The organism is Succinivibrio dextrinosolvens (genome assembly GCF_900116345.1).
In the GTDB taxonomy this organism is placed as follows: domain Bacteria; phylum Pseudomonadota; class Gammaproteobacteria; order Enterobacterales; family Succinivibrionaceae; genus Succinivibrio; species Succinivibrio dextrinosolvens_B.
In genome coordinates, this window is record NZ_FPAH01000013.1 from 1 (window position 1) to 57671 (window position 57671).

Below are 57671 nucleotides of genomic sequence, written 5' to 3' on the forward strand. Positions count from 1 at the left end.
CAAACCATAAACTTGCCAGAGCCATCAGTGATGTTGGATTCTACAATATCAAGAAGAATCTTAAATATAAGATGGAGTTCAAACACAGAAAACTCCAGGAAGTGGATAGATTTTATGCAAGCTCTAAGATCTGCAGTAAGTGTGGGTCACTGAAAAAAGATTTAACGCTCAGAGACAGAGTCTATGAATGTCCTGAATGTGGATTGACAATAGATCGCGATCTGAACGCAGCGATTAATCTTAGACAAAAGATAAAAAAAGTAGGGGAAGCTATCTCCGAACTTAAGCCTGCGGAGCTGACGGCTCTGTTATCTGATTTAGCAATAAATGGGATAGCAACCAGCAGTGTTGAAGCAGGAATTAGGTAGAAAACCTATAAATTTATAGCTTTTTATATATTTTTATAGGTTTTTATAGATCCTAAGTAGCGGGCTTTTGTGAGATTGAAAATTGATTCAGAATGACCGAATTTAAGAAACAAAAAAGCCTCAAACATTTCTGTTTGAGGCGACTCTTCAATAAGTGATAGTAGAACCTACTCTTTAATTAGAGAGGTTAAAAAGCCTTCATCTACAGGGATTTCCTTACCTGTAATATCATTTGATTTCTCTGAGGCTAGGAATAGGGCAACATCGGCAATATCCTCTGCAAGAGAGGTCTTATCAGACAGATTCAGTGGATCGGTATCCATAGCCTTTTCCTTTGACATTGGAAGGTCGATATCTGCGTTTACAATAGTATTGGCCTGAATGTTGTATTTACCCCATTCAACAGCAATACTTCTGCTTAGCATAACCAGACCGCCTTTAGCTGCAACATAAGCTGCAATTCCTGGTTTGACGTTATCTGAGATTAAGGATGCAACATTGATAATCTTGCCTGCACCTGCTTCCTTCATGCCTTCAAAGCATTTCTGTGAGAGCAGGAATGCTCCGGTGAGGTTGGTCTTGATGTTCTTGGTCCAGTCTTCAAGCTCGAGCTTCTCTAAAGGTTTTTCGATTGCAAGATCAGTTGCATTCACCAGAATATCTACTACCAGATCGGCAGCTTCAATATGACCGAAAACCTCTTCAATTGATGTTTTTGAGGTAATATCACAAGGCATGGCAATTGCTTTGCCTTCGTCGTTAGGATCAAGTTCCTGAGCAATAAGAGCGATTCTATCTGCATCTCTTGATATCAAATATACAATAGCGCCTTCTTCTACGAATTTTTTGGCAATTGCTTTACCAATAGGTCTGCTTGCGCCGGTTACAATTGCACATTTGCCGGATAAAATCATATTCCCTCCAAAAGCACTAAGGCTGTTTCTTTTATGGTGTCTATTTCTGATTTTATAATAAATTTCAAAAGTAACTTCGATCACTGTCAAAATTCGTGAAGACTAACTCTTTGTAGTAGCGAATAAAATTTAAAAAAAAGAGGTGTAGCACATTATAGTAACCTTGCATTTTTACAGTTTAAAAATTGAAGATAGCGAATTGAATGCTCTCTTTAAACGAAATATTAGAGTTAAGTTTTGTGCCTGTATCAAAGCAAAGATATAAAGAAACCGCGAAAGAAAGGAGAGAAAGAAATGAAATGGTAATTAAAGATAGGACTAAAAAGGCCGGCAAATAAAGCCAGCCTTCTTATATTTAAGAGTTTATGTAGCTATTACATTACACCCTGAGCAATCATTGCATCAGCAACCTTACGGAAGCCTGCGATGTTAGCACCTAGAACAAGGTTGCCCTCAACACCGAACTCACGAGCGGTGTCAGCTGCATTCTTGTACAGGTTGGTCATAATGTTGTGAAGCTTTGAGTCAACCTCTTCGAAGGTCCATGAGGTCATGCCTGCGTTCTGCTCCATCTCTAACTGAGAAGTAGCAACACCACCAGCATTAGCTGCCTTAGCAGGACCGTAAGCAATCTTAGCGTCTAAGAACTGCTTGATAGCGCCTAGGGTTGAAGGCATGTTTGCACCTTCAGCTACAACCTTACAGCCGTTCTGTAACAGGGTCTTAGCATCTTCCTCGTTTAACTCGTTCTGAGTTGCACATGGGAATGCGCAGTCTACTGGATAGCACCATACCTGATGTTTGCCTGCTGGGTACTGCTCAACTGGAGTGTACTGTGCAGTCTTTACTAACTCTGCATAGCGGGTCAGACGAGCACGCTCAACTTCCTTAACCTGCTTTAATACTGCTACGTCGATACCGTTTGGATCATAGATGGTACCGGTTGAGTCAGAAACGGTAACTGGGGTAGCACCTAACTGATATAGCTTCTCACAGCAGTAGATTGCAACGTTACCTGAACCTGAAACAGCGCACTTCTTGCCCTTTAGAGAGTCTGCACGATCTTTTAACATTGCGTCGGTGAAGTAAACAACACCATAACCGGTAGCTTCAGTTCTAGCTAAAGAACCGCCGTAGTTCAGACCTTTACCGGTCAGAACACCTTCGTACTTGGTGGTTAAGCGCTTGTAAGCACCGTACATGTAGCCGATCTCACGACCACCGGTACCGATATCACCTGCTGGAACGTCAACTAAAGCGCCGATGTAGCGGTGTAACTGAATCATGAAAGCCTGGCAGAAACGCATGATTTCGGTCTCTGACTTGCCCTTAGGATCGAAGTCTGAACCACCCTTTGCGCCACCGATAGGGGTACCGGTTAGAGAATTCTTTAGAATCTGCTCAAGACCTAAGAACTTTAATACGCCCTCGTTTACAGTTGGGTGTAATCTGATACCGCCCTTGTATGGACCGATAGCTGAATTGAACTGTACACGGTAGCCCTTGTTAACCTGAACCTGGCCCTTGTCATCAACCCATTCAACTCTGAAGCTGATAGTTCTCTCTGGCTCAACCATACGCTCAAGAATCTTGTACTTCTCGTATTTTGGCTCTTTTTCTACAACTGGCTGTAGAGTGGTTAGAATTTCTTCAGCAGCCTGTAGGAACTCTGGCTGATAAGGATACTTTGCTTTTAATGAGTCTAAAACTCGCTGGGTATATGATGACATTGATGTCTCCTTGATTATTGTGTGTTTAATCATTTTTCGATTTAGTATGAATTTACAAGAGACATTTTTGTGATGCAATAAAAACTGCTATATTCACTGATATAGTGCATGTAAGCGTATTTTTAGTGCAGAATGGTTAAAAATGGCGTTTTTATAGAAATAACATTTAAATATCAGTGTGTTAAGTATATTAGACAGTGTTGTTTTATTGTGCAGAAATGTAAATTAGGGCTGATTTTGAGGTATTTATATAGAAAAAACTTGCTTAAATCTAACCTTGATACTTCTTATTTTTAAGAAAAAAACGCCCTGAGCTGTATTTGTTCAGAGCGTTTCCATCTAATTATGAACAACTGGAGTGCTAGTTTGACAGGCCTTTATCTGACCTAAGTTACAGGCGGATTTATAGAGTTCCTGAGCCTGCTCTATATCTTTTTTCACTCCTATACCTTTTTCTGTAGCCTCTGCTATATATAGGCATCCTTCCGCATCTTTAAGGTTACAGGCTATCTTGTAGTATGATGCTGCAAGTTCATCATCAACTTCATTTCCTTTTCCTTCCTCATACATAAGTCCTAATGCGGTGCAGCCTGTAGCAACAGCGAGTTCACAGGCTTTATGATAGGAATCAAGAGCTTTAGCATAATCATGGCGTAACCCTTCATGATCCTCAGCGCGCAGCTCTCCAGCATTAAAACAGCCTAAGCCGTTCTTGTTGTTGCAGGCCAGATCAAAATATTTAACGGCTCTTTTGAGATCAGCCTCGACGGATTCTCCTTCAGTGTAAAGTGTACCGAGATACATACATGATTCTGCATTTCCAAAGGAACAGCCCTTTGAGTAGAATTCAGGTGCCTTAGAGCGGTACTGCTCGAATTCAAAGCTCTCATCATACAGCTGAGCAAGATGCAGGCATCCTTCACCGTACTGAAGTTCACAGGACTTGATATAGAATTCGTTGGCTTTACGTAAACTCTTTCTTGTTCCTTTACCGTTCATGTAAAGATTGCCTAATGCAGAGCAACCCTCTCCACTGTTATGAGCACATGCCTCCTTGTATACAGAGATAGCATTCTGGTAATCTCCAGTAGCGACGTATTTCTTTCCTACCAGATTACAGTAGGAAACATCTCCATTTTCACAAAGCTTGCTCCATCTGTCATTTTCCTCATTAGCACTGACAGCAAAGGAAAAACAGCTGCCTACAAGAATGGCAAGAAGGAAGTTTTGAATACGATTGTTTTTTAACATAAAGCCTCTTTGCTGTAGTTCTCAGCGTTATTTAAATCTTACTTTTTTAATCAATAAGTTGTAATTAATTCACAGGAACAGATCTATTCTTTAAGTTTAGGTTTCTGTTTTCTTTATTAATGTGACCGGTGAGAAGTTGTTGATACGAATAGTAGCGATTTTTTGAAGTTGTGGTACAACTCAAGAATAGAGTTCTAATGATTGGAAAGGTCGAGTTATGTTAGGAGAGGATTTTCTTGCTTAAGAATGTGTTTGTGGGTGGAGGCGAAATTATAAGGTCCAGCAACAGCTGGACCTATTAGAAATTACTTTAATGGTGGAATTCTCAGCTTCTGACCTGGGTAGATCTTGTCAGGGTGCTTTAACATAGGAGTGTTTGCTTCAAAGATTACATTATACTGAGCGCCTTTACCTTTACCGTAGCACTCTTCTGCAATCTTCCATAGAGTATCGCCTTTTTTAACTTCATAGAACTTGGATTCCTCTCCTGCAGAGGCAACCTTAACGCCATCAGTCTTAACACCGGCAATACCTAACTTGTTGCCAACTTCAAGCACAGCCTTTTCAAGTGTTTCCTGATCTTTAGCGGTGCCTTTTAGGACAACGTTATCGCCGTCGAGCTCTACGGTTAAATCTTTGGTATCAAGACCTAAAGCATCCAGATCTTTTTTCAGATCAGCGGCATTGATTTCTGCAGCAGTAGCAAGACCTAGGATCTTTTCTCCAACATCTTTAATAAAAGAGAAGAAACTCATTTATAACACTCCTTAGTTTTAAATATATTTATGCGCTATATCTAATTAAAACGTTAATTATCAAGCGATTACAGCTATAGTTGTAAAACTTCAGCTGCACATTCTTGTATAACATAAAATACATATGGTTACACTTAGGAGAGAATATCTGATCACAAAATTCGTGGCTTTTTTAAGAAAAAGCTATCGGTGGTCGCATTTTTAAAGTAATTTGTCTGTTCTGAAGTCAACGTTGAATGTAAAGAAAAAGAAGACAAAAAAGAAGATGGAGTTATTTTAATCTCAATTTGGAGGGCCAGAGAGAAAAAATACCTCGTAAATAACGAGGCATTTTCTGAATTCAGTGATGAATTATAAGCTGTAGTAAAGCTCAAACTCTGCAGGATGTGGAGTTGAACGTACTCTGGTATCCTCAGCTGCCTTAAGCTCGATATAAGCGTTGATCATATCCTCTGAGAATACGCCACCTTCTAATAGATACTCGTGATCGTTCTTAAGAGCCTTAAGAGCCTCATCTAATGAACCACAAACCTGAGGAATATTTGCTGCCTCCTCTGGAGGTAGATCGTACAGGTTCTTATCCATTGGCTCACCTGGGTTAATCTTATTCTTGATACCGTCAAGACCTGCCATCAGCATTGCAGCGAATGCCAGGTATGGGTTTGCACAGCAATCTGGGAAACGAACCTCAATATGAGCTGTCTTAGGATTTAAAGCATATGGAATTCTGATTGAAGCAGAACGGTTAGCTGCTGAGTAAGCCAGCATTAGAGGAGCCTCAAAGCCAGGAACCAGACGCTTGTATGAATTGGTTGCAGGGTTGGTGAATGCATTTAGTGACTTGGCGTGCTTGATAATACCACCGATGTACCATAATGCTTCCTGTGACAGACCACCGTACAGGTTGCCTGCGAAGATGTTGTTGCCATTCTTGTAGATTGACTGGTGGCAGTGCATGCCTGAACCATTGTCACCAAAGATTGGCTTTGGCATGAAGGTAGCGGTCTTGCCGTACTGATGAGCAACGTTCTGTACTACATACTTGTAGATCTGAACCTCATCAGCCTTCTTGGTTAATGAATTAAATTCGGTAGCGATTTCGTTCTGACCTGCAGTAGCAACCTCGTGATGATGAGCCTCAATAACCAGACCCATCTGCTGCATAACCTTACACATTGCAGAACGGATATCCTGTGATGAATCTACAGGAGGAACTGGGAAGTAACCGCCTTTAACGCCTGGACGATAACCTTTGTTTCCACCCTCGTATTCGGTAGCACTGTTCCATGCAGCCTCAATATCATCAATAGCTACGAATGAGCCTGAAATATCTGACTTGAAACGAACATCATCGAACAGGAAGAACTCTGGTTCTGGACCAAAGTATGAAACATCACCGATACCGGTTGACTTTAAGTACTCTTCAGCTCTCTTTGCAACTGAACGAGGATCACGGCTGTAGCCGGTCAGAGTCTCGGTTTCAAGGATGTCACAGCGAACGATGATGGTAGGATCAGCGTAGAATGGATCTAACTGAACAGTGTTGATATCAGGCATCAGAATCATGTCTGACTTATCAATACCACACCAGCCTTCGATTGAAGAGCCATCAAACATCTTTCCCTGATCGAAGAACTTCTCGTTGATGCAGGAAATTGGAAGAGTGATGTGCTGTTCTTTACCTTTTGTATCGGTAAATCTTAGATCAGCAAAAACAACATCATTTTCTTTGATGAGATTGCTTACTGCGTTGAAATCCATTTAGGTGCTCCTAATTATTAAATAAAAAACCAGCTCCATTTTTTTATGGCAGTGATTTTCGTCAAATACTTCTTTTAAGTCAAAGGTTATTTTTGAGGCTTAAAAAAACAAGGCTAGATTGTACTATATGGGGGAGTATGGGGCAAATTATCTGCACTTTTGAGAGGAAGATTTTTTCAAAAAAATCATTTAATTATCATGGTGTTAATGATGAGATTTTGCTCTATATGTATGACTTGCAAGACAATTACTTGAAAAATAGCGGTTTTAGCGTGTTTAAAAAAATATAGAAAATAAATGCGATTGCACTTTTATGGAGCAAAAGACAAAAGAACATCAGCTGAAATAATCAGCTGATGGTAAGAGGTGAATTAGTTAAGCTCTAAAGCGTAGACTTCTTCGTTGATGAAGAAATCTCCCATATCCAGACCGGTATCTCTTACTTTCTGCATTCCCTTCTTCTTGTAGAAATCAAGTCCAGGATTGTGTGAGTTGATAATAAGTTCAATGGTGCAAGGTAAGATCTTAGAGCGGACATATTCCTTTACCTTGGTAAAGAGCGCGGTTCCGATTCCCTTGCCGATGAAATGCTCGTTTACATAAATTTTCTGCATCAAAAACAGGTTTGGCCCCTGCTGGATTACAGATACAACTCCAAGATCTTCTCCATTGAAGTTGGCAATGAAGTAATCTGTGCCTGCACCTATGGCATCTGATAGTGCCTGCTGGGAGTAAAGCTTATCCAGCATGAAATCAATCTGTGCAGTGGTAAGAACACCTTTGAATGAAGATGGTACAAGCTCTGATGCAAGCTTCTGCAGAACACCAACATCTTCACTAGTTGCTTTTCTGACTGTAATCATAGAAACCTCAGATTTTAGTAAATCTTACTTGTTGATCTATAAAACATTTTAAAATAGTAGGATTATTTTTCCATTATAATTGAATGAATTATGTGATAAGGTTCACCAAAGTTGCTATGTTAATGCGCTTTTATATGCCATTTTTTAACGAAATTAGGAACTTTTGGTGCGTTGTCTGAAATTCTGAAAAGCAGTCTTTGAATGGTTGATAGGGGATATAGAAAATAATCAGCACGCAAAACTCTTTCTTTTATGAAAGAGGAAAGCGTGCCGAAAACTATATTGTTTTTGAATCTAAGTTCGCTAGTTGTTCATACTATAGCATCAGACGATAGATGTTTTTGGCATCCTGCTCATTGATTTGCACAAATCCACCGATGGTTCCATTTCGTCCATTACCGTAGCAGGCATTGTGTGCTAATGTATCGATATCTTCCTCTTCAGCTCCAAGTTCAGCAAAATTACTTGGCATACCAATGCTAGTTAAGAATTGTCTGAATGCCTTGATACCTGCTTTTGCGGTATTAAGAGGACAGTCATAATCCATTTCGCAGTTCCAGACTCTTACGGCAATTTTTGCAAAACGCATTACGTCATGTTCAATATTGTAAGTGAAAACTGCAGGCATAACTACAGCAAGTCCTGCACCATGAGCGCAGTCATAAATAGCAGATAATTCATGCTCAAGATCATGACTCGTCCAGTCCTGTGATCTGCCCACGCCACAGGAATTGTTATGAGCCATCATACCTGCCCACATGATATTGGCACGTGCTTCATAATCATTCTGATAGGCAATTGCCTTAGGGCCTTCTGATTTCATGGCTAAAAGCAGTGCTTCAATCATGCGATCGGTTGTTTCAACATTAGCAGTGTTGGTTAGATATCGCTCATAAAGATGTGCCATGATATCGGTGATTCCACAGGCTGTCTGATAATTTGACAGTGTCATGGTCAAAGCTGGATTTAATATTGAAAATACAGGACGCATTCCTTCAGCGGTGGCACCGCGTTTGTACATACCATCAAGTTTGGTGATAACAGAGTCAGGAGAACCTTCACTGCCTGCTGCAGAGATGGTTAAAACAGTACCAACAGGTAAAGCCTTTTCAACTAGCTTTCCTTCGTAGAAATCCCAGAAATCTCCTTCATATACAGCACCAACGGCAATAGCTTTGGCAGAATCGATAACACTGCCGCCACCAACAGCAAGTACAAAATTTATTTTTTCCTTACGGCAGATATCGATTCCTTCATATACAAGATCATCTGTAGGATTAGGTCTTACTCCTCCTAATTTGACATAGTCAATATTCTCTTTTTTTAGAGATTCTTCAACTCTCTCCAGAAGACCTGTTTTAACGGCACTTTTAGACCCGTAGTGAAGAAGAACCTTACTTCCTTTGAATCTCTTTACATAATGACCGGCTTGGTTCTCACTATCTTTGCCAAATACAAAATAGGTTGGTGAATAAAATGTAAAGTTTTCCATAACCGCTCCAGCTAATAAATAATAAAACAGTATAATTTTACCTAAATACTGAAATTTGACTTTGAATGGAATCTAAAAATTTTACAAGAATCATTTTTTGTGTTTAAGGGAGTGAATTCTGATAAGGGGGAATTGAATACTGTTCTGTGACTAAAGAGAGATTATTTATCTATTAAATAAAAAAAATCCGAAGCTTTAAATTTAGAGCTTCGGATCCTTTCAAATTACGTTAAGAAGTAATTACTTCTTGTACTTCTGATTTACCATCTCATGCAGTTCCTGAAGAGAATGTACAGTTGCATACTCATCAGCACTGATTGCCTCAACAGAAGCAATAGCCGCATTCAAGGTTGTGGTATAGCAGATATCGTAACGCAGACAACTGCGACGCAGAGAACGTGAATCCTCAACAGACTGACGTCCTTCAGTTGAGTTGATAACCCAGTTGTACTTACCTGATTTAATGAAGTCCAGAAGATTTGGTCTTGCTTCATAAACCTTGTGTACATGAGTACATTCAATTCCTGCATCTCTTAGAGTCTGACAGGTACCCTGAGTTGCTTCAAGCTTGAAGCCTGCCTCAATCAGCTTGCGACCAAACTCAGGCAGTCTGTTCTGATCTGACTTCTTGATTGACAGCAGCACAGTACCTGATCTCTGGATTGGAGATTTAGCTGCCAGCTGTGACTTAGCAAAAGCCTCTGGGAAGGTTGTTGCTGTACCCATGGTTTCACCGGTTGATCTCATTTCAGGTCCTAATAGAGGATCTGAACCTGGGAACTTGGCAAATGGCAGTACAACCTCCTTAACTGAGTAGTAAGGAGGTACAACCTCGTGAGTGATACCCTGTTCAGCAAGAGTCTTACCTGTCATTACACGGGCAGCGATCTTAGCCAGTGGTAGACCTGTTGCCTTGGATACGAATGGAACAGTACGTGCGGCACGTGGGTTAACTTCGATGAGGTAAATCTTGTCTTCACGGATAGCCAGCTGTACATTCATCAGCCCTTTAACATTTAATGCTAAAGCCAGATCTTTAGAGATCTTGGTGAGTCTGTCGATCATATCCTGCTTTAAGTGATATGGAGGGAGTACACATGAAGCGTCACCTGAGTGAACACCACACTCTTCAACGTGCTCCATGATACCGCCGATAACAACATCCTTGCCGTCTGCTACTGCATCAACGTCGATTTCAGTTGCGTGATCAAGGAACTTATCCAAAAGTACTGGAGACTTGTTGGAAACCTTAACAGCCTCAGCGAAGTAGGTACGCAGATCATCTTCACCGTATACAACTTCCATTGCACGACCACCTAATACGTAGGATGGACGAACAACCAGAGGATAGCCGATTTCGCTGGCTACGGTAATTGCCTGGTTCAGAGATGTTGCAGTGCCGTTCTTTGGCTGCAGCAGCTGTAACTTGTTAACAACTTCCTGGAACAGTTTACGATCTTCTGCGCGGTCGATATCGGTAGGGGAAGTACCGATGATAGGCACACCTTCAGCCTCAAGCTTCTTTGCTAGCTTTAAAGGAGTCTGACCTCCGAACTGAACAATCACACCAACAGGCTTCTCGATACGTGCAATTTCAAGTACGTCTTCAAGAGTTACAGGCTCAAAGTACAGTCTGTCTGAAATATCGTAGTCGGTTGAAACAGTCTCAGGGTTGCAGTTAACCATGATTGATTCGTAGCCGTCCTCACGAAGTGCCATTGAGGCGTGAACACAGCAGTAGTCAAATTCGATACCCTGACCGATTCGGTTAGGACCGCCACCTAGAACGATAACCTTCTTCTTGTCAGATGGGCGTGCCTCGCACTCCTGCTCATAGGTTGAATACATATAAGCTGTTGAGGTAGCAAATTCAGCAGCACAGGTATCAACTCTCTTGTATGTTGGGTAAACCTCAAAGAGCCATCTGCGAGCGCGAACCTTATCCTCAGTAGTTTTCAGAAGTTTTGCAAGTCTTGCATCTGAGAATCCACGTGACTTGAGGTCCTTCATCTCATCTGCATCAATTGACTTTAAGGTTCTGCCACCTAAAGACTGCTCGATATCAATGATTTCCTTAATCTGACACAGGAACCATGGATCGATCTGAGTGTATTCAAATACTTCCTCAACAGTCATGCCTAAACGGAAAGCATCGCCGATGTACCATATACGGTGAGCACCTGCAGTCTCAAGTTCGTGCAGAAGTTTTAATCTTGCATCAGGCTTCTTCATATCAAGACGTGGGTCGAAACCACTCTTGCCTGTCTCAAGTCCGCGTAGAGCCTTCTGCAGAGATTCCTCGAAGGTACGGCCGATAGCCATAACCTCACCAACAGACTTCATCTGAGTGGTCAGGCGATCATCTGAATTAGGGAATTTTTCAAAGTTGAAACGAGGGATCTTGGTAACAACATAGTCAAGGCTAGGCTCGAAGGATGCTGGCGTCTTGTCGCCGGTGATGTCGTTTCCAAGCTCATCTAAGGTATAACCTACAGCTAGCTTGGCGGCAATCTTGGCGATAGGGAAGCCGGTTGCCTTTGAAGCTAAAGCTGATGAACGGGATACACGTGGGTTCATTTCAATGATAACCATGCGTCCGTTCTTTGGATTGATACCGAACTGAACATTTGAACCGCCAGTCTCAACACCGATTTCACGCAGAACAGCCATAGCAGCGTCACGCATGATCTGGTATTCCTTATCGGTCAGAGTCTGAGCTGGTGCTACGGTGATAGAGTCACCGGTGTGAATACCCATTGGGTCAAGGTTTTCGATAGAGCAGACAATAATGCAGTTATCCTTATGATCACGGACAACCTCCATCTCGTACTCTTTCCAGCCGATGAGTGATTCGTCAATTAAAAGTTCGTGGGTAGGGGATAGTTCTAAGCCTTTGTTACAGATATCCTCGAATTCCTCTGGGTTGTATGCAATACCGCCACCGGTACCGCCCATGGTGAAGGATGGTCTGATAATACAAGGGAAACCAACCTGTTTCTGAACTTCCCATGCTTCCTGCATGCTGTGTGCAATACCGGCACGTGGACATTCAAGTCCGATTGCCTTCATTGCCTTATCGAATCTTTCACGGTTCTCTGCCTTGTCGATGGCATCGGCCTTAGCACCGATCATCTCAACATTGTATTTGGCAAGCACACCGTGCTTTTCAAGATCAAGGGCACAGTTTAAAGCTGTCTGACCGCCCATGGTTGGCAGCACTGCATCAGGACGTTCCTTTTCGATGATGTTCTCTACAACCTTCCAGTGGATAGGTTCAATGTAGGTTACATCAGCAACATCAGGATCGGTCATGATAGTTGCAGGGTTGGAGTTTACAAGGATAACCTTGTAGCCTTCCTCTCTTAGGGCTCTACATGCCTGAGTACCTGAGTAGTCAAACTCACAGGCCTGGCCGATAACAATTGGGCCCGCGCCTAAGATTAAGATTTTTTTTATGTCTGTACGTTTTGGCATCTGTTATCCCCTAAGCTTTTTCTCTGTATTTGCGCATAAGCTCAACGAAATGTTTAAATAAAGCCATTGGATCGTGTGGACCTGGACTTGCTTCAGGATGTCCCTGGAAGCTGAAGGCTGGAGCATCGGTACGCTCTACACCCTGTAAGGTTCCATCGAACAGTGATTTGTGAGTAGCCTTCAGATTGGCTGGAAGAGTTGCCTCATCTACACAGAAACCGTGGTTCTGAGAGGTGATGTAAACTACTCCGCTCTCCAAATCTCTTACTGGATGGTTAGCGCCATGATGACCGCACTTCATCTTGATGGTCTTAGCACCTGAGGCTAAGGACAGAAGTTGATGTCCAAGACAAATGCCGAATAATGGGATCTTATGCTCTAAGAAGGTTCTGATAGCTTCCTGTGCATAAGTACATGGTTCAGGATCTCCTGGTCCGTTGGACAGGAAGATTCCGTCTGGATTCATTTTTATAACTTCACTTGCAGGTGTCATTGCAGGTACAACGGTAACCTTGCAGCCTAGTGAAGCCAGAATTCTTAGGATGTTGTATTTAACGCCGAAATCGTAGGCCACTACGTTGAACTCGGTACGGCTCTTGTTTACATAGCCCTGACCTAGTTCCCAGGTACCCTCGTTCCAGTCGTAAATCTCTTTGGTACTTACAACCTTGGCAAGATCCATTCCCTTGATTCCTGAGAATTCTCTTGCAAGCTTTAGAGCTTTTTCAGCTGTCATTTTAGGATCGGTTGATAAGCATGCATTCTGGGCACCTTTTTCACGAAGGATTCTAGTCAGCATTCTGGTATCAATTCCATAAATTCCTGGCTTTTTATACTTTGCAAGAAAATCGCTCAGATTCATGGTGCTGCGGAAGTTTGAAGCTACCAGAGATAGATCTCTTACAACCAGACCCATTGCAAAAACATCCCGAGATTCGATGTCTTCTTCATTTGTACCGTAATTGCCGATGTGAGGATAAGTAAGAGTGACGATTTGACTAGCGTATGAAGGATCGGTAAGAATTTCCTGATATCCTGTCATGGATGTATTGAATACGACTTCACCAACGGTGGTAGTATTTTCAGCGCCGAACGCTTTACCTTTAAATACAGTTCCGTCAGCGAGAGCCAGAATTGCGGATGCGACCACAAAGACCCCCAAAAAAATGATTGAGAACACCGAGTGACGCTGATCTTTGGTGCATAAATATTTTCACCAGGATCATAGTCTGAAATATTTTAGATGAATCTCATACTTTTTCAAGAAAAAAACATATTTGAACCAATTTGGTTATATCATGTGCTTTTTCTTTGTTTTTTTTCACAATTATTCCAGCTTCCTATAACTGCTATAAGAAAGTTCGATATAATTAAGTTAAAAAAAATACAATAATAAGCGTATCCGGATATCGATTTTCTAAGAATGTTTAAGCGCCAGCATAAGGTAGAGTTGAAGATAAAAAAGAGCACCTTAATACTTGAGTGTGCTCTCGCTCTTGCTGTCGCTGCGGCTGGTGGCTGTTCATCAGATGGGAAGCCGATTAAATCCTCCAATACAGTTCCCAATCCTATAACCATCAGAGTTGACGGCATCAAAAGACAGGATGTAAAGGATAACGTCTACGGCTATTTATCCGCACTGCCTCAGATTGCCAAAGAAAAATCCCGATTATACGGCAAGGAGATTTCCGATAAGATTACTCTTGCGGTCCACTCCTATGGTTACTATCATCCCAGGATAAATCTTGATTATCCTAAAATGGATTCTCCATCAAGAGTCCTTGTTGCTGATGTGGACTTGGGCAAGCCTTTATATATCAGAAATTTCCAGATTGAGGTTCTTGGAGAAGGTGCTTTTTATAAGTCCTTCCAAAATATTATTGAGAAGAGCGGAATCGGTCCTTATACTTTGCTGGATCACGGCAAATACGAGCAGCTTAAAGCCGACCTAAAGGATAATGCCATCTCTTTAGGTTTCTTTGATTCAAAGCTTATCAGCTCAAGAATTCTTGTATATCAGGAGCAGAACGCTGCGGATATTGTCCTAATCTTTGATACCGGCAAGCGTTATAAATTCGGAAGTCTTATTACTGATGAGAAAACCGACTGGTTACTCACTCCATCCAGGTCGCTTATTAACTTTAAGGAGGGGGATTATTTCTCCTCAAAGACTCTGAACAATTTCTCAACCTCGCTGTCTCAGACAAACTATTATCGTTCCGTGGATGTACAGCCTGTTGTGGAAGACCGTAAGGAAGATAAGGTTCCCGTCAAGCTTGGTCTTGAAAGACAGTCTAAGAATCAGTATCGTGTGGGTATAGGTTTTTCAACAGATGAAGGTATCCGTGGCCTTTTAGGCTGGGATAAGCCTCTTATAAGCAGGAAAGGTCATTCCTTCTCATCCTTTATCAGAGCGTCACAGAAAAAGAAGACTGCTCAGGCTATTTATAAGATCCCTTATAAGAATCCTAATCTTGATTATTTCTTTATCAAACTCGCTCAGACAAGAATCGATCTGAACGATACTTTGTCGGATATTTCACATGCCTCCTTTCACTATGTGGCCAACATGGTTGGAACATGGCGTCGCGATTACTATATAGCCACAGAGTATGAAAATTATACCCAGTCTATTGAGAAGGGGCATTCCTTTAATACCATGCTCGGAACTACTCTTTCAATGAGAACCTCAACCGGAGGCCTAGACCCTAGAGCAGGTTACACTATTATTTTTGATAACAAATTCTCTACGAAGGCTCTCTCAGATCTGACATTCTGGAAGAGTGAACTAACTTTCAAAGGTGTATTATCACCTACAGAGAACACAAGATTTTTATATAAATTATATCAGGGCGCAAACTTAGGCTATGATGCCGGTAAGGTCCCACCTTCTATGCGTTATTTCGCTGGTGGAGATCAGACCCTGCGTGGCTTTGGCTATAAGTCACAGTCAACAAGAAATTTTAAAGATGAGCTTACCGGTTCCAAATATATGTCCTGCGCTACTGTCGAGTTTGAATTTCCGATTGGTATCAGCAACAGCAGAGGTGCAGTATTCTTAGATTCTGCTATCGTTACCAATGATTATAGAAAGGATCGTCATCTTCTGTACGGTCCAGGCATCGGTTACCGCTATATAACTCCTTACGGTATTGCCAAGATTGATGTGGCTTATGGAATTGATAATAAACGAGATAAGCACGGCTTAAGATTACACCTGCAGTTTGGCCCAGAATTTTAAATATGAATGTAAGATTAAGAAAAATTTTAAAAATTTCTGCACTGATAACTGCCGTTCTGATGCTGACAGTGGGCTCGGTTTTATATTATGCCCTGTGGACAACATCGGGAATGAAGTATATTGTCTCCAAGGTGAACAGCTCCTTATCAGACATACTTTCCATTACAGCTGATATAGATGAAGGTTCTGTTCTTGGTGGATTTAAAACCGATAGCTACTTTGAGGTCAACGTAAAGGACGTTGTGATTATACGTGCCAACAGCCTTGATCTTAAATATCATGCTCTAGGTTATCTTTCCACTGATATCTTTAAAATTGACCATTTAATAGCCGATAAGCTTGAAGTGGAGCTTACCTACCAGTCTGATGAGGATGACTCTACTGAGGACTCTTCAGAAACTGCTGCTGTAGAACCTGAGGATGAGGAGCCATTCCGTCTTGATTTTCTGGTCAAGATTGCAATCAACTCTTTAAAACTGAAGGACTTTGCTTATCTTTCAGATATTGTTGATGTAAGAGTCCCTAAGGCAGATCTTGTTTTGGAAGCTCATGATGATTTTGCAGGCGTAACCTCAGGTGTCATTGAAAACCCATCCGTACACCTAAAATATACAGGTGATGATACACCAGAGCCTAACAATCTGCCTGAGATTCTTACCTTTGATAATGGTAACGGCGCCATTGAGAAAATTACCGATATCGATCTTCCACTAAACTGCGCATTATACAATCTCAAGATCAAACAGGGCAGATACTATCAGGATGGCTATGATACCGGCCTTGTGGATGCCACAGTAAATGCCTTATGGGAACATACTCTATTAAAGGTGTTTTCCGTTAGAGCCTGTCATGCTCTGGGTGAAGTCAGTGTATCAGGCACTATAGATTTTGTTGATTATTACAACATGGATTTTGTGGTTTCGGGCGTCGGCTACAGCACCAAGTACAATCTTGAGCATTATGAATCCGCCCTATATGGGTTGACTGGTGAAGGTACCATTAAAGGTGATCTGGTTGATCTCAATCTTGATGCGACCATAAATACCCCTAAAAAGGTTGATGTTAAAGCCAGAATTAATACGTTATCCAATGAAGTACCGGTATATCTTGGTGTCAAATCTGACAATATTACTTTCCCGATGGTGGATTCTGAGGAGTTGCAGAAAAAGGCTAAGACCTCTCTTGAGCATGAAACGGTAAAAGATATTGTTTCAAGTATTGAGTCTGTGGAAACCGGTATCTCTTCAAGCATCAGCGAAGAGGATTTAAAACGTAATCTTCTGCGCTTTAAGAATGTTAATCTGACCTTGGAAGGCGCTATCTTCAAAGAGATGCCGCTTAAATTTGATACGGTATTTTCTGGCTATGGCTTTAAGAAGACCAAGCTTAATCTTGATTCTGTTCTGACTTTATCTGATTTTCAAATCAATAATTTTGCTCTCAGCGGTCTGTTAGGTGATCGTGTAGTGAAAGGAAGTGCTGAAGGTCTGTTTTCCTTTGATGAAAAGGTCGGCTTTGACGGTAAAGTCAGCTTCAAGGCTGATGATGCAGGAGATATCTCCGAGTTCCTTAAAGGCGGTCTTGAGATGGACTCTCAGTTCAGGGTATTCTCTGACTCAAAATCCAAAGCCATTGAAGTTGGCGTTGATCATGTTAATGCTAAATTCAATCTTAATTCTCATCCTTCAGAGCTGGTTATCAAAGACTTTATTGGTGTTTCTGATACAGGTTTTCATGTAGACAAATTTGAGTTTAATCAGAAAGAAAACTCTGTTCATCTGAAAGGTAATCTAAGTGATAGTTCGTACCTTGACGGTTCCTTTGAACTTCCGGATTTATCCATGATTATCCCTGGAGCTCAGGGCCGTTTCACGGGACGTCTGGCTATAAACGGAGATGCAAAGTCTCCTCGGATCTCGCTTGCAGGAAAATCAGATCGCTTCTTCATTAATAACATTTTTATGTCAAATTTTGTGTTTGATACCGTAATGGACTTATCCTCAATGCGCATGAATCTGTCTATGATTGCCAATACGGTCGCAGTATCAAAATACATTAAGCCGTACAAAAAATGCTCTCTGGACTTCTCTGGGGATCTTCCTCATCACAGACTTACATTTTCCTGTGGTTCAGGTCGAGGCAGCTACATGTCAGCTGAAGGCTCGTATGATGAGAACAAGAATTCCTATGCAGCAAAGATCATGAATATGTTGGTTGTATCCAATGTGGTTGATCCTCTATCTATCAAAGAACCTGTTGACATTAACTGCAATTTCAATGATAAGAGCGGACGTATTTCTCCTATTACTATCTCGGATGGCTCCTCTACCTTAACTTTATCTGAGATTCTCTTTGCACCTGGTACCCTTAAAACAGTTGTTGATCTGGATAAATTCAATCTTCAGGTGATAAACAAATACCTACCAGAGGAGGTTAAGCTTTCAGGAAAACTCTCTGGCCATTCTGATATCAATATAAAAAACGGAATTCCTAATATAAAAGGAGATATCAAGTCTGAAAACGGCAGACTAATGGCATATTCAAGCTTTATTCCCTATAAGGAGATACATCTTGATTTTGATGCAGACCATCAGAAGTTTATAACCGATCTCAATGTGGAATTAAGACGTGAACTTGGTGCTTTAAGTGTTAGTGCTCAGGTTAATGAGCCTTATTCCTCAAGAAAGCTTTCTGGCAATGTGTTCCTAAAGGATCTGAATCTTGATCTGTTTACAGCCACCACCAAGCAGCTAAATCTTCTTGAGGGTCTTGCCAATATCAAAGGCACTCTTGGCGGTACCCTCAATTCTCCATTATTCTTTGGTGATATAAATGTTAATGGTAGAGCAGATCCTGCACTGAGTATTGGTGAAATCGATAAATTTGATGTCAGTGTTAAGGCTGACGGTTCAAAGGGTAAAGTCAATGGTGTCTTCACTCTGAACGACTCTGATCTAAAGCTCACAGGTGATCTGGAATGGTCTGAGGGGGCCCGAGGTAAGCTGCATTTTGATGCTGATAATCTTCCATTCTTTCTTTTAACCTATGGAGAGGCTGTTGCTAATATTCGTACTCTCTGTGAACTTAATGAGGTTATCAAAGTTACAGGAAAGGTTGATATTCCCCGTGCCACCATCAAATTCAAGTCTCTTGATAATAAGAGTATTGCTCCTTCCAAGGATGAAATCTTTGTTGATTCCAATACTAATCTGCGTGGAATGATGATTGACAAGAAAAAGGCGTCTGCAATCAACAACGACATGGTCATTGATGTACAGATCAATCTTGGTGATAACGTCAGAGTTAATGCCATGGGAATCCGTTCTCAGGTTGTAGGCGGCGTGAACATTACCAAAGCCTCGGATTCAAAGAAGCTCATATCAACGGGAAAGGTCTCATTAGAGCATGCTACCGCAGATATGTATGGTCACAAGTTTATCATCAATCATGCTCATGCAGTATTTAAGGATGATATTACCAACCCGGCTTTAGATATTGAAGTTGTAGCAGATCCCGGAGCCATCGATGATGATGTTCTGGCAGGTGTAAAAGTTACTGGCTATGCTGAAAAGCCGGATATAGCCCTGTTCTCAAGGCCTGCTATGAGTAAGAACGAGATTCTAAGCTATCTTCTATACGGGCATGGTCTTGAACGTAATTCTTCAGGTAACTCTGACACCTCAAGCACACAACTTTTGATGTCCCTAGGACTTGGAACCACTGCTGGTATGCTCAATTCTGTTGTAGGAATCTTCGGTATGGAAGGGTTGCAGTTGGGCTCTTCTGGAAGCGGAGATGAAACACAGGTTGAAGTTCAAACCTACGTGAACAACAGATTGCGTCTTTCATATGGATATGGTATTTATAACTCGGTTAATGAATTTAAGATCAGATACGAACTAATAAGAAAGCTGTACGCTGAATTTGTGGCATCAATCGATCAGTCAGTAGATCTTATCTACAGCTTTGATACTAATTAAAATAGGTAGAACACTTGAAATACGTTTTTACAGAAGCAACCGAAGAAGCTCAGAATGCAGCTGATGCCATTGTTGAGCTTGAATATCAGGATTTACTTCCTGTTATTGAAAGAAAAGATTTCAAAGATACAAGTGAATTTAAACCTCGCTCCTTTGCCAAGCTTCAGTTAAGAGCCAGAAATGCTGTAAAAGAGCTTATCAACAATCCTTACTCCAAGATTCTGATGCTATGTGGCAGTTCAAGAGTAAATACTATTGAGATTGCCCATGAATTGGTTTCTGAACTTGCAGGAGAGGAACCTACCATAGCCTATGCTCCAACCAAATTTGAATTCTTCGGCAATGACAAGGTTGACGGTGTTCTGACCTCTAAAGGCTACGTCATAATGCCTTGTTCTCATCTTTTAGATCATCCTAAATGGCTGAATATGTCAGATGCCTGCATAGCTCAGAATGACGGGTTGAAACTGATTCTATGCGGTGATGCTACCGAATGCGCATCTCTACAGATGATCTGGCCTTCACTTGATAATGTTCTTCGTTCTGATATTGTCATGGAATTTCCTATCGCTGGCGGAGTAGAGCTTATGTCTTCACTCGTGGCAAGCTATGTGTCAAAGTATAGGCTTCAGAACTTTTCTCAGGATGCAATAGAGCTTCTGTGCATCTGGTCCTCAAGACAGTCTGGGGATAGAAGATGGCTTGGTATTCCCGAGATAAGACTGTGCACACTTGTTATTGCTGCTAATCGTTATGCAAAAGGTAATACCGTAGATAACCTTGCGGTATTAAAAGCCATTGCTGCTGAAGATTACCGTATCAACTATTTTGCTGAACTTGAATTAAGAAATCATCGAGACAATCAGATCCTGCTTGCTACCGAGGGTGAGGAAGTTGGGCAGATCAACGGTCTGAGTGTTATTGAGACTGCCGGTACCTCCTATGAATATGGGGAGCCGGTCAGAATCACTGCAACCTTAAGAGCCGGCGGTGAGGGTGATGTTATTGATATTGAGCGCAAGGCAGAACTTGCGGGGCAGATCCATGCCAAGGCCATGATGATTATCAATGGTTTTCTTTCAAATGAATTTGGAGCAGAACAACCTCTGCCCGTATCTGCAAGTTTGGTATTTGAACAGTCCTATAGTGAGATTGATGGCGACTCTGCTTCCTTAACCGGTCTTTGTGCGGTTATTTCAGCCTTATCTGACTTACCTATTCGTCAGGACCTTGCTGTAACCGGTGCTGTTGATCAGTTCGGTGATGTTCAGCCTGTTGGCGGTGTTAATGAAAAGATCGAAGGCTTCTTTAAGATCTGCCGTCTGCATGGTCTTACAGGAACTCAGGGCGTGATTATTCCTGCTTCATGTGTTGATCAGTTAGTATTGAGAAGCTCTGTAATCTCAGCTGTTAAAGAAGGAAAGTTCCATATCTATGTTGTTTCTCATGTAACCGGAGCTGCCAAGCTTCTGCTAAAGACTCCATGGGGCGATAGTTCTATTGAGAATTCTATCTGCTCTAAGATATGTACAAGACTGGATGAGATTGGTAATGGGAAGAATCCTCGTCCATGGTGGAAGTTCTTTTAAAATACTTAAAGAGTCTTCTTTTCTGAAGACTCCTTGAAAATGATAGTATATTAATAGTATTTAAATACAAGAATAACTATTCAATAACCAGTAGATCTCTTGCAATCTTGGTAGATACTTCCTCTCCAGCTAAAGCTTTCAGCATTTCAAGTCCGAATGCAATTGCATAATGAGCAGATCTTGCCGTTATGATTTTTCCATCCTCAGATACGGAGACTCCCTGTTTGCTGAAGTTCTTACCGCATTCACAGCCTGGATAGCAGGAGGCTGTAGTCTTATCATCAATGAGTCCGTGAGAGTAAAGCACAACTCCAGGGGCTGCACAGATAGCTCCGATAAGCTTTCCTTTTGACTTCTGTTTTTTTAGCAGGTCGATAACCTTGTCATTCTGAGCCATGTTTCTGGTACCAGGACCGCCAGGAACAACGATCAGATCATATTCCCCCTCAAGTTCATCTATATTGGTGTCACATACAGCGACTGTTCCATGGGCTAAAGCAACCATTCTTGAGCTCTCATCTGTAACAGCGGCTGTGGTAATTTTTACTCCTCCTCTATGCAGTACATCCAAAGCAGCTGTAACCTCGATATCTTCTGTTCCGTTTGTGTATAAAATTAAAGCTGTTTTCATAATGGTATCCTTACCTGTTTATAGGGATTATTATTTTTCGTACTAATACATTGTGCACCAATACGAAAAATTTTTTTTGTTCTACCTTCAAAATTATCTGAATTGACATTTCATTTTTACAAAGATTCTCTGAAAAATCTCTATTTATCATCTACTCTTAGATAGAGTGTTTGTTTATTTTTCAAAGGTCAGCCTATGTATCTTGGCATACAGAATCTTGTTATGGAGCTTCAGGAGCTGCAGAACGGAAGTGTTTCCTATGTGGCCTGTGCTAACCGTAATATAGCAATAAACGTGGCTTTGTCATGTCTGTATCATAATTCAAGCGTATCCTATCACCGCTACTTTGTTGTCAGTGACGTGGATAGGGAAGAGTTCTTTATTCAGGGCTATGATCTTGATTATCTTCTTAGAATTGATGCTGAAGTCTTTGTAAATAAGAACAGAAACAACCTGTTAAAAACTCTGGTCAATGATTTTAAATTCATGAAGATGACCAGGGAGAACTCTTTTATCATTGTTCTTTTTGATGAGATTTCCCTTCTGCCTTATGAAGGAAAGGAACTTGATAAGCTTTTATCCAAGTTCTCTATCTTTGCCTCCAGATTCAATACCGCAATGCTGTTTATAAGTTTCGGTGAACATCCGGATATGCTTATTAAAAAGATAGCCAAGAAAAGTCATTACATCTCCGGTCTTGCGGTTCTAGGCTATGACGGACCTGAACTGAAGCTTGATACCAAGATGTGGAGAAACAATGAAGGTGTTTTCTCCCATGGCGAATCCTTATTAAAGCTAGGTCCAAAGGGCTATGAGTTTAAGATTGACAACAACAGTGTAGATAATGCCATCGACAATTCAATCTGCTATACCCATGTGGATGCGTTGGAAATAGACAAATCTCTGTTCAATTCAATTCATTTTTACAATTCTAATGATGATCTGTTTGAGGATGCTTCAAAAAAGGCTATTGCCGCAACCCTGATCTTCTGTTTGTCATCCAAAGAGCAGGTGGATTTTCTTGGAAAACATATTTATGAGCTCAGATCCCGACGCGGAAATTTCCTAAAGATTATCATTATTGAGAAGGTTCCTAAGGTTGAATCCTGCGTAAGAGCATTCTTCCTTGAGTGCGGTACGAATTTTATCTTTGAGTCAACTTCAAACAGTGACTATATAAATGCCATGCTGCCTTCACTCAAATCTATGTCTCTCACCAGATCTCTCAATCCATCCTTTGAGAATATAGTGGAGTCCTATCATCTTGTAGCTAAGGAAGAGAACGGCTTTTTATATCCTGATGTCTTTGTGAATAAGATTTACTCGATAGTAAGTATGCATATCAATGACGAGAATATTAAGGCTTGTCTTCTGATCCTCTCGCCAAAGGATGAGATTTCAATTGATGAGTGTATTCTAAGATTCTCTCCAAAGCATGGCGGAGACTACTGCACAGCGATTAACAATGAACTATATGTCTTTGTACCTCATTACGTTGAGAACTCCTTCCCTGAAATCTTTGGACAGGTATTAGGCAGTACCTCAATCGATCTCTTTAAGGCAAACAGGATTATTTCCAAGAAGAATCTGATCTTGGATGAGCTGATTGATATCAAGAACAATGATCGCATCTCTCGCTCTGATGAAGAGTTTGCCGATAAGATTGTAAAAGAACACAGTCTGTATAAACTCAGTTAGGAGGAAGTATGGAATCGATTGTTATTGAAAAGGAAGTCCTGCTGGTTATTATCGTCTGTGCTGTAATGTTTGTGCCTTTAGGCTTCTATGTTCGCGACAATTTCTACCGTATGAAGCTTTTCTTCAGAATCGCTCCTAATCTTCGTTCAAATCTGAAATCCAAGGGGAGTTTCAGGGATTATCTTAATAGCGGAAAAAACTAAAAAAGCCTAGAATGGCTTATATATCAAATCCTGCCTATGTTTGTGTTCTTTTGAGCATAAATTCTGAAATTATTTTTCTTTTTAAGTGTTGACAGTATAGTGATCTGCCTCTATAATGACACACGTTTTCACGACAGGGTGAAAACAAAATATGAGGCGTTCCTCCTTAGTTCAGTCGGTAGAACGGCGGACTGTTAATCCGTATGTCGCAGGTTCGAGTCCCGCAGGAGGAGCCAATCAAAAAAAATAAATGCTAGGTATTCCTCCTTAGTTCAGTCGGTAGAACGGCGGACTGTTAATCCGTATGTCGCAGGTTCGAGTCCCGCAGGAGGAGCCACGCACAGAGCAACCTTAGGTTGCTTTTTTTATTTCTGCACCAGATAAAATTTCTCTTCGTTTCCATTTCTCATAAATTTCTTTTAGTGATAGCATTAGTTTCATTGTATTAGTCAGCTGATGGCTGTTCTGCCATTCTAAATAATCTTACCGGTTTGTATTTTATGGATTTCAAGCTACATTCAGAGTTTAAGCCAACTGGTGATCAGCCTCAGGCAATTGAGGCAATTCGTAAGGGCTTTGAGCGTGGAGATAAGTTTCAGACTCTCTTAGGTGTTACAGGTTCAGGTAAAACCTTTACCATGGCAAATATTATTGCCTCCATGAACCGTCCGACCATGATCCTGTCTCACAACAAGACTCTTGCGGCTCAGCTGTACGGAGAGATGAAGGAATTCTTCCCTGAGAATGCTGTTGAGTATTTCGTTTCCTACTACGACTACTACCAGCCTGAAGCCTATGTAGCAGCTTCTGATACCTATATCGAAAAGGACGCTCAGGTAAATGATCATATCGATCAGATGAGACTTTCGGCTACCAAGGCTCTTATGGAACGAAAGGATGTAATTGTAGTCTGCTCTGTATCTGCAATTTATGGTCTGGGTGAGCCTGAAACTTACCTTAAAATGATGCTTCATGTTTCAAGAGGTGAGTTTATCTCTCAGGAACAGATTACCAGAAGATTATCCGATCTGCAGTACACCAGAAACGATCTGGGCTTTGCTCGTTCTACTTTCAGAGTAAGAGGGGATGTTATCGATATTTACCCATCTGATTCAGATGGCTACGCAGTAAGAATCGAACTCTTTGATGAAGAGGTTGAGTCCATCAAAACCTTTGATCCTCTTACCGGAGAGATTAAGCAGGTATTGCCAAGAGTTACCATTTTTCCAAAGACTCATTATGTAACTCCAAAAAATATTCTTGACCATGCGGTTGAGCAGATTAAGGAAGAGTTAAAAGACAGATGTCAGTTTTTCCTTGATAACGGCAAGCTGCTTGAAGAGCAGAGAATTCGTGAGCGTACCACTTATGATATTGAGATGATCAATGAGCTTGGTTACTGCTCAGGTATTGAGAACTACTCTAGATATCTGACCGGAAGAAAGGAAGGGGAACCTCCTCCATGTCTTTTTGACTATCTGCCTCAGGATGGACTTCTGATTATTGATGAGTCACATGTAACCGTTCCTCAGATTGGAGCTATGTATAAAGGTGATTTTTCAAGAAAGGAAAGCTTAGTGAATTTCGGCTTCCGTCTGCCTTCAGCCTTTGATAACAGACCGCTGAAATTTGATGAGTTCAGAAAACTCCAGCCAAAGACTCTATATGTATCAGCAACCCCTGCTGAGATGGAGCTTAAGGAGTCCTCTCAGGTGGTTGAACAGATCATCAGACCTACAGGACTTTTAGATCCGATTATTGAGGTTAGACCTGTTGCCTCTCAGGTTGATGATGTCATGAGTGAGATCCGTGAGCGTGCAAGAAAGAATGAGCGCGTTCTCGTCACCACTCTGACAAAGAAGATGGCCGAGGAGCTTACAGGGTATCTTTCAGAGCATGATATCCGTGTAAGATATCTGCACTCGGATATTGATACCGTGGAGCGAATGGAAATCATCCGTGATTTAAGACTTGGTGAATTTGACGCGCTGGTTGGTATTAACCTTCTGCGTGAAGGTCTGGATATGCCGGAAGTATCTTTGGTTGCAATTTTAGATGCTGATAAGGAAGGCTTCCTGCGATCAACCCGTTCTCTGATTCAGACTGTGGGCCGTGCTGCAAGAAATGTTAACGGTAAAGCAATCTTCTACGCAGATAAAATCACCCCTTCTATGCAGGAAACCATTGATGTAACTCAGAGAAGACGTGAGATTCAGGAAAAATACAATCACGACCACGGTATTGTTCCTAAGCAGATTGAAAAGAAGATTCTGGATATCATGGAAGTTGCTATCAGTGATACCAGCTCCTTTAAGGTTCCTGAGGAAGAGCGCAAGAGACCTATGTCCAGAAAGGAATGGGAGAAGAAGAATTCTGTTCACAGAATGACTGCCAAGGAAATAACCTCAAGAATCAAGGTTCTGACTGATAAGATGGTCGAGCTTGCAAGAGAACTTAAGTTTGAGGAAGCGGCAACTCTGCGTGATGAAATTGCAGATCTGAAACAGGCTCTGATTCTGATGCCTGGACTTGAGGAAAAGGATTAAGAGGAAAGGACTGAAACACTCTTTTCTCGAGTGTTTCAGCTGTCCGAATTACTGGTTTTTCTGATAGGTTCTGGTCAGAACATCCAGCATAAACTCTAGAACATTTTTGAGATCTTCTTCATCAAGCTCTGCATCGGTATCAACTCTAGAGACCTCAGAGATGGTTGCAAGATCAGCCAGAAGATCTTTATCCTTGATTTTCTCCATGGTTCCATCGGCAGCATTGATGCTCAGACCTAAGGACAGTCCGTAAGATAAATCTGCTAAAACCTGAAGTCTGGTTTTCTTATCAACATCAGCACCAGGCATTGCAAATAAATCCTCATCTGCATTTTCAAGCTTTGACTCAGAATCCATTGCCAGGTTTGTCATAGCTGCAACCACTGCACCTGGCAGAGGCTCTCCGTCATTTAAAAGATTTGAAAAAATGGAGTTGAATACTCTATTGCCAGGTGTGATTCCCTTGGCCATTGCTCCTAACATTAGGGCGTACCACTGAAAGTGATTGTCATTGATACCTGCTTCAGTCAAATCAGACTTAATCTTTGTATATAAATCTTTATCTGCCATAATCTTTCTCAACTTAATATAAAAGTCACCGAGAAATCTGTCTTTTCTCAATGACTTCTGACAATTTCATCTAGAACATAGATTCCTGTATAAAAAACTGCACCTGCTCCGACATAAAGGTAGTAGGCGATACCTTTGCTCTCATCAGTCTCTTTGCTTTTGGAGTCTAAGTTTTGCTCTGTATCCGCTGTTTCAACTTCTGCTGGTTTTAATAGCTCTGCTCTGACAGGATCATCCTGTTTTTTTTGTGAAGAGGCACAGCCTGTAATAAAGTACAGACACAGAACTAACGTAGTGATTGTTTTTGTCATCTGCAGTAACTTTTTTTCATAAATACCCTAAATCTGAATACCAAAAATGGCTTTTTTATCTGTTTTATTAAACAAAATAGAGTTAAGAAACAGAATGTAATGTTATTTTTTTTTATAAATTCAAATTTTTTAAAAAATTATATTATAATTAGTCAAAATTTTTTAGCACCAATGTGGGAAAAATCCTCAGTTCGGTGTATCGCTTTTTCAAAAATGGAATTTAAAAATGCATCCAATGCTTAACATTGCAGTTCGTGCTGCACGTGCTGCTGGTAACTTAATTGCACGCAATATTGGCCAGCAAGATACTTTTGAAGTTGCAACAAAGAATAAAGATGATTTGGTTACAAGCATTGATAAACAGTGTGAAAAAGTAATTGTTGACACTTTATTAAAGGCTTTCCGTGACCATGGCATTATTGCTGAAGAAGGTGGTGTTCAGGGTAACCCTGATTCAGAATACCAGTGGATTATTGATCCAATCGACGGAACCACAAACTTCGTGCAGGGTATTGGTCACTGCGCAGTTTCAATTGCATTAAGACACAATGGCAAGACTGAAATTGGTGTTGTATTTGATCCAATGTTAAATGAGATGTTCACTGCAGCTCGTGGAAGTGGAGCATTTTTAAATGGCCGCAGAATCCGTGTTGGTTCACGTGATTCTTTAGACGGTGCTATTATTGGTACCGCTTTCCCAACAAGATACCGTGACAGAATGCACGCTTATCTTGAACTATTCTCCCGTTTAATTTCAAACTGTGCTGATGTTCGCCGTATGGGCGCAGCAAGCTTAGATCTGTGCTACGTAGCCTGTGGTCGTTTTGACGGCTACCTAGAGCAGGGCTTAAAGGCTTGGGATTTTTCAGCAGGTGATCTGATTCTGCGTGAGGCTGGCGGTATTGTTACCGACTTTATGGGCGAGCCTAACTACGTTAAGAGCGGAAACGTTGTATCAGGTAATCCTAAGGTTCTAAGAGCACTTCTTCAGGTTTGTGACGTTCAGAACCTACCTGCAATTCTAAAATAATTCCTACAAAATTGCGCCTAACTAGGCGCAATTTTACAATTTTCATAAAAAAACAGGCAGCTATTTCTGAACTTGTTTGGAATTATGATCTTTCTGCAACTGGTCCTACGGTAGCTCGTTTATTCCCAAACAGATCTTTTAGCTGAGCTAAGAATACTTCTGCAGTTGCAAGAGAGTCTACCAGAGCATTATGTGCTTCATAGGCAGGAAAGCCTCGTTTCTCTCGTATGGATACCAGCCTTACATCAGGATTAGGTTCACTTCGTCTCAGATTCTTCTCAATTGACATGGTGTCAAAGACAATAAATGGCAGGGGATCTTTTTCCTCAAGGCCTAAGGTCTTTTTAATGAAATTCATCTCAATGTATTTGCAGTGAACAAGTACGATGCCTCCTGAGATTTTTTCTAGAAGCTCTACTACGGCCACAACAGGATCTTTTCCGTCAATCAGCTGTTCAGGGGTGATCTGATTGATAACTGCAGAATCCTTTTTGATGTATTTTGAGTTATTTACGAAATAGTGGAATGAGGTATTAAAGTCAATGGAGTTTCTAACCAGACCGATTCCTCCAATGGATAGAATGTAATTATCCTTAGGATCAACTCCGGTAGTTTCAAAGTCGATGGAGGTGAATTTGCATTCATCAATAAAGCTATCTGAAGCAGGAAGCTCTCTCTCGTAAAAAGGTCTTATTTCATCTGTACATCTTGATGATGACAGGAATTTCTTACACTGTTTACGGTGTTTCTCGATCCTGTCAAATAGCTTTAATATTTCCATTATAGAACTCCGCGTCCTCCTGAGAATCTGAAGAGAGCGCCCTTCTGATGCTTAGCAATAATCTGGAATGCATCTCTTAGATGGTTTCTTTCAAACTGGCTTAAATCGTTTGGAACAATGTTGTTGGAGAGTTTCTCTCCGTTCTTCATGGCTTTAAGCTGGTGGTTGAATCTTACACTGTTGAGGAAGGTATATGCCTCTGAAAGCTCCTTGTATTCCTCTTCCTTTAAAAGTTCTGCCTTAACTGCAGCCTTTAAGCGCTCATAAGTGTCAGTTGTGTCTGACTGAGCACGGATACCGTATAGACGGGCCATTTCAATAATCAGGTTGATAGCCTGTTTCTTGATGTTAAGGTATGGTTTGTTGTCTCCATCTTTAGTCAGCACAAACTGTCTGAAGGTGCCAACAGGAGGGGAAACTGCAGCTGAGATATTCATCAGTGTTGCCATAAAGCGGCTGTTGTTCTTCGCGGTTTCAATCAGATGCATGCGCAGCTGCTTTACTAAAAGAGTGTGACCGTACAGGCATCTCATATCTAAGAATACTGAGCTAGAGAGAATTGCATCCTGGTCGGTATCAGAAATCCATTTGGTGTAATAGGATTTCCATGTATCCAGACTTGCCAGCCAGCGAGGATTTGATGCCATGAAGTTACCATCGCAAAGAGGATAGCCGCACTTATCAAGATTCTCGGTTACAAACTTGGCAAGCTTAACGAAGTATTCACGCTGTTCGTCGTTGAGTTCGGTCTTGGTAATAATGCAGTTGTCCTGATCGGATAGGAACTGAACCTCTGAACGAGCCTGAGAGCCTGCAGCCACGAAAGCGTAATCCACAGGTGCACGACCTAACTGTTCCTCTGCAATTCTGACAAAGGCCTGTGCAAAGTTATCTGCAATATGACTCATAACCTTCTGAATGGTATGAGGCTTAACGTTGGTGGTAACCAGAGTTTCAAAGATTTCCTTCTTCTGCTTGGATAGTGCAATAATCTTTTCAACATCTTTAGCTGTCTGCAGCTCCTGACACAGGTAAACTGTCTGCAGCTGAGAATTCTGAAGAAGACTGGTGGTTGAAACTGTTCCGAAGATCTTGTTGTTCTTCATGACCGGAATATTCTTGATGTCATACATCACCATCATTTCAAGGGCATCATAAACTGACTGGCTTGATTCGATAGTCATGAGGTTTCTGGTCATGATTTCATTGATAGGGGAATTGATATCCATGCTCTTGGCTACAGCTTTAAGAGTGATATCAGATTTGGTAACAACGCCTTTTAGCTCGTCATTCTCGATTACCACTGCCATGTCGGTGTTGTGTTCACCAAGTTTGATGGCAGTTTCTACAATAGTGGTTGATGGTGTAACGATGGCAAGATCGTGGTTACATACAGAGTCAATAGACTTAAAGGTGGAGGACTGTTTTTCCTCTTCAGAGATTTCGTCGGCATAATTATGAGAGGAGGACAGACGAACCCATTCTTTGGAGTCGAAATAATCTCCAACAGCCTTGTTCTTCTCAATCAGATAGTGAAGAACTCCTCTTGGAAGAAGGTAGAGCAGGGTATTCTCAAGGAAGACTGCCTTGTAGTCACTCTTTCCTTCCTTATCCATCTGAGTGAAGCCGAAGGTATCACCTACACTGAATCTGCCGCGAAGTGAGCCGTCATTCTTATATCTGGTTTCCACAACACCGGCTCTAACCATGAACAGGCCGGCACCTGCCAGAGTTTCATCCTCCAGAACATCACCAGGTGAATGGTAGGTGATCTGAATCTTGGTTGCTGTTGCATCTTTCTCAAGTTCACTTAACTGAGAGAAAGGGTATGTTTTGGAGATAAACTCGTATATGTTTGGTAATAAAGACTTATCCATGGCAACCCCTCGTTAAACTATGAGTTAAGTCTAGTGCAAAATAAAATATTATTCTTAAACAGGCTTCTTGTTTCAAAGAAAATCATTTGATTTGTTAATAAAAATATGAAAAAAATACTAACACAAAAAAAGCCGGTAATTTTACTTACCGGCTTTATTCTGTATTCTATATTAAACGTTAATTCTCAATGAAAGGATCTGTCTCACGCTGAGTATCAATAATCTTGGTAGCAGCGCTTGAGGTCTTGCCGTTTAAACCACCCGCTCTTGGTGAAGTTTCAACTGCATTACCCTTGTCAAAATCTCTTCCTGAAGGAACGTTTGAGTAATCAACAGGCTCAACTGTTGGTTCTGAAATTCCTTCAATGCCGTTTAACTCTGCATCACGAAGTCCGCCAACCTTGATTGAATATTCAATGTGCAGATCCTCGTTAGTGTTACGGCCTGATGGAATATTTGAGAAATCAACAGCGAAATCATTGCCCTGATCCATCTTTTCTTCAGTATATTCTCTCTTTGGAACCTTGTAAGGCTTTACTTCCTTAATCTTAGATTCACTAGCCTTTGGCTTTGGAGGAGTACTGATTCTTCTTGGCTTTGGAGCAGGAGTCTGCTCAGATGAACGCTGTTCATTGCGCTCTTCCTTGGCAGCTGATTCCTTTGGCTGACGACGTGAACGTGGCTCTTTTGCTGGAGCTTCTTCCGCAGCAGCGTTGCGAGCCTTACGCTGTCTTTGCTGTTTTGGCTGACGCTGTGGAGCCTCGGTTGACTCCTGTCGTGTCTGCTTCTCAGCCTTTTCAGCCTTCTCAGTACGCTCTGTCTTCTCAGCGCGTTCTGCTTTTTCCTGTTTTGCCTGTGAAGAACGGGAGTTCTGTTTTCCAGAATTTCTCTGTCCGCGCTTGTTCTGGGATTCTGAACGCTGCTTTGGACCTCTCTTCTGAGAACCCTTGTTGTTCTTCTTGGATGCTGGCTCTTCTTCCTTCTTCTGTACTCCGAATAAAGAACCGAAGAATGACTTGATTGAACCTATGATAGAACCTGGCTCATCCTGTACCTTGTTACGGCTGTTCTTAGCATCCTTCTTCTGTGCTGAAATCTTAGGTGCAGTCATAGTAGAAGAAATGATATCGCCGTTGATAGCAGGAGTATCATTGGTAGCATTGCTGATACCAACATTCTGTACAACCTTCTGCAGCAGAGGATTCTCAAGAATATTCTCAGCCTTCTGACGGTTGTCTTTATCAAGCTCACGAAGAACTTCTAAGCTGTGAATGTTGCTTTCCTTGCTGGTTGGAGTCTGGATGCAGCGGTTTACCTGATATTCCTGAGGCATATAGGTTTTTTCAGGAATGATGGTGATTCTGGTCTGAGTTCTTTCCTCAATTGCAGCCAGAGCAGCTCTCTTCTCATTTAAGATGAATGTTGCTACTTCAACTGAAGCAATTGCGAATACGTCACCTGCATTCTCCTTGTGAGACTCTTCCTCAATCAGTCTTAGAATTGACAGAGCTAGAGACTGAGTATCTCGGCAGGTACCCTGACCGTTACACATAGGACATACATGAGAGCTGCTTTCCTCTAAAGATGGACGCAGTCTCTGACGTGACATTTCTAATAGACCGAAACGTGACAGTCTGCTGAACTGAATACGGGCCCTGTCCTGACGAACGGCATCTCTCATTCTGTTTTCGATTTCACGCTGATTCTTCAGAGGAGTCATATCAATGAAGTCGATAACAACAAGACCGCCAACGTCGCGTAATCTTAACTGTCTTGCAATTTCTTCTGCAGCTTCGATGTTGGTCTGAAGAGCTGTCTCTTCAATATCGCCGCCGCGGGTTGCCTTTGCAGAGTTAACATCTATTGAGGTTAGAGCTTCGGTAGGATCGATAACAATAGCACCGCCGGATGGAAGTCTAACTTCTCTCTGGTATGCTGTATCGATCTGGCTTTCGATCTGGAACTTGCTGAACAGAGGAATATCGCCGTTGTACAGATGTACCTTTGATGCAAACTCTGGTCTTACAAGCTCGATGTAGTGAAGGATCTGCTTGTAGGCATCCTCACTGTCAACTAAGATCTCGCCGATATCTGGTCTTAGGTAATCACGGATTGCTCTTAAAGCAATGTTGGATTCCTGGTGAATCAGAAATGGTGCAGGACGGGTTGATGCAGCCTGTTTAATCATGCTCCATAACTTGGTTAGAATGGATAAATCCCACTCTAATTCCTCTGCACTCTTACCAACACCTGCAGTACGAACGATAACGCCCATACCCTCTGGTACGGTAAGTCCCTTTAAAGCAGCCTTAAGCTCGGTTCTGTCTTCACCTTCGATACGACGGGAGATACCACCTGCACGAGGATTGTTTGGCATCAGAACTAAATAGCTGCCAGCCAGTGAAATGAACGTGGTAAGAGCTGCACCCTTCAGACCGCGTTCTTCTTTTTCAATCTGAACGATAACCTCAGTACCTTCTTTTAGAGCAGAACGGACTGAAGCGTGGTCATTGAAATTAGTGCCAGCAGGGTAATACTCGCGTGCAATTTCTTTTAATGGAAGAAAGCCGTGGCGGTCAACACCATAATCGACAAAAGCTGCTTCTAAGCTAGGCTCGATTCGAGTAATGGTTCCCTTATAGATATTCGCTTTCTTGTTGGCGTGCTGTGGAGATTCAATGTCTAGATCATACAGCTTCTGACCATCGACTAAAGCAACACGGATTTCTTCAAGCTGTGTTGCGTTAATAAGCATTCTCTTCACGAGAAATCATCCTAATTTATGGTTTTCAAAAATGCAAAACCCTACCAGGCTCTGTTATAAGCAACCTTTCGGCAGAGCCAATGCATTGAAAACAAGTTTTTCTTACACCTTTAAATGACGCGCCAATACTTTCTGAAAAGTGGGGTCGATTTATCGGCAACCTTAATCGTCAGTCTTTATCCTTCATGCATTCGTGCAGAAAGACGCAAGGCATCCCTTGCAGACGTCTGATTAGTTATAAGGCGAGTTGAAATCATGAACAATGCGATTATCGCACTTCGCCGCCGATATTATGCCACAAAAGCTGTCTGTATACTTATCTTGCGGTGCAAAATTATCGTTTTTTTTGAAGTGTATCATGACAGCTTGATTTTTGAATACTTATTGCTTGTTTTATAAGCCTTTTTATTTTGTTTAAAACTCTTTATTTCATCGTTTATTTTTTTTGAAGATGAAAAATCTGAGCATAATTATTTTTATAAAAAAACTGTAGCTTTTTTTTCCGTATTGGTTTGAAATCCATTAGAAATGAAAATTGAAAGTGTCGTTTTTCAGCCTGTTTTTTCCTTAAATGAGATCTCTGTCTGTTGACACGATTTTTCTGTCCTTGATTTTCAAGGAAAAATTAAAATCAATTTAGCAGGGTTTTAATGTACAATGTGTGCAAGTTTTTTAATAGGATTTTTATGTCAGATAAGCATGTTGTATCACACGGTGTAAGTTATAACACCGCTAATGAGGATGACGAAGGTCAGAGACTGGACAATTATCTTGCAAGAGTTTTAAAAGGGGTACCTAGAAGTATGCTTTATAGAATTCTTAGAAGAGGCGAGGTCCGTGTCAACAAGGGAAGAGTATCACCTTCATATAAGCTTAAGGCTGGTGATGTAATCCGTATTCCTCCTGTAACCGTTACAGAAGGTCCTGTTACCATTCCATCTTCAAATCTTCATTTAGTTCAGGATCTGAAAGACAGAATCCTCTTTGAGAATGAGGATCTGCTTGTGGTGAATAAACCTGCAGGTCTTGCAGCTCATGGCGGCAGTGGAATTGAATTTGGTCTGATTGAATCTTTAAGAGCCCTAAAGCCAGAGCAGCGATTTTTAGAGCTTGCACATAGACTGGATAAGGAAACTTCAGGTTGTCTTATTGTTGCCAAGAGAAGATCTGCACTTAGAAATCTTCATGAACAGTTCCGTCAGCGAATTGTAAAGAAACGTTATCTGACCTTAGTCCCTGGAAAATGGGATAGACGTGTTCATCTTGTAGATGCTCCACTGGTCAGAAATGAACTTAGATCTGGTGAAAGAATGGTTGAGGTAAGCTTTAAAAACGGAGCTCCTTCTTCAACCGGCTATGATGTAGTTGAGTTTTTAAATGGCGCCACTCTGATGGCAGCTATGCCTCATACCGGAAGAACTCATCAGATTCGTGTACATTCTGCCTATGTAAAACATCCTGTAGGTGGTGATGAAAAGTATGGTGACAAGGACTTCAATGCTTTCTTAAAATCCATTGGTCTTAAGAGAATGTTCCTTCACGCATTTAAGATCACCTTTTTAAACCCTGCTGATGGAAAGATGCTTAAGGTCGAAGCCCCTTTACCTCCTGAACTAGAGCAGGCCGTAGAGATCCTAAGAAAAAAGACTGATGTGTAAGAATTATGCAGACAGATAACAAATACTCTTATATAGATGGAAGAAGAGATCTTGTTTTTGATTCCTCTTTTCCTGAATTTAAAGACTCTATTAAGGCTGTAGTTTTCGACCTGGATGGAACATTAACCGATAGTATTACTCAGATTATTGACTGTACTCATAAGTCATTTTCTCTTCTGAGTTTGCCTCTTCCTGATGAAAGAGAAATAATGAGTACCATTGGTCTTGAACTAAGTGAAGGTATCAGACAGCTGCTTCCGGAAGAGAAAAAGCCCGAATACAAGAAAATCACCTCTTTCTATAGAGATGTTTACCTGCAGTCTCCAGAACTTCAGATTGATACCCTTTTTGACGGAGTTGAGTCTCTGATGAAAAAAATCAGAGATAAAGGTCTGAAGATTGGTTATGCGTCGGGACGTTCTACTGCTGGTATTAAAAAGACACTGGATGCCACAATTCTAGGTGACTACTGTGATGCTATCTGTGGTGGTTCTGAGATCCCAAAACCAAATCCTGAGATGATGAATCTGATGGCTAAAAGACTTGATGTTCCTTCAGAGAGTATTTTAGGTGTAGGCGATTCATCTTTAGATATCAAGATGTTTATTGATGCCAATAACCGTTCTCTTGGTGTTCAGACAGGTGTATGGAGTGGAGATGCGTTATTTTCACTAAAGCCTGATATGATTCTTCCATGTGTTTCTGATATGGAAAAGTATATAGACCTCATCTGATAAAAAAATACTCACTTAACAGTGAGTATTCTTCATAATTTTCCTGTTTTCTAATTGTCACACATAATATCGTTTACAGCTCCATGGCCTGCAATGAACAGAGGTGATTCATTGGTATGTCTGTCTGGAAGTGAAAGAATATTTACTGTGCACTTGTCGGTTACAGACTCCAGCTTCTTCTTATCATAGTAAAGACTGTCTATAACATTGAAATCCAGAATAACTGCACCGGTCGCTGCGGTATAGTAGAGGTTTCCTCTAAAGTCTTTTGATACGACATCAACAGGAACACCTTCTAAAACCAGAGGCATCTGAGCAAGCTCTGATGCCAGAGAGTTTACAGTCCTGTTGTCTGCAATTTTAGAGAGCTGCTTGAAGTTTAAATAGATTCCGACATAGCTGGAGTTCTTGGCTTTGTCGTTCAGATTGACGGTAACAGAAGAGGAACCGTCATAGTTTTCAGTGGTGATGATGCCAACAGTTGGTTCCTTGATGGTTCCGTTCATGGCTGCACTGCCATTTGGGTAGACAACTGCTGTTGCCTGAAATTTCTTTCTGGAGCTTAAATCCTTGGCGATGATCTGTTTTAAAGATACACCGTAAACCTCACCTTTACCAAGAATAACCTGATAAACACCGTAATGTTTGGTTTCAAATCTTGATTCAATTGTATAGGCATTAGCCATACCAATGGTGTAGAAGGCACATACACACATTGTAATGAAAGATTTTATAGTCATGCGGCCACCTTAAAATCAGACAATTCCTTTTTCTAGTGTATACTGTTAACTCAAAAATAATCAGAATTTGTATCAAATTTTCATAAATTTTAGGTAGATATCATGGCGGATTTGGCCTTTAACGAAATAGTTAATTTTGAAAAACTTGTATCCAACGGTGCTGAATACAAAACTACAATTGATCCTTCATATTTACCAAGATTAGCTGAGGCCTGCAGCAGTATTCTTCAGCCGGTAGAGGTTGAGTTCAGGTTCTACGAGGATCTTCAGGGGCTTAGAACTATAGAAGGTACATTTAGCGCCAAGGTTCGTTTTGTATGTCAGAGATGCCAGAAAGAGTTTGACAAGGTTATTTCTGGCAGCTTCCAGTCAACCTGTGATGAGGAGAAAGCCAGAAGTCTCAAGCTTGATGAGAAGCTTGATATTGTTGAGCTGAATGAGGATGGAACCTTTAACCTTCTATCCTTCCTTGAGGACTGTATCCTTCTTGAGATTCCTTATATTACTTCACACGATGAGGATGATCCTGACTGTGTTAGTTCTGATGATAGCTGGTCTTTTGGTGAACTAGCCGAAGAAGCTCAGAAGAATCCCTTTTCTGCTCTTGCCGAGTTGAAGGATAAATTCAAAAAATAGTTTTTCACTTTATTAATTAAAGAGTTAGTGGTATTAGCAAGAGTAAAATAATGTTATTAAGTTTTTTGCTTGAAAATAATTATTTATCCAAGTATAATACCGCGATTAGTGCCACAGATGGTGGTTAAAGTTAGTTAAAAATCAGAGAAAGCGGGGCATTCAAGTTCTCCGCAAATTAAGTAAATTTTAGGAGACAATAAAAATGGCTGTTCAGCAGAACCATAAGTCCCGTTCACGTCGTGACATGCGTCGTTCACACGATGCTTTATCAGCAATGCGTTTATCAATTGATAAGACTTCTGAGGAAGTTCATATTCGTCACAATATCACCAAGGGTGGTTACTACCGTGGTGAGAAGTTAAACTTAACTCCTGCTAAGGCTTAAGTCATAACTTTATTTTGTCGATAAGATTCTTATCAAGTATGAATTAATGGAGAAGGGCATAGGGACAAAGTCTCTACGCCCTTTTTGAATTGTGAATAGCGAAACTAAAATTACTGTAGCCCTCGATGGAACCGGCGGCGACAATGTCGATGCCAAGACAGTTGCCAGTGCAGTTCGTTTTGCGCTGGTTTTATATCCTAATATCAGAATCAAGGTTTACGGATCACAGAAGCTGAAGGTTGCTCTGGCTTTTGAGAAAATTGATTCAAGCCGATATGAATTTATTGATGCTCCTGAATGTATTCCTCAGGATGAAGATCCTAGAGCTGTTCTGGAGGGATATCGTACATCTGCAATGCGTCGAGTTATCGAAGCTGTAAAAGATAAGGAAGCAGATGTTGCCGTTTCAAGTGGCGGCACAGGTCCATTAGTCAGCCTTTCCCGTCATATTCTTGGAACCATAGGCGGTTTAAGACCTGCCTTATGTGCAAAGATCCCAGCAGGTCCTGCAAAATATTCCCTAATGCTTGATCTTGGCGCTAATGCCTCAAGCAATGCAAAGGATCTTCATGATTTTGCAATCTTAGGTCAGACCGCTTATCAGTGTTTCTACAACGTTTCAAAACCAAGAGTCTGTGTGCTTAATGTTGGTAGCGAGAGAAACAAGGGCAGTGCTCTTGTTAAGGAAGCTCGTGATCTGATTGAGCAGGACCATTCCTTGAACTGCTACGGTTTTGTTGAGGCAGATAAACTCTTTACAGATGATGCTGATGTAATTGTTACCGATGGTTTTACCGGTAATGTTGCTCTAAAAGCTGCTGAGGGGGTTGCTTCTGCATTCCTGAATGCTCAGGGAATGAAGAAATTTTTCTCAAAACTGGCAAGACCTGAATGGCTTCAGCCTTGGCAGTACAACGGTTCTGTGCTCTTAGGCGTTGATGGTCTTGTAATTAAGAGTCATGCCAGTGCAGGCAAGGAAGCTGTTGCTGTAGCTCTAGTTGAGGCTGCTAAAACTGCACAGCTGAATCTTGTTGAAACTATTAAGAAACAAGTACAGTAAAATTTTCCTAATACCAGAAATTACACTGAAATTTAGTTTTCTAACATTTTGCTGTTTTTTTAGGGATAAAGTAAAAAATCCATATTATTTTATGAAAAATTCTTTATTCTTGATAAAATAGCGAGATTGTTTTTGTAGAAATTGGAGAATTCTTTGTTTACTCGAATTCTTGGAACAGGTAGTTATTTACCTGAACAGGTGCGTACCAACGCTGATTTGGAAAAAATGGTTGATACCTCAAATGAGTGGATCATTGAGCGCACTGGTATAAGTGAGAGACGTATTGCTGCTCCAGATGAGACCGCAGCATCCATGGGTGCTATTGCAGCGAAAAGAGCTCTGGAAGCTGCTGGAATTGATGCAGGGGAAATCGATCTCGTCATCTGTGCAACTACCTCAGCTCAGTATGCTTTCCCATCTGCTGCCTGTGAGATTTCAGGTCTGTTAGGTATTAAAGATAAACCTGCATTTGATTTAGCTGCAGCCTGTTCAGGCTTTAGCTATGCCTATTCACTGGCTCATTCCATGATTATTTCAGGTCAGGCTAAAAAAGTTCTGATCGTTGGCTCTGATTTAATGTCAAGAGCCTGTGACCCTACTGACAGAACCACTATTATTCTGTTTGGTGACGGTGCTGCTGCCTGTATTTTAGGCGAGTCTGATACCGAGGGTACAATTACTACTCATATTTCTGCCGATTCAAAATTCGGACCTTTATTATCATTGCCTTATGCAAAGCGCGGTAATTTTACCGGTGATGATTCATGGTTATACATGAAGGGTAATGATGTTTTCAAACATGCTGTTACTGTTTTAGCTTCTCTGGTTACAACTACCCTTGAAAAGGGAAATATGACAGCAGCTGATCTAGATTTTCTTGTTCCTCATCAGGCTAATTTAAGAATCATTGCAGCTACTGCAAGAAAGCTTAAGCTTGATATGGACCATGTGATTGTTACATTAGACAAGCAGGGCAATACATCAGCTCCATCAGTAGGCCTGGCTCTGGATGAAGGTATTCGTTCAGGCAAGATCAAGAGAGGAGATATCCTGCTACTAGAATCCTTCGGTGGTGGATTTACCTGGGGTTCTGCACTTGTACGTTACTAGTGTTGTGATTTAATTCGTCTTTTGTACGATTCAGTAATTATTTTTTTAAAAGAAGTTTTTCTTAAATTCAGGAGATTCTTTATGAAAAAATTTGCAGCAGTTTTTCCAGGACAGGGCTCTCAGAGCGTTGGAATGTTTGCGGATTTTATGGATAACGAAATTGTTAAGGCAACATATGCTGAGGCTAATGAAGCTTTAGGCTATGATCTTCAGGCTGTAACCTTAAATGGTCCTGATACTGAGCTTAACAAGACTGAAGTTACTCAGCCTGCTATCCTGACTGCTTCCGTAGCTGCATTTAGAGTTTTAATGTCAAAGTCTGAAAAACCTGTTGCTCTTGCAGGTCATTCTTTAGGCGAGTACAGCGCACTGGTTGCAGCTGGCGTTATCGACTTCAAGGATGCTGTAAGATTAGTAAGACTTCGCGGTCAGGCAATGCAGGAAGCTGTTCCAGCAGGCGTTGGTGCAATGGCAGCTATTCTTGGTATTGATGACAATGCAATTATTGAGACCTGTGCAAAGGTATCAACCGATTCAGAAAAAGTTTGGGCAGCTAACTTCAATACCCCAGGTCAGGTTGTAATTTCTGGTAACAAGGCTGCTGTTGATAAGGCTTGTGCTGAGTTTACCGCTATGGGTGCTAAGAGAGTAGTTCCCCTGGCTGTTTCTGCTCCATCACACTGCCCACTGATGCAGCCTGCTGCAGACAGACTAGCTGAGGCTTTAAAGTCAATTAAGATTAACGATGCTTCTATCCCTGTATATGTTAACGCATTAGCTAAGCCTTTAACCAAGGGTTCTGATTTAGTTGACGCTCTTGTTAAGCAGTTAACCATGCCAGTTCGCTGGGTTGAGACTGTTCAGGCTTTAAAGGCTGACGGTGTTGAAGCTCTTGTTGAGTGTGGTCCTAACAAGGTTCTTTGTGGTCTGAACCGTCGTATTGACAAGACACTTGGAAGTGCAAACATCTGCAATGAGCAGACCTTAGAGAAAGCTTTAGAAGAATTAGCATAGGAATCAGATTATGTTTAATTTAGACTTTTCAGGAAAGATTGTTTTAGTTACCGGTGCATCACGTGGTATCGGTAAGGGAATTGCACAGGCTTTTGAGCAGCTTGGTGCTAAGGTATACGGTACTGCAACTTCAGAGAAAGGTGCAGCCGGTATTACTGAATACTTAAATGGTCATGGCAAGGGACTTGTTATGAATTCTCTTGACAAGCAGACCGTTGAAGACTGTTTTAATGCTGTTGTAGCTGATGCTGGTACCTGTCCTGATATCATTGTAAACAATGCTGGTATCACACGTGATACTCTGTTTATGAGAATGAAGGAGCAGGATTGGGAAGATGTTCTGCAGTGCAATCTGTTTGCATGTGTTCAGATGTGTAAGCTGGCTATTGGCCCTATGATGAAGAAGAGAGCTGGTAGAATCATCAATATCTCTTCAATCGTTGGCCAGGATGGTAACGCAGGTCAGTGTAACTACGCTGCCGCTAAAGCTGGTTTAATTGGCTTCAGCAAGTCACTAGCAAAGGAAGTTGGTTCAAGAGGTATTACTGTTAACTGTATCGCTCCAGGTTTTGTTGCTACAGATATGACTGCAGCATTAAATGAGGAGCAGTTAAAGGCTTGGACTAATTCAATTCCTTTAAAGAGAGCTGCAACTGTTGATGATATTGCAGGTGCTGCAGTATTTTTAGCATCAGATTTAGCTGCATATATAACAGGTTCTACCATTGATGTAAATGGTGGTCTGCACTGCAACTAATTGATCCTTATGCATATTTGTGAATTAAATTACTTTTTGTATATTTTATTCTTTTTTTTACTACCAAAAGTCGTTTAAAACATATATAATTGCATATAGTTTTGTTTGGGTCCTAGCATTGGGCTGGGGCGTTTTTTTTAGCAAAGGGACAGCGCTGCCTTCGCAGCCTGGTCAAGGAAAAAAATGAGCAATATTGAAGAGCGCGTAAATAAAGTTATCGTTGACACATTAGGCGTTAAGCCTGAGGATGTTGTACCAGAGGCATCATTCGTTGATGATCTTGGCGCTGACTCACTAGATACCGTAGAGCTAGTAATGGCTTTAGAGGAAGAGTTCGGTACCGAAATCCCTGATGAGGAAGCTGAGAAGATCACTACCGTTCAGGCCGCAATCGATTACATCAACAACAATCAGTAATAGCTGGTCGGTGTTGAATTATAAGGATGAATTCTATTCATCCAATATTTAAACATTTAAAGTTGACTGGAGATGCTAAACATCTCCATTCTTTTTAGAAGATTTTGTATCACCTTTTTAAGCTTACAAAGTATTCATCTGGTCATCCCAGTTCTTTGAATGTTGATATAAGTTATGCAATGAGATTTTTTTGATCTGTGCATAGCCAAAAGAATTCAAGACGGAAATAATCCCGTCTAAAACGTAGGATCTACATCCTGCGTTGAGTCAATTATCAGGCTTTTTATGCTTGTATTCGGTAAGTTATTACCGATTTAGTCCACAAATCAATAACGGAGATCCAACGGTGCAATTACGTAGGGTTGTAGTTACCGGAATGGGTATGTTAAGCCCAGTTGGCGGTAATTTAGAAGAATCATGGAAAAATTTATTAGCTGGTAAGAGCGGTATCACTACTATTGATCATTTTGATACTACTGATTTCTCTGTAAAGATTGCCGGTCTAGTAAAGAACTTTAATGCTGAGCAGTGGGGCATCTCAAGCAAGGATGCTCGTAAGATGGATGAGTTCATTCAGTATGGTATCGCTGCAGGTATTATGGCATTGAATGATTCTGGTTTAGAGATTACTCCAGAAAATGCTGATAGAATCGGTACAATGATCGGTTCTGGTATTGGTGGTCTTACTCTAATCGAGAAGAACATTACTGGTTTAGTTGCCAAAGGCCCTCGTGGAATCAGCCCATTCTTCGTTCCATCAACAATTATCAATATGGTTTCAGGCCAGCTTTCTATCCTGAAAGGTCTTCGTGGTCCTAACCTGTCGACTGTTACCGCATGTGCTACCGGTACTCACGCTATCGGTTTATCAGCAAGACTGATTGCTTTCGGTGATGCTGATGTTATGGTTTGTGGTGGTGCAGAAAAAGCTTCTACCCCAATGGGTATCGGCGGTTTCGCTTCAATGAAGGCTCTATCTCACCGCAATGATGATCCTGAGCATGCATCTCGTCCTTGGGATAAGGATCGTGATGGCTTCGTTCTAGGTGACGGTGCTGGTGTGCTGATTCTTGAAGAGTACGAGCACGCTAAGGCTCGTGGTGCTAAGATTTATGCTGAGCTTGTTGGCTTCGGTATGTCAGGTGACGCTTACCACATGACTGCAACACCTTCTACTGGTGAAGGCGCTGCAAGATCAATGATGGGCGCATTAAAGGATGCTGGTGTTAAGCCTGAGCAGGTTAACTACATCAATGCTCACGGTACTTCAACTTCTGTTGGTGACCTATCAGAGTTACGTGCTGCTAAGAGCCTGTTCGGTGACGCTCCTAAGAACTGCTGCATGAGTTCAACCAAGTCTATGACTGGTCACTTACTAGGCGCAGCTGGTGCTATCGAAGCAGTTATTACTGTTATGTCAATCAAGGATCAGATTTGTCCTCCAACAATCAATCTTGTTAACCCAGAAGATGAGGTTGGTGATTTTAATCTTGTTCCTGGTACAGCTCAGAAACATGATATTGAGTACGCTATGTCAAACAACTTTGGCTTCGGCGGTACCAACGGTTCACTTCTATTCAAGAGAATGAACTAAGATTTCATGTGATTATCCCGCCTCTAGGCGGGATAATTCTATATAATCAAGACTTCTTTTAATTTTCCCTGAATATCCTTTCTTTTTACTATCCCATAGTATCTGCTGTCAAAAGAATCAGTCTTTGAGCTTGCAACTATAAATTCATTCTGCTCAAGCTGTTTATGTATTTCTGCATGAATTAACTTTCGTCCATCCTTATCATGGGCTAATGGTCTGGTACTCTTTATAAGATGTCCATTTACATGGATTCCATCAGAAGAGATCTTTACTTTGTCAGGATATGAGGCGACAACATGTTTGCCGATAGGGGATAATCTATAACTGCATTTCCCTGCTGAAAGGTACTTACGTGCTTTAGCGATTTTCTTGTACTTATGGTTAAGACAGAAAAGAACGATATTACCTTTAGTTATATCTGTATTCTCTCTTGATAATCTGTATATTCCTAGAGGAATTGAAGGTGTGGTATTGATTCTTATATCTAAGCCATAGATACTGAGTGCTGTACCTAAAAATAAAGCAGACAAAAATAGTATTTTCATAATTTCTCAATAAAAAAAGCCGTTAGTATTGTAACGGCCTTTTTAGAGAGGCGGAAAATAAGCCTCTATTTTTTGTGAAAACTCTGTATTACTATCTGATTTTTAATCATTATTTGATAAAGAATCAATTGCGTCCTGAGTCTCTTGTTTCTGCTTGATTGCCTTCTCTCCGATAAGCTTAATCAGCTCAATATAAATAAGATCGATAATGAAGAAAACGGACAGTCTGGAGTCAGCATATCCTTGAGCCAGATCGTAATCATGTACTGCGTGAAGCACTGTAATATCAGTGAATGAATAAAGAGGAGATGTGGTTTCTGCGGTAATCGCACAAATCATTGCTCCTTTCTTAGAACATAAAGCTGCTGATTTTACCAGCTCATGAGTTTGACCTGAGTTAGAAATGTAGATTGCTACATCCTGATTGGTGATCATTGTTGAGTGGGTCATAATCTCGTGTGAATCGGTATAACATCTTGCATCGATACCGATACGGGCAATCTTTCTGGCAGCATCCCTGGCTAGATATCCTGAACTTCCAATACCAAAGAAAAATACATGTCTTGCTCCGACAATCTCACGGGTAAGCTTGGTAACAGATTCAAAGCCGATTTCCACAGCGGTCTGAGATAAAAGAGTCTGGTTTAACTGAAGCAGTTTCTGAGCAGTTGTTTCGCAACTCTCCTTAAGATTGATGGCTGTTCTCTTTCCATGATTGTCATTATCCTGAGCTCCAAGATCCTGGGCTAGGGCAATTTTAAAATCCTTAAGAGTTTCAAATCCGAATTTTCTGGCAAAGCGGGTTACTGTTGCATGTGAAATATCACAGTCAGCAGAGATCTCTGAAATAGATGATGAACATGCCTTTAACCCATTAGCCAGAAAGTAATGAATGAGTTTATTGTCTGATTTTGACGCTTTGATCTGTGGATTGCTTAGTCGTCTTAGAATGCTCATTGGATATCCTTTAATGTTGTTCTAATTTTTCATTATTTATTCTTATAGTGTGAAAATTATTTTACGCTTTTTATTTTCAAATGTTCGTGTCTGAACATACAAAACTGGAAAAAAGATATTTATTTTCATTAAAATTGCTTGTTTTTTAAAAGAATTCTTTAATTTCTCTTTCTTTAATAAGTAACTTTTTGTTACATATTAAAATTATTTTGTTTTTATGAAAAAGTCATTTATAAGATAATTTAAACTCTTCCTGTTGTATAATGGTGCAGATTTGATCAAAACTAGACTAATAGTCCTCAATTTGCTACATTTTAGAACAAATTTAGAAACGTATAATATTTTTAAGAGGTCAAAATGACTACAAAAGTTGGAATTTACGGATACGGCAATCTAGGTCGTGGAATTGAAAGTGCATTAAAGTATGCTGATGATCTTGAACTTGTTGCAGTGTTCACTAGAAGAGATCCATCATCTCTGACTTTATCAACAGCAGGTGTTCCTGTAGTAAGCGTAAATGACGTTGAATCATACAAAGATAAGATTGACGTTATGATTCTTTGCGGTGGTTCAGCTACCGACCTTCCTGTACAGACTCCAAAATTAGCAAAGCTTTTCAACGTTATCGACAGTTTTGATACTCATGCTAAGATCCCTGAGCACTTTTCCAATGTTGACAGCGCAGCTAAATCAGGTAGCCATATTGCTTTAATCTCAGCTGGCTGGGATCCTGGTATGTTCTCTTTAAACCGTTTATATGCAAACGCTGTTCTGCCTAACGGTAAAGACTATACCTTCTGGGGTAGAGGCGTAAGCCAGGGCCATTCAGATGCAATTCGTCGCATTGAAGGTGTTGCAGATGCTAGACAGTATACCTGCCCAATTGAATCTGCTCTTGAGGCTGTAAGAAGTGGTTCAAATCCAGAATTAACCACCCGTCAGAAACACACCAGACTATGCTATGTTGTATTAAAGGAAGGTGCTGATGCAGCTAAGGTTGAGAATGAGATTAAGACCATGCCTAACTACTTCTCTGATTACGACACTACTGTTAACTTCATTTCTCAGGAAGAGTTAGACAAGAATCATCGTGGTCTGCCACATGGCGGCTTTGTTCTAAGATCAGGCAAGACAGGCTTCAATCTTGAAAACAATCACGTGATTGAGTACAGCTTAAAGCTTGATTCTAACCCTGAGTTCACTGGCAGTGTTATTGTTGCTTACGCTAGAGCTCTAGCTCGTCTTCACAAGGAAGGTGTTAACGGCTGTAAGACTGTATTTGATATCGCTCCTGCATATCTGTCACCTCTGTCAGGTGAGCAGCTGAGAGCAACTATGCTTTAGTTGTCGTTAGAATGTAGTCTTTAGTACAGGGTCCCGCTTTAGCGGGACTCAATTTTTAGTAACCGGCTTCATTTAATCTTACAAAACCGTCACAGCCGATTTTTCCTCCTAAATCACAGCTTTTCTTGAAATAATCTTTTGCTTCTTTAAAATCCTGTTCAACGCCCTGACCCTGTTCATATAAAGAACCAAGATTCGAGCAACCTGTAGCGTTGTTCATCTCACATCCTTTCTCATATAAGGTTTTAGCGGTTTTATAATCTACCTCAACTCCCTGTCCTAAAGCGAACAGTGCTCCAAGATTTACACAGCCATGGGAATCGTTAAGTCCACAGGATTTCTCATAGTACTCTTTTGCTTTTAAGTAATCCTGTTTAACGCCATCTCCGTTTTCATAGAGATAACCCAGGCTCTTACAACCTCTGCCTTCATCTAAATCACAGGCCTTGGTGTAATAGGAAAGGGCTTTATTGAAATCTATTTGAACTCCTTCTCCCACATCATACATATAGCCAAGACCGGTACATCCGGTTGCTTCATTAAGGTTGCAGGCTTTCTCATAGAGCTCTTTTGTTTTCTGATAATCCTGATCCACACCTTGTCCATTGTCATAAAGAAGTCCCAGATTTCTACATGCCCAGCCATCATTTAATTTGCAGGCCATCTCGTAATACTCTCTGGCTTTTGCGTAGTCCTGAGCTACACCTTTTCCATTATCATACATGAAGCCAAGATAAGCGCAGCCGCTTTCCTCCATTAGATCACAGGCCTTTTCATAGTACGTTTTGGCTTTATCGTAATCTTGAGTAACAGCCTGTCCTTTAAAATAGTATATTCCCAAGTTTCGGCAGCCATAGCCATATTTCAGGGAACAGGCTTTTTCGGTATATTCACGTGCTTTGTCATAGTCCTGAAACTCACCCTCAGCCTGATAGTACATCACTCCAAGGTTAGCGCAACCTTCCGCGTCGTTAAGATCACATGCCTTTTTGAAATACTCTTCAGCCTTTTCAAAATCCTGTGGTTCTCCTATTGCAAACAGATAAATAACTCCAAGCATAGTTAAAGCTTCTGCTTTATCTTCACCATTTAAATTCTGGTTGGCTATCTCAAAAGATTTTTTGTAATACTGTTCTGCCTTGATTTCATCTTTATCTGTGATAATACCGTCTTCATAAGCCTTTCCTACTACATAGCAGGCACTGGTGTTAGGTATTTCACAGCCTTTTATGTAGCTATCCATTGCATCCTTATTTGTTTTTCCCTCTATAAATCCTCTCTCGTACAGAATTCCAAGATCAATACAGCTTGAAGCCAGTTTCAGTTCACAACCTCTTTTGAACATTCTCTGTGCTTCGAAATGATCTGTTGTTTTGGAATGTATGTTTGCATATTTCTTTCCTGCTAGCCAGCAAGCCTCTCCGTTGTCTCCTGCGCACATTGCTTTAAGCTTTTCTAATGACAAGTGTCTTATATCATGCGCTGAACTTCTCTCAACAGGTTTTGGCGTATTACCTGCAAATACAGAAAAAGTACAGGCTAGAAGCAGTGAAGCGATAAGAGTTTTTTTCATAGATAACCTCTGTTCTCAGAGAAGAGTAGACTAGAAGTTTAAGCTGTCGAGCTTTTTAATAGAAGTATCGAATAGGTAAATTTGAATCGCAAGTGCGAGCTAACGTAAATGTGTATCGCCTTAAATATCTGTATAAGAATGTTTGACGAAAAGAAAAATTAAAAGTCAGAAAATAACTATTGTGATACAAGAAAGAGGAAAGCAAAAGATAAGAACTTAAGAATGGCGGAGAAAAGGGGATTTGAACCCCTGAACCGCCGATAAGGCGATTGTCGCATTTCGAGTGCGATGCATTCAACCGCTCTGCCATTTCTCCGTAAGCACAATTATATGCAAATACCAAACAAAATCAAATAGTAAGAGGGTAAGAGATTTATTTTCGTTTTAATTTTCTGATCTCGTCTTTCTTTTCCTTACATATATAGTTGGATTCGGTAATCTTCTGTAGAGCTTTGTTATAGGTTAAATTATCAAGAGTAATGGCTTTAATCTTATCTAGAATATGTGGCCCGTTTTTAGTATATAGAGTTGCAATCAGCCAGGCTACTCCCATATGGACGTAGTATTCTTCAGTATTTATCTGATCTAGATATGAAATGATCTCATCTTCGTACAGTGGTGAACAGAAATACATCAGAGCCATAACACAGGCATATCTAACTGTATAAGGTGAGCTTTTATTCTTAAAACATTTCCTTATAAAAGAGAAATACTGTTCTTGATGCTCTTTGGCTTTTTTTAGTTCTGAACAAAAGCCGTCACAGATAGCCCAGCCATCAAGGTAATTAAGAAATTCGTTAACATAGGTTATTCTCTGGTTCTCATCAATTTTTGCTCTGGCAATAAAGATTGCTCTGCAGAGTTTTTCCTCAAAGTAAGGCTCCTTAGGCAGAGGAGATTGTAATAGTTCTTCCTGGGGAAATTCTTTTAGGTAGGATAGGGCAAGTTTTCTGACCTGAGGAATTCTGACTCCTAACATTTTTACATTAGGACTTAGTTTTTCAGAAAATTCTCTGTAAGAGTCTTCTTTTATTTTGAATAGATCTGCTCTCAGATCCTTCCATGCAAACTTTTTCATAGTATTTACGAATTACTCTATTTTATTTTGAAATATATAACCTTTTACAACTTATCTGTCTGTAAATTAGCAATATACCTTCTCTGACATTAACGTCTTATAAAAATTGTTTCGTATTTTCATAAGTATCAATTGTTTAATAAAATCTCATTATTTATTAAATAGTTATATCTGAATGCAAAATTAAGTAATGCACGATAATTTTCGTTTATAAATAAAATTGCTATCTACTACGCAAATATAAGGCAAAGTTATGCAATTTTTAGTAAAATAATATGATAATAAATAATAATATTGTAACCGTTTGCGAATTTTTACGAGGAAACAAATGAGCGTCACCTTAAAAGACCTAGCAAAAGCATCTGGCGTTTCAATTGGTACTGTTTCACGCGCACTTAATGATAAGAATGAAGTAAGCGCAAAAACATCAGAAAGAATCCGTCAGCTTGCTCAGGAATTGGGGTATATTCCGAATCGTGCAGGTCGAGCTTTATCTTCTCAGAAAAGCATTAACTATGTTGGTATCGTAATTCCAAGTATAAACTCTCCTTTCTTTGATGATATCAAAAAAGGCATTGAGATGGCTTTAAAGGAGTTCAAAGATCTTGGAATTGATGTGATTATCAAAGAGCAGGAAGGCTGGAGTGTGGACACCCAGATCAGAGCATTAGATGAACTGGAGAATTCTGGATGTAAGGCTTTTGTTTTGTGTTCTGTGGATTCTGAAAAAATCAGAGATAAGATATCAGAATTGTCTGATAAAGGCTATCCGGTTGTTCTTCTGAATAATGATCTTCCTGGTACCAAGAGATTATGTTTTGTTGGTCCTGATTATCTGAAGTCAGGCAAGGTTGCCGCTGCTATGGTTGATAAATGTCATCCTGGCATTCCTCTAAAGATCCTTGTGGTTGTAGGCTACAAGTCTCACCTAGGCCACAAGACCAGACTTGACGGTTTTATTTCAGAACTTAAGTCTAGAAGACAGGATTATGAGATTGTCGATGTAATCGAGGGTAATGATCAGGATATTATTACCCAGCAGGTTACTATGAAGGCATTTATGAAGCATCCTGAGGTTAATGTCGTTTATATGGCAACAGGTTCAGGTGTTTCTGGTTTAGGTGCAGCAATCATTGCAGATTCTGAGCACAAACGTTTTATTCTTGCCTGTGACGAGATTTATACTACCAAGGAACTGGTGAAGAACGATATTATTGATTTCGTAATCTGTCAGTCTCCTGTAGTACAGGGATATCAGGTTATCAAGAAACTTCACGATTACCTTAATAAGATAGGAAATCTTCCAGAAGACTATATCGTGGATACAGTTATAAAGGTTAAGAGTCACTTCGATTAACAATCATTGTATTAGTTTTAGGTCCCACAGTATTAACACTGTGGGATTTTTTTCCCCTGTAGACTTGGTTCTATTCGAAGCTTGTAATCTTTTTTATTTTGAGTTTTGCTTTTCTCTATTCTGTCGAGCTGACTAGTATTATCCTGCAAACTCAATATATTCAATACATTTTGTTTGCTGTGTCGCTGTTTAAAAGAATAAGTTTGGTATTCTGCTGTAAAAACTTGATGCTTTGGAAGGAACAGCGGAGAAGGTTGCTTTACAATAAACTCTTTGCTACCTGTAGTTGGGCAGAAGACAGCTAAAAAGAAAAAGGACCTAAACATCATATGCTTAGGCCACAAATTAAAGAACTACGTATTTTGAGAGTTTACTTTTATTTAATGCTAATTCTTTTTAATCTGTCCGTAGTAAGCGTTGGCACCGTGCTTACGTAGGTAGTGCTTATCGAGCAGATCCTGCTGCATTGGTTGCAGATCTGGTCTTAGAGTTAATGAGTGATATGCCATAAATGCAACTTCTTCTAGAACAACAGCATTGTAAACGGCATTAGCAGGTGATTTTCCCCAAACGAATGGTCCATGTGAGTAAACTACACAGGCAGGGACATCCTTCATGTTGATGTTGCGATTCTTAAAGGTTTCGACGATTACTTTACCGGTCTCAAGTTCATATTCGCTCTCGATTTCCTGCTTTGTCATTTTTCTGGTACATGGAATTGCACCGTAATAGTAGTCAGCTCCGGTAGTGCCTAATGCAGGAATATCCATTCCAGCCTGTGCAAATGATGTTGCATTGCGTGAATGAGTGTGAACAACACCCTGGATATCTGGGCAGGCACGATATAATTCTAAGTGAGTTGGAGTATCTGTAGATGGATTTAAGTCACCTTCAACTGTTTCACCAGTTTTAAGATCAACTACAACCATATCCTCAACCTTCATGGTTTCATAATCAACTCCTGATGGTTTAATTACAACCAGACCAGACTTTCTGTCGATTCCTGAAACGTTACCCCAGGTGAAGGTTACTAAGCCATGCTTAGGTAAATCTAAGTTGGCGTCAAATACGGCCTTTTTTAAATCTTCTAACATTTTTTACTCCGAGTTTTATTATGTATTGATGTTGTGATTTTGTGATGAATTATTATCTTCGCTTTTTTGTATAAGGGTATTGTACGCTAATTTTTCTTTAAGAAAAGTGGTAAAAGTATGATCTATGCAAAATATTTTAGATATAAATATTTAAACACTTATAAAACAATAAGTTAATTTTATTCGCAAACGATTGCAATTTATTCTAAAAATGGTCAAAAATAAAACCGTTTACTTTTAACGTTCCCGGAATAATTCTCTGATTTGTCAAAAGAAGCTCTCCTCTTTTATCGAATTTTAAAGCGAATTTTGGAAGGGGAATGGTTAGATATTTTGCAGATGAGGAAAGCTTTAAGAGCTCATTTGCTGTGAGAAAATGGTCTGAACAGAGATTAATTATTCCTGGGATTTTATTTTTGATGATAAGTCCGATTGCTCTGGAACAGTCTTCAACTGAGAGATAGGGAATATAGTTGCTGCCACCTATTATATGTAATGTTGGAAGATACTTAATATTCTCAACAAGCCCTCCACCTGCACCGACTACTACTCCGATTCTGAGGATACTTACTGTGGTTTTAAACGTATCTTTAAGATCATTGGCTTTTCTTTCTATAGCCTTGCAGATATCTGCATATACGGAGTCAGCTAGTTCTCCTTTTTCATCCTGTTCACTGTTGTCTTTATAGATACCTGTGGCGCTGGCCTGAATGAAGTGGGAGGGAAATTTATCCGCATATTTCTTTGCAAGAAGCTCAATCGTCTCAAGTCTTGAGTTTAGGATTTGGGAAAGTCTATTGCTGGTTAATCTATTCTTTGCGATTGATTCTCCTGCAAGATTAACTATTACGTCAACCTCAGGGAAATCATCCCGTGCTGTTAAGACTTTAACGTCTGGGGTAAATCCAAGATTATTCTTTATCTGGTTTTGATGGGAATATACGAAGAGGGTATTGTTCTGTTTTTTTAAAAGGGTAATCAGCTCTCGTCCTACAAAGCCAGAACCTCCTGTAACCAGAACCCGCATGATTTTATCTCCTTATATATAACCTTTTTAAATTATAGTCAGCCATATATCCAAAATAAAAGCAGCCTAAGCTGCTTTTACTTATAACATAATATAGGTAATTCAGGATACTGAATTAGTCCTTAACCTGAGTAGCCTGAATTGCGGTAACTGCAACAGTGTAGATGATGTCATCAACTAAAGCACCACGAGACAGATCGTTAACAGGTCTCTTCATACCCTGTAACATAGGGCCGATAGAAACAAGTTTAGCTGAACGCTGAACTGCCTTGTAAACAGTGTTACCGGTTGACAGGTTAGGGAAGATGAATACGGTAGCCTTACCAGCAACTGGTGAACCAGGAGCCTTCTGAGCAGCAACGTCTGGCATTACAGCAGCGTCGTACTGTAGAGGACCGTCAACTGCGATATCAGGACGCTTTGAACGAACTAAAGCAGTAGCTTCCTTCATCATGTCAACATCTGCGCCTTTACCTGAGTTGATGGTTGAATAGGTAATCATTGCAACTCTTGGATCAATACCGAATGCCTTAGCGGTATCTGCAGACTGGATAGCAATTTCAGAAATCTCTTCAGCGGTTGGATTGATGTTCAGAGCACAGTCACCGTATACATAAACCTGCTCATCCATCAGCATGAAGAAGATAGCTGAAACAAGCTTTGCACCAGGAGCTGTCTTTAGAATCTGCAGAGCAGGACGAATGGTGTTTGCTGTGGTGTGAACTGCACCTGATACAAGTCCATCTAATTCCTTGCTGTCGATCATCATGGTTGCCAAGAATACGTTGTCCTGTAACATTTCAAGAGCCTGCTCTGGGGTTACGCCCTTAGCCTTACGTAGCTCAACCAGTCTGTCTACATACTTCTCACGAACTGCATCTGGATCAACGAACTCAACGTTTTCACCTAGAGTTACGCCCTGAGCCTTTGCTACCTCTAAGATTTTGTCTTTCTTACCGAACAGTACAGGAACTGCGATATTCTGCTCTGCAACCTTAGCTGCTGCACATACGGTACGTGGCTCATCACCCTCTGGAAGAGCGATCTTCTTGTGAGCTGCTCTTGCAAGAGCGGTCAGCTTGCTGCGGAATGCTGCTGGGCTCATTAGAGGAGTTGTCTTCTCTTCAAGATTCTTGATTAAATCGATTGCCTTAGCATCAAAGTCCTTTGAAGACTTCTCTTCGATCAGCTTCTTCTGCTCTTCGTCGTCTCTTAACTGAGCTGGGAACTCAGCTAAAGCCTGAGCAACTGACCATAGAGGCTTCTCAGTGGTAATAACAGTTGCACCTTCAACTGAACCGGTAACACCGTCGGTCAGAATAACGGTCTTAGCATCGGTCTTTACTGGTACAGTGTCAGTTACAAGTACAGCTTTCTCTTTTGCGGTCTCGTTTGATAGAGCAACCTTGTATGAACGGACATTCTCGTCACCTGAAGCAATCTTGGCATCGATAAACTGAGCAATGTCCTTTGCTCTAGGAGCATAGTAAGCTACATCGAAGTTAACATTAGCGATAAAATCTGTTAGAACTTCATCTTCATTCTTAACAGCACATGCTGCACCGCACTTGTCACAGCCTGATAGAACCAGCTTCTTGTTGCCCTTTGCATCTCTTGGGGCTTTATCATTCAGAAGAATGGTGCCTAAGTGCTGATTCTTACCTGCGTTGCCGAAGTAAAGAAGAGTTGCATCAATTGCGCTCTTTGCGCACTTGCACTTGCCTGATACTACAGAAATAATATTTGCATCAAAAGCGTGGCAGATTTCTGCGTTAATCTCGTTAACGTTGAAAGGAGCGTCAGTTACACCTTCAATAACAATTACATCATATTTGTTTGCATCGTTTAGAGCGTTGTAGTTGGCAACGATTGCCTCGATAACCTCTGACTTGTTCCCCTCAGAAAGCTTCTTAGCTGCACAGCACTTGTTTAAAGAGGTGTTTGAACACTCTTTTCTGCAGCAGCTGTAGAAAGGGGTGAAAAGAGCAGCCTTAACGCCGTTGTCGTTTAAAGCTTTTACTAAACCTAAAGATGCAGTAAAAATACCAGAAGTCTTACCTGCTGGCACTAGCATAACATTACGTGACACTTGTGACTCCATACTTGCCAAAATTGAAATTATTTCTTACACAGGGATATGATCCAAGCATATTAACCGTAAGATTATAACATACGGCATAAATGCAGATTCGCTATAAAACGATCAGATCGATTTTTTGTATAGTAGATTGCGTTTTTACGGTAACTATTTATAGAATTATTAAAAAAGAAAATTATTTTAAGGATAGCCGGTGAATATTGTTAAAAAAATCAAAGTTGGAATTCAGTACATGAATGACTGGCCTCTTGAGCCATTGTTAAATCCTGTTTTTCCTGAGTGCCGTGTAAAAAGAGCGATTATTGCTGGACGAAAAATATTACCACCTTTTATTGTTTTTATTCTTTTCTGGGCTGTATATCAGGGAGGTGGTTTTAAAGGGATCCCCATGCTGTTTGCTTTATCCTCGAACTTTCCTGTAACCCTAGTCTGTGTTATTTTTCTGATGCTTATGCCTCTTCAGGGGTATCTGTGGTTTTATAAAAGAGCCATAACAAAACTTAACGATCGTCAGAAGGATTTCTATCTTCTCGTCTGTACAAAGCTCGAAAAACAGCCTGCTTTAAATCCAACCATGCTTGATCTGGAAAAGGCCATTAATGCCTGTATTAAAACTCTAGGTGTTGATTTACTGAAAAAACTGTAAATTGCGAATTTCTGAAAATTTATCTCTGTAATCGTTTGCATATATGTAAAAATATTCACATCTAAGACTTCTTTGTATTTAATAAAACATGCTAATATATCTATAAATCAAAGAATTAGATTTTAGATAGAACTAAATATGAGAAAATGGTACGTTTCCGTAAAGGTTTACGTATTATTTTTGAAGTAACTCAAACTTTTTTTGAATAAAACGCAAAAAATGTAAAAGTGTGTCACGTTTTCTTTAATCTTGAATTCGTTTTGATTGTGCTCTGTCATACAATCGTTTAACAGAAAAGAGTAAATTTTTTCGTAATTATTCTTTTTTTTTGCATAAACAAACATTTCAATCAGGAGTTGTTATGAAATTAGTAAAAGCAGTTCTAGCTGCATCAATCGGTGCAATTATTGCTTCATCAGCTGTTCAGGCTAAGCAGTTAACTATCGGTTTCTCTCAGATTGGCGCTGAGTCAGAGTGGCGTACCGCAAACACCAACGATGTTAAGGAAGCAGCTAAAGCTCACAACGTAAATCTGAAGTTCTCAGACGCTCAGCAGAAGCAGGAGAACCAGATCAAGGCAATCCGTACCTTTATCGCTCAGAAGGTTGACTTAATCGGTCTTGTACCTATCGTAGCTACCGGTTGGGACAACATTCTACGTGAAGCAAAGAGAGCAAAGATTCCTGTTCTAATTGTTGACCGTGACCTAACCGTTTCAGATCCATCTTTATATGTTGCTAAGATCGGTACTGATTCATATGCAGAAGGTCAGAAGGTTTACAAGTGGATTGACGACTATGTAAAGGCTAACAATGTTAAGCCACGTAACGGCGGTGACAAGTTAAATATCGTTATTCTTGAAGGTACCGTTGGTGCATCAGCAACCACCGGTCGTGGCAACGGCTTCAACGACGCTATGAAGGCTGATCCTGATGGCGCTAAGAAGTTCAACATCCTAGCTTCTCAGACCGGTGACTTCACCCGTCAGAAGGGTCAGGAAGTTATGGAGTCATTCTTAAAGTCAAATCGTAATGACATCGACATTCTGTTCGCAATGAACGACGATATGGCATTAGGTGCTGTTCAGGCTATCGAAGCTGCTGGTCTAAAGCCATCAAAGGATATCATCATCGTTTCAGTTGACGGTGTAAAGGGTATCTTCCAGGCTATGATCGACGGCAAGACTAACGCAACTGTTGAGTGTAACCCACTACAGGGTGAGTTATTCTTCCAGACCGCTGAGAAAGTTCTAAAGGGTGAGTCAGTACCTAAGAGTGTATTCGTTGAGGAAGGCGTTTACACTGCAGACAAGGCTGCTGAAGTATTCCCTTCACGTAAATACTAATCATATTTACAACACATAAAAATAGGGTGCAGAGATGCACCCTAATTTGAATTTAAACCCCAATCATCAATCATCAAGAAGAACACCTGCATTAGGAGGGCTGTATGGCCTTAGAAGACAACGAATATATATTGCAGATGAAACACATTGACATGTTCTTCCCAGGAGTTAAGGCCTTAAAAGACGTTTCTTTCAATCTAAAAAAAGGCGAAATCATCTCTCTAATGGGCGAGAACGGTGCTGGTAAATCAACATTAGTTAAAGTATTAACAGGTGTTTATCACAAGACTAATGGAGAAATCACTTTCGACGGTAAGGTAATTGAACCTACCACTCCTCTAGCCAGTCAGCAGATGGGTATTTCTACCGTTTACCAGGAAGTTAATCTTTGTGCTAATTTGTCAGTTGCAGAGAATATTTATATTGGACGTGAACCTCGCGGAGCATTTGGCCGTATTGACTGGGCTACAATGCAGAAGAATGCATCTGACCTGTTATTCCGCGAATTAGGCATCGATATCGATGTAACAAAAGAACTAAATTTCTACCCGGTAGCAATGCAGCAGATGATCGCAATTGCCCGTGCTATCGATACACAGTGTAAAGTTCTGATTCTTGACGAACCAACTTCTTCACTGTCAGACAAAGAAACCGAGAGACTGTTCAAGATTAT

46 protein-coding genes and 3 tRNA genes (1 of these 49 running past the window's edge) are annotated in these 57671 nt (G+C 40.6%); 25 read left to right on the plus strand and 24 right to left on the minus strand.

Annotated features, from left to right (window positions below):
* Nucleotides 1–368, plus strand: a 368-nt coding sequence (locus tag BM308_RS05755; RefSeq protein ID WP_143098574.1) for a zinc ribbon domain-containing protein, incomplete at its 5' end; no start/stop codon positions are given.
* 167 nt (nt 369–535) lie between these two features.
* On the opposite strand, the gene BM308_RS05760 is transcribed toward BM308_RS05755, so the two are convergent.
* From BM308_RS05760 to carA, 9 genes are all read right to left on the minus strand, one after another.
* Nucleotides 536–1282: an SDR family NAD(P)-dependent oxidoreductase gene (locus tag BM308_RS05760; protein ID WP_074943623.1), complete on the minus strand. Its 747-nt coding sequence runs from the start codon at nt 1280–1282 to the stop codon at nt 536–538.
* A 374-nt stretch (nt 1283–1656) separates the two neighbouring features.
* Entirely contained in the window at nt 1657–3012 is a 1356-nt protein-coding gene (gene gdhA, locus BM308_RS05765) for an NADP-specific glutamate dehydrogenase (protein WP_074943625.1), read from the minus strand.
* A gap of 339 nt (nt 3013–3351) precedes the next feature.
* Nucleotides 3352–4263 carry a tetratricopeptide repeat protein gene (locus tag BM308_RS05770; protein WP_083425470.1) on the minus strand — a complete coding sequence of 304 codons (912 nt, stop codon included), beginning with the start codon at nt 4261–4263 and terminating at the stop codon, nt 3352–3354.
* 305 nt (nt 4264–4568) lie between these two features.
* Nucleotides 4569–5018, minus strand: coding sequence for a peptidoglycan-binding protein LysM (lysM, locus tag BM308_RS05775; protein WP_074943627.1), 450 nt, complete (start codon nt 5016–5018; stop codon nt 4569–4571).
* A gap of 351 nt (nt 5019–5369) precedes the next feature.
* Nucleotides 5370–6779 (minus strand): glutamate--ammonia ligase, encoded by a 1410-nt coding sequence (glnA, locus tag BM308_RS05780; RefSeq protein ID WP_074943629.1) that lies wholly within the window; start codon nt 6777–6779, stop codon nt 5370–5372.
* Nucleotides 6780–7150: 371 nt separating this feature from the next.
* Nucleotides 7151–7642, minus strand: a complete 492-nt coding sequence (locus BM308_RS05785; RefSeq protein WP_074943631.1) for a GNAT family N-acetyltransferase — start codon at nt 7640–7642, stop codon at nt 7151–7153.
* Between the two features lie 316 nt (nt 7643–7958).
* Complete coding sequence (locus tag BM308_RS05790) at nt 7959–9134, minus strand: iron-containing alcohol dehydrogenase (protein WP_074943633.1); 1176 nt, start codon at nt 9132–9134, stop codon at nt 7959–7961.
* A 240-nt stretch (nt 9135–9374) separates the two neighbouring features.
* Nucleotides 9375–12608, minus strand: coding sequence for a carbamoyl-phosphate synthase large subunit (gene carB / locus BM308_RS05795; protein WP_074943635.1), 3234 nt, complete (start codon nt 12606–12608; stop codon nt 9375–9377).
* A gap of 10 nt (nt 12609–12618) precedes the next feature.
* The gene (gene carA, locus BM308_RS05800) at nt 12619–13758 is read right to left on the minus strand and encodes a glutamine-hydrolyzing carbamoyl-phosphate synthase small subunit (RefSeq protein ID WP_074943637.1); all 1140 of its coding nucleotides are present in this window, start codon (nt 13756–13758) and stop codon (nt 12619–12621) included.
* 273 nt (nt 13759–14031) lie between these two features.
* Here carA and BM308_RS05805 point away from each other — a divergent pair, with 273 nt between their 5' ends.
* From BM308_RS05805 to BM308_RS05815, 3 genes are read left to right on the plus strand one after another with little or no spacing between them, the layout of a single operon-like run.
* On the plus strand, nt 14032–15849 hold the full coding sequence (locus BM308_RS05805; RefSeq protein ID WP_074943639.1) for an autotransporter assembly complex protein TamA: 1818 nt from the start codon (nt 14032–14034) through the stop codon (nt 15847–15849).
* A 2-nt stretch (nt 15850–15851) separates the two neighbouring features.
* The gene (locus BM308_RS05810; protein ID WP_074943641.1) at nt 15852–19829 is read left to right on the plus strand and encodes a translocation/assembly module TamB domain-containing protein; all 3978 of its coding nucleotides are present in this window, start codon (nt 15852–15854) and stop codon (nt 19827–19829) included.
* A 14-nt stretch (nt 19830–19843) separates the two neighbouring features.
* Nucleotides 19844–21418 (plus strand): S16 family serine protease, encoded by a 1575-nt coding sequence (locus BM308_RS05815; RefSeq protein WP_074943643.1) that lies wholly within the window; start codon nt 19844–19846, stop codon nt 21416–21418.
* Nucleotides 21419–21494: 76 nt separating this feature from the next.
* Here the strand turns inward: BM308_RS05815 and BM308_RS05820 are convergent, their stop codons facing one another.
* A complete protein-coding gene (locus tag BM308_RS05820; RefSeq protein WP_074943645.1) occupies nt 21495–22049 on the minus strand; it encodes a DJ-1 family glyoxalase III in 555 nt (184 codons plus the stop codon).
* Nucleotides 22050–22244: 195 nt separating this feature from the next.
* Here BM308_RS05820 and BM308_RS05825 point away from each other — a divergent pair, with 195 nt between their 5' ends.
* From BM308_RS05825 to uvrB, 5 genes are all read left to right on the plus strand, one after another.
* Nucleotides 22245–23747 (plus strand): BcsE family c-di-GMP-binding protein, encoded by a 1503-nt coding sequence (locus BM308_RS05825; RefSeq protein ID WP_074943647.1) that lies wholly within the window; start codon nt 22245–22247, stop codon nt 23745–23747.
* A gap of 8 nt (nt 23748–23755) precedes the next feature.
* On the plus strand, nt 23756–23950 hold the full coding sequence (locus BM308_RS05830; RefSeq protein WP_074943649.1) for a hypothetical protein: 195 nt from the start codon (nt 23756–23758) through the stop codon (nt 23948–23950).
* A 160-nt stretch (nt 23951–24110) separates the two neighbouring features.
* Nucleotides 24111–24186: transfer RNA gene (locus tag BM308_RS05835), tRNA-Asn, on the plus strand.
* A 25-nt stretch (nt 24187–24211) separates the two neighbouring features.
* Nucleotides 24212–24287 (plus strand) — tRNA-Asn (locus BM308_RS05840).
* Between the two features lie 163 nt (nt 24288–24450).
* Nucleotides 24451–26496 (plus strand): excinuclease ABC subunit UvrB, encoded by a 2046-nt coding sequence (gene uvrB / locus BM308_RS05845; protein ID WP_074943651.1) that lies wholly within the window; start codon nt 24451–24453, stop codon nt 26494–26496.
* 48 nt (nt 26497–26544) lie between these two features.
* Here uvrB and BM308_RS05850 read toward each other — a convergent pair whose 3' ends face one another.
* Both BM308_RS05850 and BM308_RS05855 read right to left on the minus strand, forming a co-directional pair.
* Nucleotides 26545–27066: a hypothetical protein gene (locus BM308_RS05850; protein WP_143098575.1), complete on the minus strand. Its 522-nt coding sequence runs from the start codon at nt 27064–27066 to the stop codon at nt 26545–26547.
* Between the two features lie 47 nt (nt 27067–27113).
* A complete protein-coding gene (locus BM308_RS05855) occupies nt 27114–27377 on the minus strand; it encodes a hypothetical protein (RefSeq protein WP_074943655.1) in 264 nt (87 codons plus the stop codon).
* Nucleotides 27378–27603: 226 nt separating this feature from the next.
* Between BM308_RS05855 and BM308_RS05860 the strand changes: the two genes are divergently transcribed.
* Nucleotides 27604–28407, plus strand: coding sequence for an inositol monophosphatase family protein (locus BM308_RS05860; RefSeq protein ID WP_074840577.1), 804 nt, complete (start codon nt 27604–27606; stop codon nt 28405–28407).
* A gap of 82 nt (nt 28408–28489) precedes the next feature.
* Here the strand turns inward: BM308_RS05860 and BM308_RS05865 are convergent, their stop codons facing one another.
* From BM308_RS05865 to rne, 3 genes are all read right to left on the minus strand, one after another.
* Nucleotides 28490–29188, minus strand: a complete 699-nt coding sequence (locus BM308_RS05865) for an exonuclease domain-containing protein (RefSeq protein ID WP_074943657.1) — start codon at nt 29186–29188, stop codon at nt 28490–28492.
* The gene (locus BM308_RS05870; RefSeq protein WP_074943659.1) at nt 29188–31065 is read right to left on the minus strand and encodes a DUF294 nucleotidyltransferase-like domain-containing protein; all 1878 of its coding nucleotides are present in this window, start codon (nt 31063–31065) and stop codon (nt 29188–29190) included. Before BM308_RS05870 ends, BM308_RS05865 begins: the two co-directional genes overlap by 1 nt.
* Before the next feature lie 178 nt (nt 31066–31243).
* Nucleotides 31244–33829, minus strand: coding sequence for a ribonuclease E (rne, locus tag BM308_RS05875; RefSeq protein WP_074943661.1), 2586 nt, complete (start codon nt 33827–33829; stop codon nt 31244–31246).
* Nucleotides 33830–34515: 686 nt separating this feature from the next.
* Between rne and rluC the strand changes: the two genes are divergently transcribed.
* A complete protein-coding gene (gene rluC, locus BM308_RS05880) occupies nt 34516–35487 on the plus strand; it encodes a 23S rRNA pseudouridine(955/2504/2580) synthase RluC (RefSeq protein WP_074943663.1) in 972 nt (323 codons plus the stop codon).
* Between the two features lie 5 nt (nt 35488–35492).
* Nucleotides 35493–36221: an HAD family hydrolase gene (locus tag BM308_RS05885; protein WP_074943665.1), complete on the plus strand. Its 729-nt coding sequence runs from the start codon at nt 35493–35495 to the stop codon at nt 36219–36221.
* A 50-nt stretch (nt 36222–36271) separates the two neighbouring features.
* Here BM308_RS05885 and BM308_RS05890 read toward each other — a convergent pair whose 3' ends face one another.
* Nucleotides 36272–36961 (minus strand): hypothetical protein, encoded by a 690-nt coding sequence (locus tag BM308_RS05890; protein WP_074943667.1) that lies wholly within the window; start codon nt 36959–36961, stop codon nt 36272–36274.
* 102 nt (nt 36962–37063) lie between these two features.
* On the opposite strand from BM308_RS05890, the gene BM308_RS05895 reads away from it, so the two are divergent.
* The 8 genes from BM308_RS05895 to fabF all read left to right on the plus strand — a co-directional run bounded on the left by BM308_RS05895 (nt 37064) and on the right by fabF (nt 43934).
* Nucleotides 37064–37597: a YceD family protein gene (locus BM308_RS05895; protein WP_074943669.1), complete on the plus strand. Its 534-nt coding sequence runs from the start codon at nt 37064–37066 to the stop codon at nt 37595–37597.
* A 202-nt stretch (nt 37598–37799) separates the two neighbouring features.
* Complete coding sequence (gene rpmF, locus BM308_RS05900; RefSeq protein WP_074840515.1) at nt 37800–37982, plus strand: 50S ribosomal protein L32; 183 nt, start codon at nt 37800–37802, stop codon at nt 37980–37982.
* A gap of 91 nt (nt 37983–38073) precedes the next feature.
* Nucleotides 38074–39042, plus strand: a complete 969-nt coding sequence (locus BM308_RS05905; protein WP_074943671.1) for a phosphate acyltransferase — start codon at nt 38074–38076, stop codon at nt 39040–39042.
* A gap of 153 nt (nt 39043–39195) precedes the next feature.
* Complete coding sequence (locus tag BM308_RS05910) at nt 39196–40152, plus strand: beta-ketoacyl-ACP synthase III (protein ID WP_074943673.1); 957 nt, start codon at nt 39196–39198, stop codon at nt 40150–40152.
* Nucleotides 40153–40233: 81 nt separating this feature from the next.
* A complete protein-coding gene (gene fabD, locus BM308_RS05915) occupies nt 40234–41166 on the plus strand; it encodes an ACP S-malonyltransferase (protein ID WP_074943675.1) in 933 nt (310 codons plus the stop codon).
* Nucleotides 41167–41176: 10 nt separating this feature from the next.
* Nucleotides 41177–41923, plus strand: a complete 747-nt coding sequence (gene fabG, locus BM308_RS05920; RefSeq protein WP_074943677.1) for a 3-oxoacyl-[acyl-carrier-protein] reductase — start codon at nt 41177–41179, stop codon at nt 41921–41923.
* A gap of 183 nt (nt 41924–42106) precedes the next feature.
* Entirely contained in the window at nt 42107–42340 is a 234-nt protein-coding gene (gene acpP, locus BM308_RS05925; protein ID WP_031491245.1) for an acyl carrier protein, read from the plus strand.
* A gap of 346 nt (nt 42341–42686) precedes the next feature.
* Nucleotides 42687–43934: a beta-ketoacyl-ACP synthase II gene (gene fabF / locus BM308_RS05930; protein ID WP_074943679.1), complete on the plus strand. Its 1248-nt coding sequence runs from the start codon at nt 42687–42689 to the stop codon at nt 43932–43934.
* Between the two features lie 38 nt (nt 43935–43972).
* Here the strand turns inward: fabF and traF are convergent, their stop codons facing one another.
* On the minus strand, nt 43973–44479 hold the full coding sequence (gene traF, locus BM308_RS05935) for a conjugative transfer signal peptidase TraF (protein WP_074943681.1): 507 nt from the start codon (nt 44477–44479) through the stop codon (nt 43973–43975).
* A 102-nt stretch (nt 44480–44581) separates the two neighbouring features.
* Nucleotides 44582–45436 (minus strand): MurR/RpiR family transcriptional regulator, encoded by an 855-nt coding sequence (locus BM308_RS05940; protein WP_074943683.1) that lies wholly within the window; start codon nt 45434–45436, stop codon nt 44582–44584.
* Between the two features lie 357 nt (nt 45437–45793).
* On the opposite strand from BM308_RS05940, the gene BM308_RS05945 reads away from it, so the two are divergent.
* On the plus strand, nt 45794–46780 hold the full coding sequence (locus BM308_RS05945) for a diaminopimelate dehydrogenase (protein WP_074943685.1): 987 nt from the start codon (nt 45794–45796) through the stop codon (nt 46778–46780).
* A 55-nt stretch (nt 46781–46835) separates the two neighbouring features.
* Here the strand turns inward: BM308_RS05945 and BM308_RS13595 are convergent, their stop codons facing one another.
* The 3 genes from BM308_RS13595 to BM308_RS05960 form a co-directional block, all read right to left on the minus strand.
* Nucleotides 46836–48353 (minus strand): SEL1-like repeat protein, encoded by a 1518-nt coding sequence (locus BM308_RS13595; RefSeq protein WP_074943687.1) that lies wholly within the window; start codon nt 48351–48353, stop codon nt 46836–46838.
* A gap of 223 nt (nt 48354–48576) precedes the next feature.
* Nucleotides 48577–48669, minus strand: a tRNA-Ser gene (locus BM308_RS05955).
* Nucleotides 48670–48726: 57 nt separating this feature from the next.
* A complete protein-coding gene (locus BM308_RS05960) occupies nt 48727–49431 on the minus strand; it encodes a DNA alkylation repair protein (RefSeq protein WP_074943689.1) in 705 nt (234 codons plus the stop codon).
* 328 nt (nt 49432–49759) lie between these two features.
* On the opposite strand from BM308_RS05960, the gene BM308_RS05965 reads away from it, so the two are divergent.
* Nucleotides 49760–50788, plus strand: a complete 1029-nt coding sequence (locus tag BM308_RS05965) for a LacI family DNA-binding transcriptional regulator (protein WP_074943691.1) — start codon at nt 49760–49762, stop codon at nt 50786–50788.
* A gap of 386 nt (nt 50789–51174) precedes the next feature.
* Here the strand turns inward: BM308_RS05965 and BM308_RS05975 are convergent, their stop codons facing one another.
* The 3 genes from BM308_RS05975 to pta form a co-directional block, all read right to left on the minus strand.
* Nucleotides 51175–51882, minus strand: a complete 708-nt coding sequence (locus BM308_RS05975; protein WP_074943695.1) for an L-ribulose-5-phosphate 4-epimerase — start codon at nt 51880–51882, stop codon at nt 51175–51177.
* A 205-nt stretch (nt 51883–52087) separates the two neighbouring features.
* A complete protein-coding gene (locus BM308_RS05980) occupies nt 52088–52909 on the minus strand; it encodes an NAD-dependent epimerase/dehydratase family protein (protein WP_074943697.1) in 822 nt (273 codons plus the stop codon).
* Between the two features lie 115 nt (nt 52910–53024).
* Nucleotides 53025–54998, minus strand: a complete 1974-nt coding sequence (gene pta / locus BM308_RS05985; protein WP_074943699.1) for a phosphate acetyltransferase — start codon at nt 54996–54998, stop codon at nt 53025–53027.
* 202 nt (nt 54999–55200) lie between these two features.
* On the opposite strand from pta, the gene BM308_RS05990 reads away from it, so the two are divergent.
* From BM308_RS05990 to BM308_RS06000, 3 genes are all read left to right on the plus strand, one after another.
* Nucleotides 55201–55653: a DUF412 family protein gene (locus BM308_RS05990; protein ID WP_074943701.1), complete on the plus strand. Its 453-nt coding sequence runs from the start codon at nt 55201–55203 to the stop codon at nt 55651–55653.
* Between the two features lie 361 nt (nt 55654–56014).
* Nucleotides 56015–56998 (plus strand): ABC transporter substrate-binding protein, encoded by a 984-nt coding sequence (locus tag BM308_RS05995; protein WP_031491257.1) that lies wholly within the window; start codon nt 56015–56017, stop codon nt 56996–56998.
* Between the two features lie 104 nt (nt 56999–57102).
* On the plus strand, nt 57103–57671 hold the 5' end (the start) of the coding sequence (locus BM308_RS06000; protein WP_074943703.1) for a sugar ABC transporter ATP-binding protein. Its footprint extends 967 nt past the window's final position; only the first 569 of its 1536 coding nucleotides appear in the window; it begins with the start codon at nt 57103–57105; its stop codon lies off the right edge, out of view.

What these genes read in the sequence shown, in the direction of transcription:
- BM308_RS05760 (WP_074943623.1), bottom strand. Translation starts at nt 1,282, where the DNA reads ATGATTTTATCCGGCAAATGTGCAATTGTAACCGGCGCAAGCAGACCT.
- gdhA (WP_074943625.1), bottom strand. Translation starts at nt 3,012, where the DNA reads ATGTCATCATATACCCAGCGAGTTTTAGACTCATTAAAAGCAAAGTAT.
- BM308_RS05770 (WP_083425470.1), bottom strand. Translation starts at nt 4,263, where the DNA reads ATGTTAAAAAACAATCGTATTCAAAACTTCCTTCTTGCCATTCTTGTA.
- lysM (WP_074943627.1), bottom strand. Translation starts at nt 5,018, where the DNA reads ATGAGTTTCTTCTCTTTTATTAAAGATGTTGGAGAAAAGATCCTAGGT.
- glnA (WP_074943629.1), bottom strand. Translation starts at nt 6,779, where the DNA reads ATGGATTTCAACGCAGTAAGCAATCTCATCAAAGAAAATGATGTTGTT.
- BM308_RS05785 (WP_074943631.1), bottom strand. Translation starts at nt 7,642, where the DNA reads ATGATTACAGTCAGAAAAGCAACTAGTGAAGATGTTGGTGTTCTGCAG.
- BM308_RS05790 (WP_074943633.1), bottom strand. Translation starts at nt 9,134, where the DNA reads ATGGAAAACTTTACATTTTATTCACCAACCTATTTTGTATTTGGCAAA.
- carB (WP_074943635.1), bottom strand. Translation starts at nt 12,608, where the DNA reads ATGCCAAAACGTACAGACATAAAAAAAATCTTAATCTTAGGCGCGGGC.
- BM308_RS05805 (WP_074943639.1), top strand. Translation starts at nt 14,032, where the DNA reads ATGTTTAAGCGCCAGCATAAGGTAGAGTTGAAGATAAAAAAGAGCACC.
- BM308_RS05810 (WP_074943641.1), top strand. Translation starts at nt 15,852, where the DNA reads ATGAATGTAAGATTAAGAAAAATTTTAAAAATTTCTGCACTGATAACT.
- BM308_RS05820 (WP_074943645.1), bottom strand. Translation starts at nt 22,049, where the DNA reads ATGAAAACAGCTTTAATTTTATACACAAACGGAACAGAAGATATCGAG.
- BM308_RS05825 (WP_074943647.1), top strand. Translation starts at nt 22,245, where the DNA reads ATGTATCTTGGCATACAGAATCTTGTTATGGAGCTTCAGGAGCTGCAG.
- BM308_RS05830 (WP_074943649.1), top strand. Translation starts at nt 23,756, where the DNA reads ATGGAATCGATTGTTATTGAAAAGGAAGTCCTGCTGGTTATTATCGTC.
- uvrB (WP_074943651.1), top strand. Translation starts at nt 24,451, where the DNA reads ATGGATTTCAAGCTACATTCAGAGTTTAAGCCAACTGGTGATCAGCCT.
- BM308_RS05850 (WP_143098575.1), bottom strand. Translation starts at nt 27,066, where the DNA reads ATGGCAGATAAAGATTTATATACAAAGATTAAGTCTGATTTGACTGAA.
- BM308_RS05855 (WP_074943655.1), bottom strand. Translation starts at nt 27,377, where the DNA reads ATGACAAAAACAATCACTACGTTAGTTCTGTGTCTGTACTTTATTACA.
- BM308_RS05860 (WP_074840577.1), top strand. Translation starts at nt 27,604, where the DNA reads ATGCATCCAATGCTTAACATTGCAGTTCGTGCTGCACGTGCTGCTGGT.
- BM308_RS05865 (WP_074943657.1), bottom strand. Translation starts at nt 29,188, where the DNA reads ATGGAAATATTAAAGCTATTTGACAGGATCGAGAAACACCGTAAACAG.
- BM308_RS05870 (WP_074943659.1), bottom strand. Translation starts at nt 31,065, where the DNA reads ATGGATAAGTCTTTATTACCAAACATATACGAGTTTATCTCCAAAACA.
- rluC (WP_074943663.1), top strand. Translation starts at nt 34,516, where the DNA reads ATGTCAGATAAGCATGTTGTATCACACGGTGTAAGTTATAACACCGCT.
- BM308_RS05885 (WP_074943665.1), top strand. Translation starts at nt 35,493, where the DNA reads ATGCAGACAGATAACAAATACTCTTATATAGATGGAAGAAGAGATCTT.
- BM308_RS05890 (WP_074943667.1), bottom strand. Translation starts at nt 36,961, where the DNA reads ATGACTATAAAATCTTTCATTACAATGTGTGTATGTGCCTTCTACACC.
- BM308_RS05895 (WP_074943669.1), top strand. Translation starts at nt 37,064, where the DNA reads ATGGCGGATTTGGCCTTTAACGAAATAGTTAATTTTGAAAAACTTGTA.
- rpmF (WP_074840515.1), top strand. Translation starts at nt 37,800, where the DNA reads ATGGCTGTTCAGCAGAACCATAAGTCCCGTTCACGTCGTGACATGCGT.
- fabD (WP_074943675.1), top strand. Translation starts at nt 40,234, where the DNA reads ATGAAAAAATTTGCAGCAGTTTTTCCAGGACAGGGCTCTCAGAGCGTT.
- fabG (WP_074943677.1), top strand. Translation starts at nt 41,177, where the DNA reads ATGTTTAATTTAGACTTTTCAGGAAAGATTGTTTTAGTTACCGGTGCA.
- acpP (WP_031491245.1), top strand. Translation starts at nt 42,107, where the DNA reads ATGAGCAATATTGAAGAGCGCGTAAATAAAGTTATCGTTGACACATTA.
- traF (WP_074943681.1), bottom strand. Translation starts at nt 44,479, where the DNA reads ATGAAAATACTATTTTTGTCTGCTTTATTTTTAGGTACAGCACTCAGT.
- BM308_RS05940 (WP_074943683.1), bottom strand. Translation starts at nt 45,436, where the DNA reads ATGAGCATTCTAAGACGACTAAGCAATCCACAGATCAAAGCGTCAAAA.
- BM308_RS05945 (WP_074943685.1), top strand. Translation starts at nt 45,794, where the DNA reads ATGACTACAAAAGTTGGAATTTACGGATACGGCAATCTAGGTCGTGGA.
- BM308_RS13595 (WP_074943687.1), bottom strand. Translation starts at nt 48,353, where the DNA reads ATGAAAAAAACTCTTATCGCTTCACTGCTTCTAGCCTGTACTTTTTCT.
- BM308_RS05960 (WP_074943689.1), bottom strand. Translation starts at nt 49,431, where the DNA reads ATGAAAAAGTTTGCATGGAAGGATCTGAGAGCAGATCTATTCAAAATA.
- BM308_RS05965 (WP_074943691.1), top strand. Translation starts at nt 49,760, where the DNA reads ATGAGCGTCACCTTAAAAGACCTAGCAAAAGCATCTGGCGTTTCAATT.
- BM308_RS05975 (WP_074943695.1), bottom strand. Translation starts at nt 51,882, where the DNA reads ATGTTAGAAGATTTAAAAAAGGCCGTATTTGACGCCAACTTAGATTTA.
- BM308_RS05980 (WP_074943697.1), bottom strand. Translation starts at nt 52,909, where the DNA reads ATGCGGGTTCTGGTTACAGGAGGTTCTGGCTTTGTAGGACGAGAGCTG.
- BM308_RS05995 (WP_031491257.1), top strand. Translation starts at nt 56,015, where the DNA reads ATGAAATTAGTAAAAGCAGTTCTAGCTGCATCAATCGGTGCAATTATT.